Source organism: Vitiosangium sp. GDMCC 1.1324 (genome assembly GCF_003044305.1).
Lineage (GTDB): Bacteria > Myxococcota > Myxococcia > Myxococcales > Myxococcaceae > Archangium.
In genome coordinates this window covers 113,253-170,783 of sequence record NZ_PZOX01000024.1, presented here as the reverse complement: position 1 = coordinate 170,783, position 57,531 = coordinate 113,253, and the positions used below count along the sequence as shown (strand labels likewise).

Genomic DNA, 57,531 nt, shown 5'->3' with positions numbered 1-57,531 from the left:
GGGGCTGATGCCGTGGTCCGTCTGGAACTTCGCGACAGCGGCCTCCGTCTTGGGGCCGAAGGTGCCCGGGCCGGTGGCCACCTGCTCGTTCGTCATGTAGCCCAGCTTCACCAGGGCATCCTGGAGCTTCTTCACCTCGGCGCCCTCGGCGCCGCGCTTGAGGTCCACCTGGGGAACGGAGGTGGAGCCGCCGGGCGTGGGAGTCGGAGTCGGGGTGGGCGTCGGAGTCGGCGTGGGGGTGGGCGAGGGCGAGCCTCCGGTGGCCTTGCCCGAGTCGTTGACCCAGTACTCGACGGGGCGGTTGCCGAAGGAGTCCTTCACATGGCCGTTGTTGAAGTTGCTCGAGCCGGCCTGGGCGATGGCGGGGCCCTGGCTGGTGAGCTCACCGGGGCGCACCATGGCGACGTGGCCGATGCCGCTCGGGTTCTTCCACACGGCGGTGGCGGGGTGGCCCTGGTTGGCCAGACGCTGGGCCTCCTCGGCGCTCACCTTGCGCCAGCCGTGCTCGGCGCCGTGCTGGTGGAGCCAGTCCACGGTGGCGTTGGCGTTGAGCTCGCGGCCCTTGCCCACGCCGGTGGGGTTGCCGGCGCCATCCACCCAGTGGGGAATCTCCGCGCCCATGGCGCGCGTGGCGTCCCACACGAAGATGTTGCAGTAGGTGTTGCCGCCGCGCGGGGTGTAGCGCGGGTTGTTGCCCACGGCGAACTGGTTGAGGACCTCGTTGTAGGTATTGGCGTTGCGATTCGACGGGCTGCCGCGCACGGGGGCGTCGATGGGAACCCACGCCTGGGTGTTGGTGGTGCCGGGAGCGGGCTTGGAGCCGTCATAGCGCAGCGCCTGGGCCACGAAGGTGTCCGTGTTGCGCGCGGCGGCCAGGGTGTTGCGCGGGGAGGCCGTCTCGGGGGCGGAGGTCTGCGCGCGGGCGTCGGCGCGGAGCGGCTCGGGGCGAGAGGTGCTTGTCGTGGAGGAGGTGCGCTGGATGGTGGTCATGGGGAGGGCTCGGAACGGGACGACGGAGGCTGTGTGGGGATTGTCGTACGGAGGAATTCCCAAGTTGCGAGAGGGGCTCACGGACGACTCCGGGTGAGGAGGAGCCACACGGAGCGTTGGCGTGGGAGCGCGAGGCGCCGAGGGCGTGGACCACTTCCGCTCCACACGGGGCTCGGGTACGGTGCGCCGCCCTGCGTTCCGCAGTTGTGCAGTACGCAGCACACGAGGACCTCAAAGATGGCACGGATTTCCCAGGACCAGGCCCAGGAGCGCCACGCGTTCCTGCTGGAGCTCTTCCGCAACCAGCCGGACATCAGCCGCAACGAGGCGATGGACGCCTACAAGGACAAGTTCGGAGCGTCGCTGAACGCGAAGACGTTCAACGAGCTGCGTGAGCAGGCGCAGCGCGACGTGGAGAGCCAGGAGGAGGAGAAGGCCGAGGAGACCTCGCCCGAGCCCGAGCCCGAGACGCAGGTGGTGGACGCGGCGTCGCAGCTGAAGGCGGCGGCGACGAACGAGCTGACGAACGGAGCGGGGGCGCAGCCGGCGGCGAAGAAGCCGAAGGCGAAGGGCACTGGCTCGAAGAACGTGTTCGTGGACGCGTCGCAGGAGCAGCTGCAGTTCCTGGAGAAGGTGCTGCAGCAGTTGCAGGAGGCGGGCGCGGCGAACGTGAAGATCGACCATTCCACGGACCGCTGGATGGTCCTCACGGTGGACGCGAAGTAGTCGCGAGAAGTAGTCGTGAAACCCTGCCCTCTCCCGACGGGAGAGGGTCGGGGTGAGGGTACCCGCCCCCGTGTTCCACCCCGTGAAGGGGGAGAGCGGACCAGGGATGGGGACTTGGAAGCAACGAGAGCCACCGAATGACTCAGCCCATGACACCCCGAGTCTGCTGGGTTCGCCTCACCGCAGCCTTTGTCTGTCTTCTGGGTCTGGCTTCCGTGCAAGCGTGCGATGCGAGTCAGCCTTGATGGGCGGCACAGAGCACACGGCGGGCACGATTGACTTACTGGAACTCGAAACCAGTTCCAGCTCCTCCTACCAGTCGATGTCAATCTCGAGCCAGAGATTTGCCCGGAGCTGGCTCCAGACGTGCGAAGTCGCGACGCCGTCCAGTTCATTGGCTGGGGCGAGCACGTTCTCGCTTGCCAAATAGTAATCGAACAATCCGAGTTCGAGCCGGTCTTCTCGCGTGAGGGTATATCCGCTCGCTGAAAGTCGCAGCTTCACCAGGAGCGGGAATATGAAGGCAGCCAGAAGCAGGTGCTCCTGCACGGACCAGATGGATGGGTATGATCCTTGGCGATTCCCGTGCGCAACGCTGCCACGCATGGTCGCCATGTCGTACATCCAGGCTTGTCTCAGTCCTCGCCGTGCAACGAACTCCTCGCTTCGAGGCTTCTTGGGTTTCACGCTCGCGAGCGGGACGCGAGTCAATGCATCCGCGAAGCTTCGCGCAGTACTTGCAACATCGCCTCCGCGAATGCCGAATAGCTGCTGGAACGCACTGACGGTTGAGATCAACTCGTGCGTCTGACTCATCGTCGCTCGATCGGTGTTCGCTTCATTGAACGCGCGGATCGCGAGATCAAATCCTTCGTCGGTCTCCATGGCGTTGAAGCTCGGGGCTGTCAGCGCGGTAATCGCATAACCGCGCAGTTCCACAATGTGTGGTTCCTGGCGGACACGAAGCAATTCTGCGGACCAATAGGAAGAGGTCCCACCATCGCGGCGGCGCGAGCGGAGAGATGCACCCGATGCTCCTGGGCGAAAGCGCTGAACGATTCCGGTGAACGAATCGCGGTTGCAGTATCCGGAGTGCGTGAAGAACTCGCGCTCGGCCAAGCCACTGAACGCGAGTGCCTCGGTAAGGCCGAACACGCGTTCGATCTCATCCTCCGTGAGGTCAGCGCTCCAGCTTCGGTCGGCGAATCTAATAAGCGTCGCAGACGCGATCGGTTGATCATGCTGGTCGCGATACGACGAGAGGATGCTCCGCATGTCTGTATCCGGCTCGACGACATCCTTGAGTCGACTCGCGCGCCGGTCAACGATCGCAACCGGTGCCACCTCGAATGGACCAATGCGGTAGGATCGATCGATGGTGGTCCATGGCAAAAATGAGAGCGTTCCCAAGTGTCAACCTCGTTGGCTCAATGTCGCCGTGTACGTCGTAGCCAACCCCACGACGTGCATCTTAGCGAGAACATCATACAACTTGTCGACGTTTGCCTGGGAGAAAACCAAAGAATTCGCTCTGACACCTTGCCCCGACAAGCCGCCTGAAACCCAGCTTGGCCCTCTACGGACTGTCTGACATCCTCCCAGCACTCTTCTTCGTGGCGGTTCGCCGCACCGCTCGAAGTGCTGAATCAGCTTGACGTAATACAGGCTTGGCGTCGGGCCTTTGAAGATGATGACATTCAGTCCCTGCTCGGGGCTGTCGCAGCCCCCGCCTCTGCGGACGGAACGACGAGCTGGGTCGCGTCCTCTTCCGGTCACGTGATCTGAGGCTTCCGGGCAGTGGCGGGCACGGCACATCCCGAGAGCACCGCTGCGAGCACTGCGAGCGCATACACCTTGACACGGAGAGGCACGCCTTGGATGGGTTGGCGGTCACGGAGCCAGAGGAGGTGCTGGAGAAGCACTCCTCGGACTCGCTGGCGGTGCTTTCACGGGTGGGGGTGGTGGGTTGCAGCAGGCTCACCTGGAGGTCCCACCTCGAGGTCCCAGCGGCCACCCGCCCCTTGCGCCACCTTGGTAGCTTGGAGCGCAGCGGCTCCTGCGAGCAGAGGAGAGGGATGCTCTGCGTCAGGAGCGCCTGGACCGGGCGCCAGCGACGCTCGTCGCCGTGTCCCGCCTCACGGTGAGCCCGCATCCGGTGTGGGCCGTGGCGCTTGCGGTATGCCGCCATCCGGGGTCTGCGCCAGGGTGCGCACGGCGCGGATGCGCTGGCTTGCGACGCGCTTGCACTCTGATGTGAGAAAAATCTCGGCCTCGATACACTCCGGCCCCATCTCGGTGATGCCCTCAAGGAACACGGGGAACTGCACCGTGCCCCCGTACCAGTGGCCAGGCTCAAGGGTGAGGAGATCCTCTGGACGGGCCAAGGGGGCAATGCCATGGGCAATCCTGTAGTAGAAGCGTTTTTCGCGAGCGCAATCCCAGATAGGCCCGATATTCACGGAGGTGGTATTGACGAGCCGTTTGTCCAGGCGCAAGCTGCCCGCGACAGGGCTCATCAGGACTCGTCCCGAGAGGGTCCACCCGTCGTAATGAATGTCCTGCATTTCCAATCTGACGCGCGGAGGGACCTGTGTGCTGTCGGCCGTGGTTCCTGCGTCGCCTGGGGCCCGAGTGCCTGCGGCTGGGGTCGCTCCCCCCTTGAGCGAATCTGCTGGCGCAGGGGGTATGGGTGCTGGCGCAGCAGGTGAGGGCGCAGCCGGAGGCTCGGCCGGTGGAGGTGACTGCACGGGCGCGACGGCAGGTGGCGGGTCTGCTGGCTGCGGAGCAGGGGCCGGTGCGGGCCGGCCCCCCGTAGGGGTGGGCGGAGCGGCAGGTGGCGCTGTTTGCTCGGCAGGGGTCGGGCTTGGGCGGGGAGAGGAGGCCGCATCCTCATACACCGGCGGCAGAACTTCGGCCACCACCTCGCCTTGGGGGGTTACCGCGTACTCGTAGTTCCCGTCGAGCACCCGAGAGGGAGATCCGCACGGGTTACACCGATCGAAGCGTTGGACGAGCGAGACATAGTACAAGCCCGACGACGAGTCCTTGAAGACGACGACATCCAAGCCCTGTTCGGGGCTGGAGCAGCCCAAGAACAGGTCTGGATAGGGGTTGACTCTCACCATCTCGCGGATGGCGGCCACGGCGGCGAGCGCAGCCCCCGCCTCGGTGAGCGGGACGATGAGCTGGGTCGAGGCTTCGCCCGGCCACTCGATCTGCCTCTTCCTGGCAGCGGCGGGCATGGCACATCCTGCGAGCACTGCAGTGAGCACTGCGAGCGCATACAGCTTGTTCATCGCATTCTCCTGAAGCCACACTCGGTCATAGCACTCTCGGTAACAGGGTTATCACCCCGGAGACGCCAGCGTGGGTCTGAGACTCTTCTTGTTGACCGTCGGCACATGACGGGCACCTACTCTCTCAGCAACTGCAGAGGTTCAGGGTTGCATTTGGGCGGGCGAGGACGATTGCGGCCGTCGGGTAGCCGTGGGGCGCAGGTGCCAAGGGAGACCCAGCCGGCCCTTGCATCGCTCCACTGTTCAACCTCGCCCGTGGTGAAGTAGCGCAAGTAGACGCGAGTGCCGTCCGAGCGCTCCGCTACGATGGCCGAGGCCATATCAATACCCGTGTTCTTGTAGACGGCGGGAACCCGTTTGCTCGTGTTACCCGGTTGCTCATTGCTCGCAATCAGGCGGACTTCCGCCATGGCCACATAGGCGTCGAACGCGTTCTTGGGCCATCGGGTGAGGTCGCCCGAGGAGGGAGGCGAGCCACAGAGGTGGTTGTGGACGTACCCCACGACCCACACTTGCGAGGCAGGATAGTCGTCGTCCTCCACTTCAAGGAACGGAAGGCATGAGTTGTGGTCTCCGACGGTGGGCTCGGTCACCCGCCAGGAGAGGGAGTTGCGGTCTCCGGCGACATAGACCGTGGAGCAGTATTCCGTGGACAGGCCCACGATGGGCCGCAGCTTCACCGGGTCACACACCTTGGCGCCAGGACGCTTGAGGAGTGCGTCCGCCACGTCCCGGAGCAAGCTGATGGGGACGGAGGTCTCCCCCGTGGGCATTTCGACTGCGGGCACCTCCGACCACGGACCTTTGGGGACGCGCTGCGCAGGGGTGTGAGGCAAGGGCGTAGTGGCACAACCCGCCGCCAGTAGGAGGGACGGAAGTGCATACCGCATGGTCGTGTTCTCTCCTTGGACAATCCGCCCCACGGCGGCAGGTGGACCTGCCGCTATCCTCCCTACTACGGAGCCCAGATGTCCGTCTTCACCCCGCTCAGAACTCCCCGGGCCCCTCTAGCTGTGCGGAGGGGCTCGGGCTGCCGGGACGGTAGAACTCGCTGGGAGCCTCGGTGGCCTCGAAGGCACGCGGGCGCAGCAGGCGCAGCGTGAGCACGAGCGCGAGGAACAGCACGGCGCACGTGACGGTGATGAAGCGCACGCCCACGCGGTCCGCGAGGACGCCCTGGAGCCACACGCCCACCGTGTACCCCACGCCGATCATCATGCTGTACAGGCTGCTGATGCGCGCCTGCAATTCGCGGGGGACGCGCAGCTGGCTGGAGGTGTTGAGGCCGGTGAGCGAGGCCATGTAGAGCGCGCCGAGTCCCACGATGGCGAGCGCGGCCAGGTGCAGGGTGGGGGCGAGCCAGTACAGGGCCGCCACCGGGCCAATGAGCAGCAAGCACCACTCCAGCAGGCGCCGGCGGCCGAAGCGCTCCACCAGCGGGCCGAGCATCATCGCGGCGCACACCGCGCCCACGCCCTGCGCGGTGACGAGCAGGGAGGTGGCGGCGGCGCCCTGGTTGAAGACGCGGATGGCGAACACCGGCACCAGCGCGATGAAGGGTGCCACGAGCGCCGACACGAAGAGCGTGCCCACCATGATGAGGGAGATGCCCGCGTCGCCGCGAGCCACCCGGGCGCCGCGGCAGATGCCGGGCCACAAGTCCTCCGGCGTCTGCGAACCGACCCGGCCCTGAGACCGGACACGCGAGAGCGCGGCGAGCACAGCAAGGAAGGACAGGGTGTTGACGAGCAACGCCCAGGCGGGCCCACCCGTGGCGAGCACCACGGCGGCGAGCGCCGGGCCGATGATGCGGCCCAGGTTGTACTGCGCCGAGTTGAGGCTGACGGCGCTGTGCAGGTCCTCGGGAGGGACGACCTGGGAGATGAGCGCGGCGAAGGCCGGGTTGACGAGCGTGTTGGTGCAACCGTTGAGGAAGGAGATGACGGCGACGGCCGGCACGGTGAGGCGCCCGGTGAAGGCGAGCACGGTGAGGATGGCGGCCAGCAGCGACTGCACCACGGTGCCCACGGCGAGGTAGGTGCGCCGGTCGAACCGGTCCGCGAGCGCTCCGCCCACGGGCGAGAGCACCACGGCGGGGAGATAGGTGAGCGCAGCGATGGTGCCGGTCGCCTCGGCGCGGCCCGTCACCGTGGTGACGAAGACGCCCAGCGCGAGCGTCTCCATCCAGGTGCCAATGTTCGAGACAAGTGCTCCGGACCAGACATGGACGAAGTCCCGATGTCCAAACGCTCGGAGCGAGGAAAAGCGCGACAGATGGAGGGCAGGCACGGCGCTTTCCTTTGTAACCCACCCGGCTGACGCGCGCTCGGTGGGCACCCGCCCACACGTCTCCAGGTGAATGCTCGCCCACTGTCACGGCAAGCACCCGGCAAGCCTCCAGTGGCGACGAACTCGTATGACTCCAAATCAGCTACGACCCACACGGAAGGTCGGAGGAGATCGGCCCAGGAGCGTCTGACGTGCCGCGCCGACGCGCCATGACAGGGCGGTGCGTCGAGCCGGGCTCCGAAAAAACGAGAGCGCCCTGAGCGGGAAGCCCAGGGCGCTCGAGCTGACACGGAGACGTGACGCGAGGTGCTAGTCGGCGCCAGCGGCGACGGCCTTGCGCGGCGAGATGGTGCCGTCGGGGCCGATGAGGGCACCGGTCTGGGGGAAGTCCTCGGTGGTGAGGCGGCGCACGAGCGGAATCACCTCACCGGAGGAGTCCGGCTGGGGGATGCCCTTGCCCTCCTGGCGGGTGGGGAGGATGCGGCCGGAGCGGAAGCGGCCCTGGGAGTCGAGCTCCACGTCGACGACCATGCCGAGCCCCTGCGGGCCCTTGAGGTTGAAGGAGCCGTAGGTGGCGAAGTTGCCCATGGAGTAGACGATGAGCCGGTCCTTGTAGAACTCCATGGCGCGCACGACGTGGGGGCCGTGGCCGAGCACCAGGTCCGCGCCGGCGTCGATGACGGCGTGGGTGAAGACGCGGAGGTGGCCGCGGTTCTCACCGTAGAAGAGCTCGGGGCCCTGGGGAATGTTGAGGGCCTTGGCGCCCTCGGCGCCGCCGTGGAAGGAGACGACGACGAGATCGTGCCCCTGCTTGACCGAGCGCACCAGGGCGGCGGCGCTGGCGGTGTCGTTGACGTAGTTGCAGTTGGCCGAGGTGTGGAAGGCAATCAGGCCGATGCGCAGGCCATTGCGCTCGACGGTGGCGACGGTGCCGGCGGGGCCGCTCCAGCGGATGCCGAGCGCGTCGAGGGTGGCCTCGGTTTCGCGGCGGCACAGCTCACCGAAGTCACCGGAGTGGTTGTTGGCGGTGGAGGCCAGGTCGACGCCGGCGTCCTGGAGGTACTTGCCGTAGCGGGTGGGGGAGCGGAAGGCGTAGCAGTTGCCACCCTTGCGGCACTTCTTGGTCTCGCCGTTGTCGCAGAGGGGGCCCTCGAGGTTGACGAAGGTGAGGTCCGCGTCGCGCAGCAGGGGGGCGACGGTGGCGAGGCTGGCGGCGCCGTCATCGGGAGGAAGGAGGCCCTCGGGGAAGGAGGTGCCGAGCATCACGTCACCCACGGCACGCAGACGGACGCGGGCGTTGGCGGGGGGAGCGGGGCGGGGCGAGGGCTTCGCCGAATCGCTGGTGGCGAGCTTCTGCAGGAGGGCGGACTGGCCGCGGGCCTGGGTGAGGGCGTCCTCGAGGTCCGGGTAGTTGGGGTCGAGCTTCTGCACCTGGGTCCACTCGGTGAGCGAGTCGGACCAGCGGTTGACGAGCGAGTACGCCCAGCCGAGCTCCCAGTGGCAGTCGATGCGGGAGGGGGCGGCGCGGGTGCAGGCGGAGAAGGCGGCGATGGCGGCGGAGGCGTCCTTCACCTTGAGGGCCTCGACGCCGCGGGCATAGAGGGCATCAGCGCCAGCGACCTCGGTGGGCTCGGCCGTCGCGGCGGGAGCAGCAGGCGCCGCCGAAGCGGCAGAAGCTGCAGGTGCAGCCGGAGCAGCGGGTGCAGCAGGCGCCGCCGAAGCGGCGGGGGCAGCGGGTGCAGCCGGAGCGGCAGGGGTCGGAGCAGCAGTCGCCGCCGGAGCAGCCGGAGCCGCGGGAGCGGAGGCAGAGGCCTCGCCGGACTCGGAGGACTGGGAGCGGGAGACGGATTCGGACTCGGCGGCGGGGCCGCGAGCGGTCGCACAGCCTCCGAGGGCGGAGAGCGCGAGCACGGAGAGCAGAAGAGAGCGGGAGCGCATGAGGGCGCGCATCTTACGGGTCCGGGGGCGGTGTCCAGAGGAATGCGTGCGGGGGCGTCCAGCGCTCGACGGCGGAGCAACCGGGCGGGCTCTGGGGAGAGGGGGCAAGCGTCCTATACTGGGCGAGGTATGTCCCAGACCGCTCCCGCGCTGTCTCCGTCCGCGGACTCGTCCGCTTCCGCCGTCCGCTTCGAGGGGCTGTGGCTGTTCTCGCCCCGGGTGGACGTGAGCCTGTTGCTGGTGCCAGCGCTGCTGACGCTCTTCTCGGTGTGGCTGGCGGGCACCACGGGCGAGGGGGTGGACGGGTACTCTCGGGCGCTCGGGCGGTGGGCCTCGCAGTACGTGCTCTTCAACGGCACACACGTCATCCTCACCTTCCTGCTGGTGGGAGCGCGGCGCGAGCTGCTGCACACCACGCCCTCTCAGGCGAGGCTGCTGGTGGGGGGCTCGGCGGCGGTGTTCGCGCTGTGCCTCGCGCTGCTCTGGTACGCGGGCGAGCGCGCCCCCGGGCTCAACCTGATGCTGTCCGCGGTCATCCACCTCCTGGCGGCGCACCACACGCTGTCGCAGGTGAAGGGCATCTGGGCGCTGCACGGACTGAAGGCCCGAGTAGCCGGAGTGCCCTCGCTGTCCGAGGCCGAGCGCCGGCTGCAGCGCGTCTTCGTGCCACTGGCGCTGGTGCTGATGATGGTGCGCACGCTGGCGGTGCCGGTGACGAGCAGGGCGGGGGACTTCCCGCTGGTGAACGTGGGCCAGGCGGAGGGCGGGGCACTGCCACACGGCACCACGTGGGTGCTGCTGGCCGTGTGGGCGGTGTTCGCGGGTCTGCTGGTGGCGGCGCTGCGAGGGCCCTCGGGGACGAGCGGTCCGAGGCGCCTGTACGTGCTGGGACACACGGCGGTGGTGGCGGTGTACCTGGCGTGGCCGGCATGGGGCGTGGTGCTGAGCGCGGGCATCCACGGGCTGGAGTACTTCTTCCTCACGGGGCGGATGCTGGAGCCCACGGCGAGGGAGGCGGAGTCCCGGCTGCGCGGGGGCGCGGTGTGGGCGGCGATGCTGGGCGTGATGCTGCCGCTCATCCTCGTGGGCCTGGCGCAGAGCCCCTTCGTTCCACTGGTGGACACGGCCACGGGCGGAGCGGCGTCGACGTTCCTCCTGCGCCAGGAGCCGCTGTGGACTCTGGGAGTAACGGTGACGAACGCCATCGTGCTGGCGCACTACTTCGCGGACGCCTTCCTCTACCGCTTCCGGATTCCGAAGGTGCGCGAGGTGACGCTCGGCAGACTGGGCCTCGCGTAGCACCGGGGGGTTCCTGTACGAGGGCCCATGCGCCTCTTCCCTGCCGCCGTGGTGCTCACCCTCTCCACCGTGTTGTCCGCATGCAGCGGTCCCCAGTCCTTCTGCACCCTCGAGGCACGGGCCTCGGTGCAGGTGAGGGTGGTGGACGCACGGGGCACGCCCCAGCGGGACGCCCGGGTCACCTTCACACGGGACGGCGGTCCCGAGCAGCAGGCGATGTGCGCGGGCGCGGGGACACAGGGCAACTGCGACACGTGGGTGACGGAGTACGAGAGGCCGGGCGAGTACGTCATCACGGCCACGAGCGCCGATGGCCAACGCACCGCACGCCAGTCGGTCTCGGTGGGTGAGGATGAGTGCCACGTCCTCACCGAGACCGTGACGCTCACGCTCCCGGACTGAGCCCTCCGAAGAAAGTCTTTACGACCTCCCGAGCGCATTCTTCGCGGACTGGTCCGACCATCGGACCCGTTGCGGAAGAACGCACCCGGCGGGCGTCCTCGGCTCCCGGCTCCGCTCCAGGCCAGACCCCGACACGCCACCTTCATCGCTCCCATCAGCACGAACAGGGGCAGCGGTACTCCGGCACGCACTCCCCCCACGCCTTCCGCGACTACCTTCGCCCCGTCTCGTAGTCCTGCTCGAACAACCCTGGATGGAGTGGAGCCCCCATGAACCACACGCACCTCCTGCACCGCGCGGGGAGCGCGGCCCTGTTGCTGTCACTCGGAGCCTGCCAGACGCCGGGGGCGTCCTCGGGAATGACTCCGGGCGCGGGCCTGCCCACAACCTCTCAACAGGTGATGGTGGGGGCGGGAGACATCGCGAGCTGTGAGTCGGACCGGGACGAGGCCACGGCGGCGATGTTGGATGGAATCGACGGAACCGTCTTCACGCTGGGAGACAATGCCTATCCGGACGGCTCGGCGGAGGACTTCGAGCGCTGCTATGCCCCGTCCTGGGGGAGGCACAAGCAGCGGACCCATCCGACACCGGGCAATCACGAGTACCACTCAGCCCGGGCGCGCCCCTACTTCGAGTACTTCGGCGCGGCGGCGGGCGAACCGGGCAAGGGCTACTACAGCTACGACCTGGGCGGCTGGCACGTGGTGGCGCTCAACAGCGAGCTGTCGAAGCGCGGGCTCGCGGAGCAGGAGCGGTGGCTGCGCGAGGACCTGAAGGCACACCCGGCACGGTGCACGCTGGCCTACATGCACCGGCCGCTCTTCAGCTCGGGGCTGGGCCGCGACAACGCGGTGGTGAAGGGCATCTGGGAGGCGCTGTACGAGGCGGGAGCGGACGTGGTGCTGGCGGGCCACGACCATTTCTACGAGCGTTTCGCGCCGCAGACGCCCGAGGGGGTCGCGGACGCCGAGCGAGGCCTGCGCGAGTTCGTGGTGGGGACGGGAGGCAAGGAGCTCTACGTCTTCGGTCCGACCCTGGCGAACAGTGAGGTGCGCCTGGCCGGCACGTTCGGACTGATGAAGCTGACGCTGGAGGACGGCGCCTACTCGTGGGAGTTCATCCAGGTGGGAGGCGATGTGAGGGATCAGGGCCGGGGCGCCTGCCACTAAACGCGGGCCTAGGCCCGTCACCCCTGGAGGGACAGCTCCGTGAGCAAGGACAGACACTCCTCCACCCGGTCCGCGAGCACGAAGAGGTGGTCGTGGTAGTACCCGGACACGGGATTCACGCTGATGCCATGGGTGGCCAGCCAGCTCGTGATGGCCGCGAGGAACCCCACGGCCTCCAGGCTGGAGTGCACCGAGAGCGTCACCATCCGGAACGCCGCCGAGCACTGAAACCCCGCGGCCTCGGCCCGCTCGCGGCGCAGGATGAGCGTCAGCCCCTCGTCCTCGCGGAAGAACCCCACGGGCTCCAGTGCCCCCAGGTCCGGCGGGGGCTCGGGGGTGGTGCAGAAGACGAACTCGCCGTCCCGCAGCACCGGTCTCATCGACTTCAGCAGCGCATCCAGATTCGTCTCACCCGACATGGCCTCGCATCCTCCCATGAACACGGGGGTTCAGGACTTCCGCCGCGGACTCCGGGAACGCGGCCGGGCCTCCTCCCCGGAGGGCTCGGAGGACCCGGGCCGCTCGGGCGCCTCGCTGGCGGACGGCACTGGCCGGCCCCGGACCCGCGCCGTGTGCCGCACCTGGAGCGCCACGCACTGGCTCACGAAGTCCCGGATGAGCTCCAGCTCCTCGGCGCTGTAGCGCCGGAGCACCTCGCGGCCCTCCACCACCAGCGGTCCCCAGAGCTCCTCGCTCGCCCGCCGGACCTTCGCCGTCGGCTCCACGCTCACGCTCCGGCGATCCTCGCTGCTGCGGACCCGGCGCGCATAGCCCGCCTTCTCCCACCGGTCGACCGCGGCGGTCATCGCCCCCGGTGACAGCCCGCTGGCCTGAGCCAGCTCGCCCGCGCTCATCGCTCCCCGGTTGATCAGCAGCCCCAGGCACCGCACGTCCGTCAGGTTCAGCCCCATGCGCTCGGCGAACGCCTCGTCGAACGCCTGCACCTCGTTCTGCCACTCGGTGATGCCCCGCCCGATCTCCTCCACCAACGGCTCCCTGCCGGATTGATTTGACTCTCGAATCTTTCGATCGTTAAAATATCCCATATCCAAAAGGATAGGCCGTCCCCCCGAGAAGGTCACCCGGCAAGCGCGAGGGCGGCCCCGGGAGCGGGCCCACGGCCAGCGTTCGAGGAGGAAGCACATGAGCACGCGCAACACCCATGCGGTCATCATCGGAGGGGGAATCGCTGGACCGGCCCTGGCGCTCTTCCTGAAGAAGGCGGGCCTCACCGCCACCGTGTACGAGGCGTACTCCCGCAGTGACAGCATCGGAGGAGGGCTGCAGCTCGCCCCCAACGGGATGAACATCCTGGAGGCGCTGGGCCTCTCGGAGAGGATTCGGACGAAGGGGACGCTCGCCACGGAGATGGGCTTCCAGAACCACCGGGGCACGAAGCTGGCGAGGTTCCCCAACGGCCGCGTGGAGAAGTACGGCCAGTCCGCCGTGACGCTCCCGCGTGCGGTGGTTCACGAGACCCTGCGGGACGAGCTCGAACGGCAGGGGGTGCGAATGGAATACCAGAAGCGCCTCACCGCCCTGTCGTACGAGGGCCAGGAAGTCGTCGCCCACTTCGAGGACGGAACGAGCGCACGGGGAGACTTCCTCGTGGGCGCGGACGGAATCCGCTCCCGCACGCGCGAGCTGCTGCTGCCCGAGGGCCCGAAGCTCTTCTACAGCGGCCTCATCGGCCTGGGAGGCTTCGTTCCCGAGTCGCAGGTCCCCGGCTGGCGTGCGGAAGACAGGTCCTGCCTCCAGATGACGCTGGGGCGGGGAGGCTTCTTCGGCTACTGCGGCGGCGGAGAGGGCAGGGTGATGTGGTGGAGCAACCTGCCTCGAGCCGAGGAGCTGACGCGGGAGGAGCTCGCCACCCTGTCGACGGAGGAGCTGAGGAAGACGCTGCTCACCGTCCACGCGGGCTGGCCCGCGCCCATCGAGGCCCTCCTGACCCAGAGCCAGGACATCGTCCGCACCAACATCCACGACGTGGGACTCCTGCCGAAGTGGCACCGCGGGCGCGTGGTGCTCATCGGTGACGCGGCGCACGCCATGAGCCCGAACACCGGACAGGGCGCCTCCGTCGCGCTCGAGGACTCCATGTACCTGGCCAGCCTGCTGCGCGGAGAAGCCGCGGTGGACCTCGAGCAGGTGTTCGCGCGCTTCGAGCGGGACCGCCGCCCGAGGGTGGAGCGGTTGATCCTCGAGGGCCGGCGCATGGGAGACCAGAAGAAGATGCTGAGCCCCTTCGCGTGCTGGCTGAGGGACCGCTTCCTGTCGGTCATGTTCTCCCTCATGGGCGAGCGCATGAACGACTGGCAATTCAAGTACAGGGTCGCCTGGGACTGAGAGCGCGTAGGTAGCAGGAACACCGGTGCATGACCGACTCCCTCCCACCTCCACACAAACACAGCCACTGGAAGACTCCTTCCTCTTTGTAGCCGGTGGCCACTCAATGCCTTTCAGGGTCCTCTTCGAGCCGGGGAGCGGGGGGATTGTGGAGATGTGTTCTCTGGCAGGCATCACTGCTCGTGAGGGAAGCCATGACACTGAAGAAGACGATGACCCTCTCCTCCGTCCTCGCCGCCACGCTCTGGGTGGCCCTCGTCGGAGGTTGTGGTGGAACCCAGGTGCCCGAGGAGGGTGACAACTCGAACCTCCAGGGCGACAACCTGAATGCCGGTGACTCGCAGGATGGCACCCCGGCCGGGAACACCGCCCCCGACGAAAACGGGAAGGTGACCGTGTGCCACATCCCTCCAGGCAATCCGGCCCGTGCGCACACCCTCATCGTGGGACAGCCCGCGGTGAAGGCGCACCTGAAGCATGGAGATACGCTCGGCCCCTGTGGAGGAACCTCGGAGCAGGACGGCGGAACGACCGAGCCCGACGCGGGCGGCGAACCGGGCCCGCAGCCGGATGCCGGCTCCGGAACCGGAACCCCGGATGCCGGTGGGCCCACGTGTGCCCCTCGGGGAAGCGCGTGCGGCGCGGACACGCTGTGCTGCGACGGACTGCAGTGCACCGACGGCGTCTGCACCATCATCGTCGGCTGAGCGGTGCGCATTCCTGGCACGCGGGCTCGGACGGGCCCGCGTGCCCCTCCCTTACGTCCCGAGCCTCCGAGCGGCTAGTGTGACCACGCGATGCCCGCTTCTCGTGGGACACCGTCCCTCGCTCGCGCTCCCGCCCTCCCGAACCCACCGGCTGAGGAACACCCTGAGCGCGCTGACGCTGGCGCTGCTCGCGGCGTGCGGAGGCTGCCGCAAGACGGACGCCGAGCGCGCCGCGGAGGAGCGGGCGGAAATTGAAAAGAAGATCCGCGACTCCAACACGCTGGTGCCCTACCGCGCGTTCAAGCTGACGCTGCGGGCGCAGGGCACGGCGGAGGAGCCCGAGGCGGTGACGGCGCTCTGGAAGATACTCGAGGAGACGCAGAACCTGCCCGAGAAGGCAGTCACCGCAGAGGAGGCGCGCCGGGAGGCGGAGACGTACCTGAAGCTGGCGGTGGCCTTCTACAAGGCGAAACAGACGCTGCGGGAGCACGACGAGGACGATTACCCGCTGCTGTGGACGAAGGAGCAAGCCAGGTCGAACGCGCCCCTGGAGCCGCCCCTGCCTGGCTACGACAACGGCATGGAGCACCTGTTCGTGGGAATGGTGCTGGTGGCCCTGGACACGGCGGACCAGGGCAACAAGCTGCCGGTGACGGACATGACGCTGTATGAGTTCTCGCGAGCCACACCGAGGGCCGAGTGGCCCGCCGTGTTGCGGACGGTGTCGCGGGCGAGCCGGGGCCTGTCCTTCATGCAGGCGCGCTACCACTACGCGGCCGAGGAGGAGCTCACGGCGTACCTGGCGGAGGTGGAGAGGCTGCCCGGCGACGAGGGCAGCCTGCTGTACAAGTGGGGAACGACCGTCGAGCAGGAGCGCGAGGGCCTGTTGGCGATAGGCCACTGCCTGCGCGCGTGGAACCGGATGCAGCTCGAGCGCGACGAGCAGGCGGCGGATGACGTGGAGGCGGGGCTGAAGTCGCTGGAAAAACTGGGCGTCGAGAACGAGCTGACGTGGTGGGGCTCGGCATTGGTGAGCTACCGGCGCGAGCGGTACCCGGAGGCGGCGGCGAGCCTCGACAAGCTGGCGCGCAGCCCGTACCTGGACGAGCCCATCCGGAAGGAGCTCCAGGCGAGCGCGGACGAGCTGCGCAAGCACGGCAAGAGCCTGCCAGTGTTCCGGCAGCAGCGCGCGGCGGTCATCCTGGTGCGCGCGCTGGTGGCGAGGGCCGGAGGCCTGGAGAAGATTCTCATCACGGTGCTGGGCGAGGAGCGGGCGAAACAGGTGTACGAGCCCATCCGGTGGATGGAGCGGGTGCAGCGGGGGCTGGCGGCGGTGAAGACCGAGGACGTGATGCGCGAGGCCGGGAGCGTGCTGGACAAGGCGCGCGAGGCGGGCCACCAGGGGCTGAGCACGTTGAAGGAGAAGCTCGGCGGGGCGGGGAAGGACGGCGCGGGGAGTTCGGCCAACTCGGGGCCTCCGTAGGGAAACGTCGTCCGCTGGACGTCCGGGCCGGTGCTCCTACCCGAGGAGGGTTGGAGTGTTGCGCACGATGCATACCTTCGGCGAGTGATCGAAGCCTCCTCGCGCGTTCCACCCCGCGGGCACGTCCTCGCCGTGCTCCTGCTGAGCACCACGCTGTCCTCGCCGCTGGCCCGAGCCGCTGAAGGCACCACGCCGCTCGAGGACAACCGCCGCATCACCGAGGGCTACATCCAGCTCGCCAATGCCTTTCAGACGCTGCTCGACCCGGACTTCCAGCCCGGAGGCACGAGCAGCCTGCGCCCCAACTGGTTCGTCTTCGCCCCCCACGCCTCGAGCGCGGCCGGCAAGGGCATGCTCAACGCCGCCATGGCCCGGCACCTGCTCGACGCGGCCCGGGGACGGCCCTCGCTGTCCGTCCTGGAGGCGCTCGACCGGGTGGACCTCGTGGGCTCGGTGCGGCTGTCCGTGGAGCAGCTTTCCCTGGAGCTGGCGGCCCAGGGTCTGCCCACGGATGCGGCGGCGTCGCTCGGAGCGCTCACCACGGCGATGAACGCGGAGGCCCTCGTGGACCCTCGCACGCTCGCCACCACCACGACGCGCCTGGCCTCGCTCTATTGGGGCGCGCCGGGCCTGGAGCCACTCGACAAGGCGGAGGCCGTGGTGCGCACGCTGGAGCGCACGCTGAACGAGGGCAACGTGGCCATCTTCGCGGACATCGGCGGAGCGGCGAACGCGTACCTGGAGTGGCGTCAGTCGGCGGGAGAGGTGACGCCCGGGCGCGTGCTCGCGGAGTTCACGCTGACGGGCGCGCGGCCCGAGGAGACGCGGCTCGCCTATGAGTACGCGCTCGCCCACGCGCACGACACCCCGAGGCCCCATGCCTTCGACCAGCTCTTCCCCGGAATGGACGGGAGGAGCCTGGTGGTGGCGGCCTTCGCGCTCTACGAGCGGGCCCGGCTCACGCCCGAGTCCTCGGAGCGCGAGGCACTCATCGCCGTGGCCAACAACTCTCTGGCGTGGCGCGAGCAACACGACGCGGTGCAACCGGCCTTCTCGCCAGTGGTGCCGCGCACGGACGAGGTGTCCCGCCCGGAGGTGATGCGGATGATGACACCGATGCTCGTGGTGTACTTCGGCACGCTGGAATGGACGCTGGCGGATTACGCGTACGCCCATGAGGACCGGGACGGAAATCCTCTCACCGCACCGCCTACGGACTACGGCTGGGCAACGTTCTGGGACCGCTGGCCGCCGATCCTCGATTCCTTCGAGGGCGGCTACCGCGAGCCCACGACCCTCTGGGTGATGCCGGAACCGATCGAGGATCCGCTGGCGTTCAGACCTCGATGAATGCGGGGCCACTCAGGCCCTCCTCCTCCATGGCCCGCTTGACGCGCTCGGAGACGATGAGGGCCACGGGCCAGCCCCATGGGCGGAAGATGCTGGCGTCCCCAATCTTCTCCGGGTCCACCTTCAGCCCAGAGATGTGCCGATATTGACCCACCAGCCCGGGATCTTCGTACCCGGGCTCGTAGAATGAGACCTCGTCGCATCGAGCCTCATCGACGCAGCGGATGGTGCGAAGGGTGTTGAGGACGAAATAAGACTCGGGATGTTCCTCCACTCGTGCCGGGACGAACTGTACTTCGTTTTGAAGACCCAGCCGCTCACAGACTGAAACGAAACGGCCGCTGACGACGACGAAGCCAAGGCCGGTCCAGCTGAAATCCAACGCACGTCCCCGCCGATACATGGGGAGGAAGAGAGGCTTCTCCCATCTAAGAATCTTCCCCTGCAAGAATTGATAAGGGAAGATTTCTTCCCCCTGATCGTCCAACGGGCTCTCCACATACCAACGCCCTGGGATATGCACGTCGTCCCTCATCTCGAAATATCGGGTCCGAGGTTTCATGGCTTTTTCGTGAGCAGCTTGTGGAGCTTCGAACCAGGCCTGCATATGTCGGCTGCGATTTCGTCAAGCGCCTCAATGAGCTTGAGCTTGCACTCAGCCCGGCTCTGACAGGTTGAAACAGCACGTCTCAGCTTATCGTAGACGTACTGGTGGTATTCCTCGGGATGGGGACCCTGGTGACCAATGAGATGAACGATGTTCGCGGGGTCGTCGAGGTTCATTCCCGCCCGCTTGAAGAGTTGTTCGAACAGAGGAGTCCAGGGGCCACCTCGGACCTCGGCCGTATCGTTCTTGTTGGTGGCGATGTGATGGCCCCTCGCATCCCCCTTGTTCGACTCGTCCCGGCAGGCCCCCGTCGTCCGTGAGGCCGCCACCGCCGCGGAGGCCGCCGTATTCGCCGACACCCCCATGAGCACCACCGTGCCATTCGCCACGCTCACCTGCGCACGAGTCCCCGCCCCCACCGTGAATCCTCCCCGCGCACCTCCTCCCGCGAAAGCGGAGCGCGGCGGCGAGAAGCGCGCCCACATTCCTCCCTGGGGCACCTCTGGCAGACTCCTGGCCAGCTTCGCTCCCGCCACCGTCACCAGCACCCTCAGCCCCACTCCTCCCATCGCCCTCCCGAATCGCTCGGCCGCAGCCTCCAACTCCTCTTGCGTCCTCGCCGCCTCCGCCTCCCGGTACAGGTTCAGGCAGGCCATCCCCACCGTGTAGAGCTCCGCCGCCGTGTACGTCATCATCAGCCCGACTGTGACTGCCGCGGCCAATGCCTTGCTGAAAATTGGCTCCGGCGCCGCCCACGCCACCATATAGAGCATCATGGACAGCGCCACCGAGTACGCGACGGTGGGGGAGTTGAGCAGCTCCATGGCTGCCTCTCGCACTCCCTCGTGCATGTAGCGCGGCGACAGCTTGAGTGCCTGGAACCACCGGCTCTCCTCCAGGGAGTTCGGCAGCGGCACGGAGGAAGCGCCGTAGAGTTCCTCGTAGGCCCTGCGCAGCCTTCTCTCCAGCTCCGCAGGCTGCACGCTCGTAGGTGGTGGCCCGCAGCCCAGGCCTCCCGAGAATACACACGCCGACAATGTCCTCGAGGCAGGCGTCCCTGACTGCAACCCGGCCGCCCGGAATGCCTCCTCCATGGCATCCACGAACGCCCGCGCGTCTTCCACTCTGAGCCGGGCCAGGGCCGGGTCCGGCGGCAATCGCTTGAAGGTGAGCTCGAGTCCACTCCCGTCTGCCGGGCCGTGGTGCTCACTCACCGTCACGGTCTCCACCTCGGATGAGGCAGCCCAGACCGGAAGCGGCAACACCACACACAGGGCGAGGAGGATTCTCAGTGTCATGGGCCCTCGCCCGTTCCGCCCTCTCGAAAAGCCACCTACTTGCGCTTCTTCACGGGCTTCTTGGCCCCCCGGCAGAGCGGGTTCGGCTTCTTGTCCACGGTGGCGAGCTGGAACGAGCGACGCCCATCGCAGGACACGCGGAACTCGGGGTTCTCATCCTTGGGAATCCGGAACGTCTTCGCCTTGGCGCCGCGCAACAGCTCGTGCTGCCACCACACCTTGAGCCGGTCTCGGCCGTACATCCCCGCGCCACACTCGAGGTAGGGCAGCCGGCCCAGCACCGAGGTGAACGAGGGCGCATGCACCCCATCCACGAGCCGGGTTCCAAAGAAGACGCGACCCTCGTACCGCACGAAGCCACACCCGAGCTCCTCATACCCCTGCCCATCCCCGCGCGGAACGGCGACGAAGGCGGGGAACTCGGGGCGGGCGGTGTGGTTGAGATAGAAGAACCGCGCATCACGCGGACGGCACCCGGCATCCACCTCGAAGGTCTCCGCGTCGGCCAGGTCCAGGCGGACGAGCACGTCGGCGCGCTGGCCGTTGGGCTCGTTCACGTGGTCCGCATCGCTCAGGGGCTGGCCCCAATACACACTGGTGGCGTAGCGGAAGAAGCCGCACCCCATGGGGCGGAACGAGTCCGGCGCGAAGGGCACCGGCGGACGGTACTTCAGGGGACGCTGGAGCAGCAGCGTGCACCCGCGCCGCACCCGGTTCCCATCGGCGTAGAAGCCGTGCCCGAGCGGCCGGAGCTGTCCCTCGCCCGTGCCGACCTGCTTGTCACCGCACTGCGAAATCTCCTCCTCGGGAGCCAGAGCCGCCCCGGCCTGCTCCGAGCTGGCGCTCGCGGGGGAGGGAGGAGCCTGGACCTGGCTGGCTGCATCGGGAGCGGGAGTGGCCGTGTCCTGGGCACGCGCGGCGGAGCCCGTGACGAGCGTCCCCAGCAGGAACGCCAGGGGGACTCCGAGCCGCCTCTGTAGATACTTCGTGCTTCCCATGGCGGCGCATCATGGCGTGTCCGGGGCGCGGGTGCGAAGAAACCCACCGTCCGGGAGCCATCGTCTGGGAGGAAGGAGGGGAGGCGGGCGCTCAGGAGGCGGGGCTGGCCTCGGTGACGACGCGGCCCGGAGCCAGGGTGGAGAGCGTCAGGGCGGCGACCCCGGCGATGGCGGCGACGAGGGCGAAGCGCAGGGCGAACCCCCCGTGGACCAGGTCCACGGCGGCGATGGTGAAGGAGCCCCCGAGCATGCGGGTGGCGTACATGGCGCTGGTGATCATCCCGCGGTGTTGCCAGGGGGCGCGCGTCTGGGGACCGATCAGCGAAGTAGAGGCGGCCGGCCCGAGCCCCAGCCCCAGCAGGCCGAGGCTCGCGAAGGTGGCGGCGGTGCCCCAGCCGTATGTGACCCCGAGGGTGAACAGCGAGGCGCCGAGCAGGGCGATGGCGAAGCCCCCTCCGGCGCTGGCGCGCAGGCCGCCGCGCATGAAGACGCGCACGCCGAAGGTGGAGCCGCAGGCCCACCCGGTGAGCAGCGGCACCAGGGCGAGCCCGGCCATGAGGGGGCTGTAGCCGCCGCGCTCGGTCATCCACAGGGGGACGAAGGCGGTGGTGGAGTAGAGGAGGCCGCCGCCGACCAGGCCGCCGAGCACGCCACTGAGGACGGTGCGGTCTCTCAGGAGCTCCAGGGGGATGATCGGGGAGGGAGAGGTGCGCTGCTGCCACGCGACGGCGCCAAGCCCCACGCAGGCGGCGACGGCGAAGGGGAGCCGCAGCCCTTCGCTCCCACCGCGCTCGAGGGCGAAGAGGAGCAGGCCGAACGAGGCACCCGTGAGGGCGGGTCCCCAGATGTCGACGCGGGAGGTCGCACGTGCGGGGTCGCGGTAGGACAGATGAAGCATCGCGAGCGCGATCAACCCGACGGGGACGTTGACGAGGAAGGCCCAGCGCCAGGAGGCATGCATCACGAGCCAGCCGCCGATGAGGGGGCCGATGACGTTGGCGGCGCCCCAGGCACCAGTGAAGACGCCCTGGACGGCGGCGCGCTCGCGCAGCGTGTAGAGGTCGGCGCTGATGGTCATGGTGGTGGGCTGGAGCGCGCCGGCGCCGAGTCCCTGGATGACGCGGAAGGCGATGAGGGCGGGCACGGACTGCGCGAAGCCGCAGAGCACGGAGCCGAGGAGGAAGAGGCCCATGCCGAGCGAGAAGACGGGCTTGCGGCCGAGGTTGTCGGCGAGCTTGCCGAAGAGGAGCACGCCGACGGTGGAGGCGAAGAGGTAGGCGGAGAAGACCCACGAGTAGAGGTGCTGGCCGCCGAGCTCGCGGGTGAGCGTGGGCATGGCGCTGGTGACGACGGTGGCCTCGAAGGCGGAGACCACCAGGCCGAGCATCACCGCGGCGGTGGCCATGCGCCGGGCGAGACCGGGACGGGCGGCGGACTGAACCTCGGAAACACTCGCATCCATGGCGCTATCAGTAGCTGACCGGGCGGCATGCGGAAACCGCATCTTCCGCATAGAGTGGATGCGGAAACCGCATGAACACGGAACAGCTCAAGGCATTCTTGCAGGTGGCGCGGGAGGGCCGTCTGACGGTAGCGGCCAGGCAACTCGGCGTCTCCCAGCCGGGCCTGTCGAGACAACTGAAGTCCCTGGAGACGGAGCTGGGGGTGCGCCTGCTCGTCCGGGCACCGGGCGGGGTGGTGCTGACGGACGCGGGAGAGCGCTTCCTGCCGCACGCGAGACGGGCCCTGGACGCGATGACGGTGGGGACGGCGGAGCTGGGCGAGCTGACGACGACGCCGAGGGGCCCGGTGTCACTGGGAACGCTGCGGACGGTGGGGACATACCTGCTGCCGGAGTTGGTGGAGGCGTTCAAACGCCGCTATCCCGAGGTGCTACCGCGGCTGAGCGATGGGTCGCACGACATGCTGGAAGCCCGGATGGCGAGCGGCGAGCTGGACCTGTGCATCGTGAGCCTGCCGTTGAAGCGGCTGGACCTGGTGGCGCAGAAACTGTGGGAGGAGGGGATGGTGCTGGCGGTACCGCGAGGGCACCGGCTCACGAAACTCAAGAGACCGGTGGCATTGACGGAGGCGGTGGAGGAGCCCTGGGTGGTGATTCCAGGTATGGCGGGGACCCATGCGCTGGAAGCGGCGTGCGAGGAAAGGGGAGTGAAGCCGCGGATCGCGGTGGAGATGGACAGCGCCGAGGGGCTGAGGCGGATGGTGGAGCGAGGGCTGGGCGTGGCACTGCTGCCGGCGCTGATGACGAGAGACCATGCCTCGCGAAACTTCGACGTGGTGGAGTTGACGAAGGGAGGCCCGAGGCGCCAGGTGGTCCTGGTGCACCGGGGCGAGGAGTACCTCACGGCGGCGGCCCGGGCGCTCAAGACCTTCATCGTGGATGCGTTGCGCCGCTCCGGGCCTTCGTGACAGACAAGAAAGGTTGTCGGCCCCCTACACTGTTCTCTTCCTTCTACGCTCGGCCATGGAGAAGGGGAAGAAGGCACGGTGATGGATGTTCCGGTAGTACACCGCCAGGTAGAGCTCGCCCCCGATCTGGACGACTGTCTGCGCTGGTGGCTCCGATTGCCCGCCAAACCATGCGTCTGCCTCCTCGTGGGTGTTGAACGTGGCCACTGTCGGAGGAAGACCGTCCTTCGTCATCTCCTCGAGATGAAACTCGAGAGTCGGATGCGGGGCGAGCGCGCGGATGTTGCGCTCACGAGAATACATGACGATGTGATATTCGTCTGCGATCAGCACATAAGCCAGATCAGGTGGGTTGGGGTTTGCCTTCAGCCAGGTATCTGCCTCGTCGCGTGTCTTGAACGCGGCGACGACTCGGGCCGGGCCGTCGGACTGGACATCTTTTCGATAGTCCGCGAACTCATCTGAATGGCCATTCGTCCAGATGAACCAGAGCGCATCGATGGCGAGATGGAGCAACTCCTTCTCTTCGGGGGATTGAGAAGTTTCGCGAGTCTTCCCGAGAAGCTCCTGCGCTTCGAGAATACGGTCGTAAATCGTCACGGCGCCACCACCGCTCTGTGAGGCTCGCAAATGACCTCCGATGAGGCCAGGGCCGTCACTGGCACCAGGGAAACCACTGCCCCAAGAATCGCCCCGGGAGGAAAGGCTACGAAAAAGGCAACTCCTGCAACGAAGACAAGGCTTCCCACCAGAACCTCGGTGCGATTGCGCTTCAACCAATCCACCGCCTGGTCCGTGGTCGAAAACTCCTGGGGACGGCGCTCCTGCAAAAAGGTCATTGTTCCTAGAAGCAGGTAACACTTCGCACGTCTCATGCAGGCGGCGCTTACCACCAGGCCCCATGAGAATCTACGCGGCTCGAAGGATAATCCGCAGCGCTCCCATGCCGAAGAAGACACCGCCTCCCGCCATGACGCTGCCCCTCGACGAGGCACGCGCCTGGCTCGTCAGCCATCTCGGGCTCGCTGCTCCTCCCTACCCACCGGGCGCCGAGGGTGTGCGCGCGCTGCTGCACCACCTGCGTCACATCCAATTGGATCCACTCGATGTCATCGGCACCAACGCGGACCTGGTGGCGCTCGCTCGCGTGGAAGGCCTCTCCAAGGGCGACGTGTACCGCCACCTCTACCCGGGCCACGCCTTCGAGCACTGGGCCAAGGAGCGCTGCATCCTCCCCGCCAGCGCCTTCCCCCACTACCGCGACCGCTCACTCGAAACCCCATGGTGGCGCCTCGCCACGCGGCTCGAGCGCCTCCCCGAGAACGTGCCTCGCGCCGTCCTCGAGGAGCTCGAGGCCCGAGGCCCCCTCACCGCCTCGGAGCTGACCGACCATGGTGCCGTGAAGCCGCTCGACTGGAGTGGATGGAAGGGCACGGCGAAGGCCACCTCCATGGCGCTCGAGGTGCTCTGGACGCGCTGTGAAATCGTCGTGTGCGGCCGCGGCCCGGGTGGCAAGCGCTACGACGTTCCCCACCGGGCCCTCCCCAACGTGGCGCGCTCCTCCACGGGCTACACCGGCGGCGAGGACTTCGAGCGCTGGGCCCTCACCGAGCGTGTGGAGGCCGCGGGCCTGCTCTCCCGTGCCGCCGGGGCGCACTGGTCCTCCCTGTCCCCGGTGCGCACCTCGCCGCTGCCAGATGCCCTGGTGCGCGAGGGCCTGCTCGAGGAGGTGGCGCTGCCCGGCTCGCCCAAGCGCTACCTGGCTCCCGCGGGGTTCCGCTCTCGGCCCGTGACGGCTCCGGACGAGCGGATGCGGATATTGGGCCCGTTGGATCCACTGCTGTGGGACCGCGCGCTGGTGAACCTGCTCTTCGGCTTCGAGTACGTGTGGGAGGTGTACAAGCCCGAGGAGCAGCGCCGCTGGGGCTGGTACGTGTGCCCGCTGCTGCACCGGGGCCAGCTCGTGGGGCGGATGCAAGCGCGCGTGCAGGACGGCGTACTCCGAGTCGAGAAGCTCTGGAGGGAGAAGGGGGTGAAGCTGGACGACGCGGCGCTCGACGAGGCCCTGACGCGCCATGCCAAGGCCTGTGGTGCCGTGAAGGTGCGCAGGCCCCGGGCCCGGGTGGGCTGAGGCTCGCACCACCTGCTAGGGTTGCGCCCCGAAATGTGGTGGACGACAACTCCGAGGGAACAAACCCTGTTCGAGGTCGGGGAGTACCGGGTACGGCGGGTCTCGGAGGAGGACGCGCCGATCATCCGCAAGCTGGGCGAGCGCTGTCTGGAGCACATCGAGCTCCATTACGGCTCTCCACCGGACCCCTCGCAGATGATTCGCGAGCTGCTGTCGGATCTGCCTCCGAACAAGGCGCTCGGTGACAAGTTCGGCATGGGTGTCTTCGATGGGGCGGGCCGGCTGGTGGGAGCCATCGACGTCATCCGCGACTACCCGGAGCCACGCGAGTGGTACCTGGGGTTGCTGGTGTTGGACCCCCACCACCGCAACCATGGGCTGGGAGCGAAGCTGATGGCGGCGCTGACGCAATGGCTGCGGCAGCGGGAGGCCGTGTACCTGCGTCTGGCGGTGTCCGAGCACAACGAGGGGGGTCAGCGCTTCTGGGCGCGCATGGGCTTCGAGCCCGTGAAGCAGGTCATCGCCGAGTTCGGCAACAAGCAGAGCGTCTTCCACGTCATGCGTCGCGCATTGGAGGTGCGATGAAGTGTCCGGAGTGCAAGGAGCAGATGGCCGAGCAGTCCTTCGAGGGCCGCAACGGAGCCCAGGTCACCGTCGACGTGTGCCACGGCTGCCGGGGCCTGTGGTTCGACACCCATGAGAGCCGTCAGCTCTCTCCGGGTGGCACGCTGCACCTCTTCCGGGAGATGCACGGCCAGTGGAGCGAGCGCCGCCCGTACGGTGGCCATGGTCCCATGTCCTGCCCCCGCTGCGACTCGAAGCTCCAGCTCTCGCACGACCTGGCGCACAACAACCGCTTCCAGTACTCGCGCTGCCCGAAGGAGCACGGGCACTTCATCAGCTTCTTCCACTTCCTGCGTGAGAAGGGCATCGCCCGGAGCCTGACGCCCAGGGAGCTCACCGAGCTGCGCAAGCACGTGGACACCCTCCTGTGCTCGGACTGCGGCGAGCCCGTCCGGGTGGCGAACCTGAGCGCCTGCGTGCGCTGCCAGGCGCCCCTCTCCATCCTGGATCCGGACTGCGTGCAGACCACGGTGCGGGACGCGCAGATGGCGGCGGGCTCGCGCAGGGACGTGGCGCCCGAGGTCGCCGCCCAGCTCCTGATGACCCACCAGAAGCTCGGCGACTTCCACCCGAAGCCCGAGCCCCGCTCCAACGCCATTCCGCCCGTCGAGCTCCCCCCCGACTCGACCGAGGAGCTTCGCAACGCGTCGAAGAAGCTGTTCACCCTGGATCTGATCGCCGAGGGCATCGCGGTCGTCGTCATCGCCCTGGGCAAGCTCCTCTTCTGATTTCCCCCACCCCGTCACCCCCTCTCCATGACGCCCCGATACTCCTCGCGGTTCACGCCCCTCCTGCTGCTCGCGCTGACGACCCTGGCCGGCTGTCCCAAACCTCCGACGACGCCTCCGGCCGGGCAGACCTACTCCGATGTCCAGTTCGACGTGACGGTGCCCCCCGAGACGCCCGTCGACGCCACCCTGCTGCTCAAGGGCTCGGATCCGGCGTTCAACGGCATCTCCGGACAGGGGCTGGAGCTCGTCTATCAGGGCGACACCACCTTCTCGGTGAAGGCGAAGCTGCCCAAGGACAAGGAGCTCACCTACAGCATCCAGATGACGCCCCCGGGCTCGCAGGAAGCACAGAAGGCGCTCGATGCAACGGGGACGAAGGTGCCCACGCGGACCGTCACCGTGCATGAGAATGAGGAGACCGTGAGCGCCAGTGTGGAGCGCTGGGGAGTGCCGACCCCCACGCCTCCGCCGCAGCTCGCCATCATCGTCGCGGTCCCGGACATCACTCCACCGGACGCCACCATCTGGCTCTCCGGAAACCAGCCGGAGCTGGGCGAATGGAATGGAGCGGGAGTGAAGCTCTACAAGGCGGTGAACAGCAGCTATGCCACCGTGCTGTCCTTCGCCGCGAGAACGTCGTTCGAGTTCAAGGCGACGCGCGGCTCATGGGACACCGTGGAGAAGACCGCCCAGGGCGAGGAGGTCGACAATCACACCCACACGACGACTGGCGGCTTCGAGCGCCTCTCCTTCAAGGTGGGCTCGTGGGCGGACTACAACAGCGTGCCGCCCAAGCAGGTGCTCACGGGCAACATCCAGTACCTGCGCGACGTGACGCCGGCGAACCCGCTGCTCAAGAAGCGTGACGTCATCATCTGGCTTCCGCCGGACTACGAGCAGAACCCCGATCGCCGCTACCCGGTGCTGTACATGCACGACGGGCAGAACCTGATGGACGCCACCACGTCCTTCGCTGGCGAGTGGGGCGTGGACGAGACGGCGCAACAGCTCGTCCTGGCCGGCCAGGTGGAGCCGCTCATCATCGTAGGCGTCTACAACACCTCGGATCGCGGCCCCGAGTACACGCAGGTGCCGGACCCCAATTACCCCGAGGTCGACGGTGAGCACGGCGGCCGGGCGGACGAGTACGGCAAGTTCCTCGCCGAGGAGCTGAAGCCGCGCATCGACAGCACCTACCGCACGAAGCCAGAGGCGCTGTACACGGGACTCGCGGGCTCGTCGCTGGGCGGCCTGGTGTCGATGTACCTGGGCACGAAGCGCTCGGAGACCTTCACCCGGCTGGGCGTCGTCTCCCCGTCGGTGTTCTGGGGCGAGAAGGACATCCTCTCGAAGGTGAACGCGTTGCCCGGAAAGCTGCCGCTGCGCATCTGGGTGGACATCGGCACCGCGGAGTCGAGCGGCAGCCAGGAGACGGTGGCCGATACCCAGGCGCTCCGCGATGCGCTGGTGAACAAGGGCTGGGTGCTCGACACCGACCTCAAATACACCGAAATCGAGGGCGCCAAACACAACGAGAAGGCCTGGGCCGCGCGCTTCGGGGACATCCTCAAGTTCCTGTACCCCGCCCCGTAATCCCTCTCAATCCCCGCCCTCCGGCTCGATGAGAGGGGAGGGCTGACGCTCGGCCCGGGGTGGCTCCATGAGCGAGGCCACCTCGGGCGAGTAACCCCCCGGCCCCTCCCCGTGAGCGATGAGCGGCGGGCGCACCGCGAGCCCCCGCTGCCTGTCGCGCACCGCGTGCACGAGGAAGCGCGTGGCCGGAGCCTCCACCCGGGCATGCACGAAGCGCAGGGCCACCGGGTACAGCTTCGCCGCCACGAGCAACCCGAGCACCTCCGCCACCCGCGCCGCCGGGTAGACGAGGCTCACGCGTCCCCCTGGAGACAGCGCATGCCGGGCGGCGGCCACCACCGAGGGCGCATCACACGCCAGCTCCTGCTTGGACAGGGCGCGCTCCGCGTCCGGGCTGCGCACGCCCGCGTGCACCGGTCGGAAGGGAGGGTTGGACACCACGTGCGCGTAGGCCCCGGGAGGAAACAGCGAACGCGCCTCGCGCAAGTCCCCGAGCACGGGCCGCACGCGTCCCTCGCACGCATTGAGGGCCACGGCACGCACCAGCCGTGCGTGCACCTCGGGCTGTAGCTCCAGCGCATCCACCGGCCCGAGGCCGAACTGACAGGCGAGCAGGAAGGACACCACGCCACTGCCCGCGCCGAGCTCCAACAGCGGACCTCCCGCGTCCCGGCCCTCGGTGGCGGCGAAGGCCGCGAGCAGCACCGCGTCCAACGTGAAACGGTAGCCGCTCCGGCGCTGCACCACGCGCACACTCGCGGTGCCGATGGAGTCGATCGTCTCGTCCGGCGGAGGGCTCGTCTCGCTCAAGGGGGGTTCCGGGAACTGTCGGGCAGAGGGCCCTCACTCTATCCGGCGGTGCACAGCCGTGGGGCGCGCGCGTGCCACCCCCCTGGTTTCACGGGCGGTGATGCACAGCTTGCCCGCCCCATGAGGGTTCGACACATCTCCCTTCCCGTCGTGCTCCTGGCCCTGGCGTCCGCCGGCTGCGGCACCGAGCCAGTGCCTTGCTCCAACACCTGCCCGAACATCTCCGGGGTGTATTCCATCCAGAATGCCTCGCCGACGGGGCGGTGTTCCTTCAGTCCCTACCTGCTCGCGCCCACGGTGGAGATCCTCCAGAGCGACAACGGGCGGAGGGTGGTGCTCGAGGTCATCGATCCGTCCACGCAGCTCGAGGTGCCCCTGGTGGGAGAGGTCTATACCCCCGATCCAGGGGACGGCCCCGGGGTGCTCGGCTCGTTCCGGATAGACACCCGCACGGTCCGCGCCGCCAGCCGGTCGGACGAGCAGACGGTGACGCTGGACGTGAGCGCCATGGGCCTGGTGTCCGTGCACGAGGGCCGCCGGATGCTGTCCGCGACGCTGTCCACGACGGACGCGACGTCCGGCAAGGGCTGCACCATCACGCTGTCAGTCACGGGCAGCGGAGACTGAGCGGGGCGAGCAGGGCATCGAGCCCCCGTGCCCCGGGTCTTTCTCTCCTGGAGCCCAGGCTGCGGCCCGTGCCCCTCTCACCCTCGGCGATGCGCGGATTCATCCATCACACTCGCGTGTGGGCGATTCCTTCCATATGAGGGGCGCGAAACCGCTGTCCAGGCCAGGCGCTCCGGAAAGAGAGGCTGCCACCGTGAGCAAGATACTTCTGGTCGACGACGAGCCGGAGCTCCTCGAACTCTACACCGACGTACTGGAAATCATGGGCTGTGAGGTCACCTACGCGCACGATGGCCTCGAGGCGCTGGAGCTGGCCCACCGGCAGAGGCCGGATCTGATCGTCACGGATTGGATGATGCCTCGCATGGACGGGGTCGAGCTCTGCTGGCACGTCGTCCATGATGCCCAGCTCCAAGGCATTCCCATCATCCTGCACAGCACCCGGCGGGCTCCCAGGGTTCCAGGTGTCCTGGCAACCCTCTCGAAGGTCTGCCCGTTGGAGGAGTTCGAGGATGCCGTGGCGCAGGCGCTCGAAGGAATCGCCGAGTCCGCGCCGCACCCTCGGCAAGCAGCCGCCCACGCCTGAGCAGGGCACGTCACTCCTCCGCCACCCCGTCGACCGCCAGCCCGACCCGCCATGGGCGGCTCGCCAGGCTCAATAGGCCCACTCACCCAGGCCGTAATGCCGCGCGGTGGCCAGGTTGATCAGGACCAGGACCGATACGGCGATGACCTGGAACCAGCGGGGACGCCGCGCGCAGGCATCACCCAGGAAGAAGAACAGCGGAAACACCGGGGCGGCATACCGGAAGGTATTGACGAACTCACCCTGCATCAGTTGCACCAGCAGGGAGAGGGCCACGTAGATGCCCAGAGCGGGCTGCCGGCGCGAGATCATCACGGCCCCCGCGAGGAAGACCCACCACGTGACGTACCAGAGCACGTTGTGGGGATCGACGCTCTGCCAGGGGTTGCCGAAGACGAATGTCTTCAACGCCCCTCCCACCGAGTCCACGTGCGACCACCCTTGTTGCTGGGACTGCATGAAGGCGAAGGGGGAGCCAGCGACGACGGTCTGGAACGCCAGGAAGCCCAGCACTCCGAGCAGGCAGAGCAACCCGGTGACGAAGAACGCGCGGACCCGGCGGGCCGGCGTCGTCTCGACCCAGGCCGCCAGCAGCGAGGTCGTCAATCCCACGAAGACACCCTGGTTGCGCGTCAGGGCGCAGAGCGCGCCGAAGAACCCACCCCCGACCGGCCTCCGCGTCCCACTGAAGTAGAACGAGAGGAACGACAGCAGCAGGAACAGCGACTCGGTGTGGTGCGAGTGGAAGACGTAGCTCGCGGGCGCGAAGAGGAAGAAGAGCCACCCCAGCCGGGTGCGCGGAGTCATCCAATCCGGAAGAGCATCCCGTTGGGAGACACGGAAGCAGATGAAGACGAACAGGGCGAACATCACGGTGGAGAACGCCGCGCCCAACCATTGAAACTCGGTGATGCCCAGGGGAATCGCGATGGCCCGCAGGGTGAGCGGATACGCCGGGTAGAAGACGAAGAGTCCGCTGTGGTACCCGTCGCGGGCGATGGCCGTGTAGTAGTTCGCGTCCCAATACGTGAGGAGATGCCCGAACGGCTGATGGCGCCGAAATGCGATCCATCTCCAGATGGCCACGTGCAGGAGCACCATGGCGGCTGCGCTCGCGGCGACGAAGCGGGCGGTACCGGGGCGCGTCAGGTCCGGGAGGAAGGGACGCTCGGGTTTCAACGTGGCCAGCGGAGACTCCGGAAGGAAGGCGGACGGCGTTGCTTCGCAGTCGGGAGGGGCGCATGTCAATGACGTCGCCCGACCCCCATGCACGCACGGGGCCAGGAGCCGCCCGACACGCCTGGACGGAACCCCACCACCCGAGGGGAGGTAGGCCTGGGCGACCGCAGACCGAAGGGCTTCTCATTCCTTGGAAAGAAAGAAGAACGCAAGTCCACTCTGGGCGTTGATGTAAATTTCAATCACAGCTCGATTTTCAGGCTCCATTTGTCAAATTCGTGACAAAACAGTTTTAGTTGAAATTGTCGCGAACAGCGGAAAACGCGACTGTCACTTGTAGTGAAACTTGTTTTCCTTTAGTGAGAATCCGAAGACATCGCATTGGACGTGATGTCTGTCTGCGTAAGGAGACTCGAATGGGATTCAAGATGTCCTTGTCGCAGTGGAAGCCTTTCATCCGTGCCGCGCAATTGTCGGGCCTGGCGTTGCTGAGCGCCGGTTGGAGCACGGCGTTGCAGCCGCTCTCCAACCCGGTGGAGCGCCAGGAGTTGCTGGCGCTGTCCCCGGAGATGAGCGCGCTGTATGACTCCAAGATGGCCGAGGGCGGCGACCGTATCAGCATCGAGCTCGACCTGTCGAACGATGCACAGCACGGCTTCTTGATGCGCCGGCTCAAGGCGGCGGGCAAGAACGAGAAGAACTCGCCCGAGCTCTTCCGGAAGATGACGCAGATCCGTGAGCGGGCCCTCGCGCGCAAGAGCCAGAATACCGCGGCCAATGTCCAGACCGCGGCGGGAGGTATCTGGTGCGACCACTACCTGGTCGTGAAGCCCCCCATCCCCGGCAACAATGGGCAGACCATGACGTACGAGCCGTACGTCCATGTGAGCTGCGAGGGAGGGGCCAATTACGTCTATGCCGACATCGTCGCCTACGACACCAACCAGGCGGAGACGGTGAGCAAGCAGGTCGCCTCCGACGCGGGCGAGGAGTATGGCAATGGGACTGACTTCGTCGACGTGGGGACCGTCGCCACGGTGAACGTGGCCGAGGGCCACCTGCTGCGCCTGGAGTCCGTGGCGCTCGCGATCGACGACGTGACCGGCAGGGACGTCTCCCTGTACACCGTGGCCCGCACGTCCATCGCCCTGCGCGAGGATGGTGGTTTCACGCTCATCCACCCGCGAGAGATCGTCGCGAACAGCCAGGCAGACATTCTCATGTGCCAGCTCCGGGGCGGCGTGGACTGCGACTACGCGGTGGCCGGCTACGACAGCAGGGGCGTGCTGACGGCCTATCCTCCGGCTCCTACCGGAGTCGCCGCCTCGAGGGCCGACGTCCCGGGCGTGCTGAACCCCGCTGACTACTGGGCGTTCTCCGCGCCGTATAACGCCACGCGGCTCTACTTGCCGATCCGCACGGAGATCAAGGCGGGCGCGCGCAACTACCTGCAGTGCACGGTGGACAACTACACCTTCGGCAAGGTCAAGCTCCACGCCGAGGGCACGACGTGCGCCAACTCGGTGGACTTCAAGAGCCAGCTGCCCGTGGGCAGCTACGCCGCGACGTTCAACTACCTGGCGGACACCTCGTACAACATCAACGGGGACAACACCACTGGCTGCCCAGCGAACATCATCCTCAACAAGGCGGCCAGCTTCACCATCACCATCCTCGGCAAGGCCAAGTGCACCAACGCGGATGGCACCTATTCCCTGGAGCCGTTCTACAAGTCCCAGGCGATCGACGGCCGCGCGCTGACCACCCAGCGCATCTTCTACCGCAACAGCTGCATGGCCGAGGGCACTCGCATCCAGATGGCGGACGGCCAGGTGGTGCCGGTGGAGCAGGTGAAGATGGGAGACAAGGTCATCGCTGGAGCCGGCGGCAAGGTGCTGACGGTGACGGACGTGGCGCGCGGCAATGAGCTCAACCCCTTCGTGCACCTGCGTGACAGCGCCGGCCACGAGGTGACGCTCACGGAGATGCACCCGGTCATCACCGCGAAGGGCGAGGTGGTGGCCGCCAAGAACCTGAAGGTGAAGGATCAGCTGCGCACGGAGAAGGGCGTGGCCTCGCTCACCTCGGTGAAGCGCGTGCCGGTGAATGGCAAGCGCGTGTTCAACCTGAAGCTGGGCACCACCGAGGAGCTGGCGGGCCTGGACTCCCTGGGCCGGACGATGTTCGCGGGCGGCTTCCTCGTGGGTGACATGGCGATGCAGCAGGAGCTGGAGACTCCCGCGAAGAAGCCGGTGGACGTGCTGGCCAGCCTGCCCAAGGCCTGGCACCAGGACTTCAAGAACGCCCAGGCTCGTTAGTCCGAGGCGCATTGGGTTTTCAGAGGGGGTGGTGGGGTTCCGACCTTGCCACCCCCTCTCTCCTTTCTTTTGGAACGAAGGCACATGACGATCAAACCAACGATGACAAGATGGAATGGGCGCTTCGTCTGGGCGGGTGTCATCGCGCCCTGGATGGTGCTGGGCCTCGGGTGCCAGTCAGCAACGTGCGAGACGGCAGCGGATTGTCACACCGAAGGCGCGCTGGCTCCCGGCCAGGAGTCCGACTGCCAGAATAGTCTGTGCGTCATCCGGGACGCCCAAGTGCCCGGACGTGACGCGGGCACCCAGGTGGACGCTGGTACCGCCACGGACGCCGGCACCGCCACGGACGCCGGCACCCAGGTGGACGCCGGCACCGCCACGGACGCCGGCACCCAGGTGGACGCCGGCACCGCCACGGACGCCGGGACGAATCCAGGCACGTCGTGCACTGAACTGCCGCATGACCCCAAGCTCGGCACGCTGAAGCTTCACGCGAGCTTCGTCTCCGCCGAGTCCGTTCAGTTCCCCCAGGGCATGACCGCCATCACCGCGGTCCCCAGTGGCGGGAGCTTCAAGTTGTACGGTGTGCGCGGCTCCAACAAGAGCCTCTATGGGCTCGGTACCTGGCCCGAAATCACTCCTGGCGCCACGGCACTCCAGCAGATCGCCGCTCCAGAAGATCGCGCGTCCGTCATCTTCCCGAGCAACTTCCTCGTCAACGATGGCAGCCGGCTGCTCGCGGGCTACATCAAGGGGAGCTCGAATGGGGACGGCAAGGTCTTGGTTCATGATCTGGCTGCTCCAGCCAACTCCGTCTACCTGCCCGCGCCCGGCATCGAGTCCGCCATCGCGACGACGAGCTCGGGAGCGAGTGCGTTCTTCGTCAGCGCCATGGGATTGGAGAAGCTCGGGTCCACGAACAGCGACCCGGCCATCCATGCGCTCAAGACGCAGACCCAGCCCTTCCAGGCCATGACGCTCGCCACCTTTGCTCCGGACTGGTCGGCGATCGGTGGGATCTCCGCGATGACGGCCAATGGCATCGCCGTGTTCGGCTACTTCAGTGGTGCCGACATCCAGGAGCACCTGCACGCGGTGCCGCCCTCCGTCTATGCGCAAGCCCTCGCCAATGGGACTTCCTTCTCCCTGGCCGATTGGCCCGAAATCCACGCGGGCAACGTGGAGGGCCTCCTCATCGCGGGCTTCGGCAATGGCCTGGCGGTACACCGCGGCACCCTCTCGGAGACCAGCAACGAGGTGGATACCGAGAGAGTCCTCCGGATTCCCCTGGCCGTCGGCACCGGAGAGGTGCCCACCGTCAACGCTGGACAGGCCGTTTCCCTGCTCATCAGCGAGGACTCCTGTACCAACGTGACCCTGCTGGTTCCCATGGGGCGGGATCTCCTCGTGGGTGTATCGGACAAGAACGGCAAGCGGCTCGTCCGTCTGAGGGAGCAGCAGCAGTAGGCTTCTTCTCCCGCCACGACTTGAAGGCACAGGCAGGGACCACGCTCGAGCGTGGTCCCCCAAGCCGGCTGGTTGTGACTGCTGAGACGTCTGGCCTACGCGCTCACGTCACCGCCGCTGGCCCACGAGCCGCTCGGCGACGTCGATCACCTTCGCCTCCACGTTCGTGTTGTCCAGCTTGTCGATCTCCGCGAGCCCGGTAGGGCTGGTGACGTTCACCTCGGTGAGCCAGTCACCAATCACGTCGATGCCCACCAGGTACAGGCCCCGCTCCTGGAGCGCGGGTTTGAGGCGCGCGCAGATCTCCAGTTCACGCGGGGTGAGGGCCGTCTTCACGGGAGTACCGCCGGCGGCCATGTTGCCGCGGTGGTCATCGTGAGCGGGGACGCGGAGCACGGCGCCACAGGGCTCGCCATCCACGAGGATGATGCGCTTGTCACCCTGGCGGCTCTCGGGGAGATAGGCCTGGGCGACGATGGCCTTGCGCCCACCGAGGGTGAGGACCTCCAGGAGCGAGCGGGTGTTCCGGTCCCCGGGCTGGAGGAAGACGATGCCCTGGCCGCCAAAGCCCTCGACGGGCTTGAGGATGGTGCCCTGCGGGTGACGGGCGACGAACTGGGCGAGCGCGACGAGGTCTCGGGCGATGAGCGTCTCGGGCATGAGCTCGGGGAAGCGCAGACCGAAGAGCTTCTCGTTGGCGTCGCGGATGCCGGTGGGGTTGTTGATGAAGACGGGGGCGCGGCCGTTGCACAGCTCGACGAGCTGGGTGGCCAGGATGAAGTCGGCGTCGACGGGCGGATCCTTCCGGAGGAAGAGGACGTCGAGGCTGGAGATGGGGCGGATCTGCTCGTCGAGGATGTCGAAGTGGCGGCCGGGCTCGCGGCGCACGGTGACGGTGCGCATGCGGGACTCGGCGCTGGAGCCACCGAAGCGGAGCCAGGGCTGCTCGAAGTAGCGCACCTGATGGCCGCGGCGCTGGGCCTCGAGCATGAGGGCGAAGGTGGAGTCGTGGTCGACCCGGATCGCCTCGAGCGGATCCATCAGGAAGCCGAAGGTGAGCGCGGCCATGGGTGCGAGAGTCTCCTGGGAAGGGGGGAAGATGATACCCGGTGAGTGAGTAGACGCGCCGAGGCCTTCGCGCGACAGAAAAAGCACGTGGGCAGGCGAGGGGCCTACGGATGACGCGGTTGACACACGGCGGGTCCGGCGTCAGGAGGAGAGACGCAGACCTCCCGAGGACCACAGGCCTCCGGCACGCTGGGGTCGCAGGCACGCTGACAGGAGCCCTGAAAGCAGGAAGTGCCTCGGGGGCACGAGGGCTTGCCCTCCCCACAGGAGAGGTAGCTACAGGCCATCTTCAGCTCCAGGTGCGATTCCCTGTAGCGAGGGGGCCAGACGGAGCAGAGGCTGTCGGCAGGGCAGGGCACCTGCTGGCAGTTCTCCCCGCGCACCACCGCGCAGACCGAGATGCCCTCACCCAGGGTGACGCACTGCTGGCCCTCGAGGCAGCCCCGGGCCTCACACGAGGGAAGGCACGAAGGTCCGTCGAGTCCGTCGCGGCAGAAGAAGCCCTGTGGACAACTCGTGGGTTCGTCCAGCGTACAGGGACGGCCACACCAGCCCTCGTTGCAGTGAAGGCCCCGGGCACAGGTGTTCTCCAGCGGCTTTCTGGCCAGCGTGCAGGGCTCGCCCTCTTTTCTCAGTCCCGGATCGACGCACGCACGCACGAGCGGTCCATCGTCCAGGGTCCGCAAGGCCTGACAGATACGTCCCTCTCCGCACTGCATGTCTGTCTTGCACCAACTGTCGCTGCAGATTCCCTCTCTCTCGAGAGCGGACAGGCTCAAACATCCGAGCGGAGGCTCACAATCCGAGCCTTGCCAGCAGCGCTGCCCGTAGGTCTGGAGCCTCCATGTTTCCTCTAGAGGGAGGTGCGGAACCGTCTTCGCCTTCCTCACGTGCTCATCGGGGCCGAGTTCCCAATACGCCGTGCTCATGACGAGAAGGAGCGGCACGGGTAGCAGGAACCCAAGGACGATGACGGGGAAGGTGCTCTTCTTCACTTGCACATCACCTTGCAGGGTTGAGAGCTACAATCCCAGGACTCCACTTTGTCAGCAGGGCAGACCCTCTCCTCTTCATCATCCTCATCCTCCTCGGATCTCACTCGCTCGAACTCCGCGTCGCGCTCGTCGAATCTTTCCTCCATGTCCTTCTGCATCGCCCGGTCGAGCTTGCCTCCCTTTCTGTAGGTATGCGGACAGCCCGTTCCGAGCATCAGCAACCCCACCATGGTCATGAGCATCGCGCATCGAGTCATGAGGCCCCCTGACCGAATGGTGCCCCACGGGTTAGAGGTCCTCGAAATGGAGCGGTGCGCCATCCCCGCGAGGTGACGACTGCCGGACACCACGGTGGGGGAGGGGCCCTTGATGCCGTGCCTCCACTTCAAGGACGCTCGGGTCCGTGCCCCTCGTCAAGCCAGACGCCCGGAGCGATGCCTTCTCCCTCCACGAACTGGAGCGGCATCAGCGCCGGCGTGAGCAGGGCATTCCCACCCTCACCGTGCTCGCCGGTCCTCCCGGCTCCGCGGCGTCCCTCTGGCGCAAGTGGCTCGAACCACTCCACCGGCCCACGTGCATGGTGCCCGCTTCGAGCGAGTCCGACGCCGTCCGGGCGTGGATGGAAGCACTCGCCCGGAGCAGGGACCTCGCGGCGGATGCCGCCGACTTCCTCGGTACGGCCGCGGGACTCGCTCCTGGCGAGTTGCCCACACGCCTCGAGGGAAAGACAGCCCACGAGCGCGACGTCCTCCTCCAAGAGTTGCTCCCCTCCGCTCCCGATGGAGACGTCTCCACCGCGTGCCGGTGTCTGCTCCAACCACAAGTTATCCACAAGTCTGGCAGTCCCTTCGAGGCGCTGCTCGAGGCCTTTGATCACGATCCGCTCCGGGTGCTCGCGGCGGTGAATGCGCTCGTCCCACCAGAGACGGCTCCGGCGCTGCTGCTGACCGGCTCCGGCGCCGAGGCCCTGACTCGCGCGGCCCGGGTCGCCGCGAAGCTGTGTGCCGCTAATCCCTCTCTCGTCATCGCGCTGTGTACGGATCGCCCCTCACTCGATGCGTACCTGCACGGTGGTCAGTCCCAGGCACTCGCCATGGTGCGCGAAGGGCTCATCGAGCTCGCCACCCCCTCTCCCGAGGCACTGGGCCGGAAGCTGGAGACACTCGGAGTGAGTCCGTCGAAGGAGCTGTCCGCCCCGTTGGCCCGGCTCGCGACGGATGGTGTCTCCGACGAGGTCCTCACGCTCTTTGGCGAGGTGGTCCGCGAGCACCAGCGGGCCTCGCGCGAGGGCGAGCCCGTGGACCGCGCTCGCAGCAAGGAGGAGCGCTTCCTCTATGCCTTCCTCGACTCGCACCCCGCCACCCATGGGCTCTTCGAGCTCAACGCGTCCCCGGGGTTCCGTCTCGCGGGCCGCGACGTCGAGGTGGATCTGCTGGCGCGCCAGCTCTCCATCGCCGTGGAGATCGACGGCTACTTCCACTTCCACAACGACGAAGCGTACCGCCGCGACCGGCGCAAGGACCTCGCGCTGCAACGCCATGGTTACTGGGTGCTGCGCTTCCTCACCGGGGACATCGTGCCGAGGCTCGAGGAGATCCTCGACACCCTCTCGGACGTCATCCAGCAGCGGCGCGAGGCTCTCACGCAAGAGTCCTCGCGGGAGGAAGCCGGACCTACAGGCTCCGGCCGTCGACCTTCGTCACCTTGAGCGCGTCGAGGTCCACGCCGTCCAGGCAGCGGACGTTGATGGCGTACACCGCGCGGCCATCGGGCGCCGTGCCCCGGCTGAAGGGACGGACGCCACAGCCCGGGCAGAACTCGTGATGGATGTGCTTCTTTCCGAACTGGTAGTCCGTGAGGACAACGTCCGAGCCAGCCCGGAACGTGACCTGGTCCGCCCCCACGAAGGCCATGAGCGCACCTGCCCGCGAACAGAAGGAGCAGTTACACGAAACGATCTGACCTCCGAGGTCGACCTTCACATCGAAGCGAACCTTGCCACAATGGCACTGACCTTCATACGTCTTGAGCTCGTTCATGCGGTCACCCTGCCCGAGGTACCTGACCGCGTATTGTAGAAACACGACAGCCCATGTCCGCCCCGAGCACCAGTCAGAGAGGCATCCTGAACCCACACGAGGGGAAGAAACACTTTCACCTCGCGCGACACGCGCCAGCCGAGGACCTCGCGTTCTTCATCGAGCGTCACTGGATCATCCGATGGGACCTCCGAGGTCAGAATCCGTTCCAGCAGGAGGTGCTGCCGCACCCGTGTGTGAACCTCGTGGTGGAGGCGGGCCGGTCAGCCGTCCACGGTGTGGATACCCGGAGGTTCGTCGCCCATCTCGAGGGGAAGGGCCAGGTCGTGGGCACCAAGTTCCGGCCCGGGGCGTTCTTCCCATTCGTGCGCGTGCCCATGTCCGGGCTGACGGACCGCTCCCTGCCGCTGCAGGAGCTCTTCGGTCCCGCCGGGGCGGCCCTCGAGCCAGCGGTCCTCGCGAGCGACGACGAGCGCGAGCAGATTGCCCTCGTCGAGACGTTCCTGCGCCAGCGTCTGCCCGAGCGTGACGACACCGTCGCCACCGTCGTTCACATCATCCAGCGCGCACTGGAGTGCCCCGAGGTCAACCGGGTCGAGGACCTCAGCATCCGGGTAGGCCATTCCGTCCGGACCCTGCAGCGCCTCTTCCGTCAGTACGTGGGCGTCAGCCCGAAGTGGGTCATCCGCCGCTTCCGTCTGCACGAGGCCGCCGACCGCGCCTCCTCGGGTGGGCAGGTCGACTGGGCGGCGCTCGCCCAGGAGCTCGGGTACTTCGATCAGGCCCACTTCATCCGCGACTTCAAGTCACAGGTCGGCCGCTCTCCGGCCGAGTATGCGGCCCTGTGCACCTCTCGTACGGGCGGCGGCCAGGCCATGACGCGACCGCTCACGGGCCCGCTGTAATGTTTCTCCTGAACTCTTCACGAACGGGGTCCGGGTTGACCTGCTAGCGCGGCCCGCGGAAATCCCCGACACTTTGTCCAAAATCATTCCGCAACGACGCGAGGCCCTCTCCCAGATGGGCCCGCGGGGGGAGGCCAGACATGGAGGGGCACGAGGTTTCTCGTCTCGGAGAGCTGACGCTCGCGTGGTTGCTGACGCGCGACGAAGGCAAGGGTGCGCGCAGCGATCTGTCCCGCGCGCTCAAGCCCTTCGCCGAGCACCGCTGGAGCGCCAGTGATTGGAGCCAGCGGCTCGATGAGACGCTCGCGGCGCTCGAGTCGGGTGGGCTCGCGCTGCGCACGGCACGCAACGGGCTCGAGCTCACCGCCCAGGGACGCACGCATGCCCACACGTGGCTCGGCGTGAAGCGCCTGCCCGAGGGCACCACCTGGAAGAAGCTCAAGGCCACGCACCTGCTGGCGCGCGTGTTGGAGCTGACTCCCTCCGCCAGCAGCCTGACCCGGCTCGGCACCGCGGATGGCATGCGCGCGGTGCTCGTGCAGAAGGAGCTCGGCCTCGAGTCCCCCGGCTCGCGCAGCCTCACCCAGGTGCGTGACGCGCTGTGCTGGAAGCAGCTCGGCGTCGACACGGACAAGCCCTTCACCCTGGCCGCCGTGCAGGCGGTGCTGCTCGCCCGCGCCCTGCAGACCTCGCGCGAGGCCGAGCCCACCCAGGCCATGCGGCAGCTCGCGGCGAGGAGCGTGGGCGCGAAGCGCTCGGACGCGGAGAGCCTCCGTCTGGCGGCCTTGCGCTCCTGGCTCGTTCCCTCCTCGGAGCCCGTGGCCCCGCCGCCCTCCGTGCCCACCCCGTCCAGCACTCGCAACGAGCTGGCCTCCGCTCCCCAGCCCGCGCTCTTCGAGCCGGCGGCTCCGGTTCCCCAGGAGGATCTCCCCACCTTCGCCGAGCGCGTGCGGCAGGCGGCGAAGGACTCGGCGAGCGGGCGCTTCGGCGAGGACAAGATCTTCATCTCCCATGTCTGGCGCACCCTGCGCGGCCAGTTCCAGGGCCTGGATGAGCAGACGTTCAAGAACAGGCTCGTCGAGGCCAACCGGGCGCAGCTCCTCTCCCTGAGCCGGGCCGATCTGGTGGAGGCGATGGATCCCGGAGATGTTGCCGAGTCGGAGACCCGCTACCTCGGCGCCACCTTCCACTTCATCGCCCTGTAGTCGCATTCCTCCGCGCGGTTGCAAGGGTTTCCCTGATGACCCAGCCCGATCTTCGTCTCGCCGCCTTCCTGTCGGACCGCACCGAGGTCTTCCACTCCATCCAGCACCGCCATGAAATCTGGCGGCCGGATCCGTTCGACGTGGAGCACGTCCACCAGGAGGCGCGCACCGCCTTCGAGCGTCTGCTCACCCGGGCCACCACGCCGCCGGGCCTGGACTCGGGGCGCATCCTGCTGCTGCTCGGCGAGTCAGGCTGCGGCAAGACGCACCTGGTGCGAGCCTTCCGCGCCCGCGTGCACGAGAAGTCCCTGGGCTTCGTGGGCTACATGCAGATGACGACGTCCACGTCCAACTATGGGCGCTACGTCCTCTCCAACCTCATCGACTCGCTCGACCAGCCCTACTACGAGCCCTCGCATCCGGGCTCCGGGCTGATGAAGCTCTCCAGCGCGCTCTTCTCGCGCTGCGGCAAGTGGGCGGCCGGCCTGACGCTGCCCGATACGGACGCGGAGGACGTCCATCAGATCGTCAGCGACGCGGCCGATGAGCTCATCACCCAGGAGGCCTTCGCGGACCTCGAGCTGGATCTGCTGCGTGCGCTGCTCTACCTCCAGCGCAACGAGGCGCGCATCAAGAGCCGCGTCCTCAGGTACCTGCGCTGCGAGGACCTGTCCGATCCGGATCGCAAGGTGCTCGGGGGGATGGTGCCTCGCATCCATGACGACCATCCCAAGCAGATGGTGGAGCAGCTCGGGCGGCTGATGCGCTCGCTGGAGCACTCGCTGGTGCTGTGCGTGGACCAGCTCGAGGACATCTACGATCCCAACGACGCCGGCAATCCCTTCCGCCGGGCCATGCAGACGGTGTGCGATCTGGCCGACCGGGTGCCCTCGTCCCTCGTCGTCATCAGCTGTCTGAAGGACTTCTGGGAGGCGATGCACTCGCAGCTCACGCGGCCCATGTTGGACCGCATCCTGTTGGACCCGGCCCCCATCAGTCTGCACAGCCTGCGCACGGCCGAGGAGGCCCGGCTCATCGCCGAGAAGCGTCTGGAGTACCTCTACGAGCAGGAGGACGCGCCCTTCGATGCGGCGGATCCCACGTACCCCTTCCCGCACGAGGGCTTCGAGGCACTGGCCGGCATGCGTGCCCGCGACGTGCTCAACGAGTGCCGCCGCTACCGGGAGCTCGCCATCCGCGAGGGCCAGCTCCCCGAGCACTTCCCACTCGTGGAGGGTGGCACGGGGACGAAGGGAAAAACGGAGGGGAACAAGCCCGTCCAGCAGGTTCCGGAGCTGGATCAGCTCTGGAACGATTTCCGCACCGCGTACAAGGGCTCGCCGCCCGATGACGACTCCGAGCTGGCCGTGCTCCTGGCCTGGGCGATGGGCGCCAGCACGGACGAGGTGGACAGCGGGCACCGCTTCGAGGCCCGGACGTTGGGCGAGGCCATCCAGGTGGACATCGTCCCCGAAGCCGGGAAGCTCCACGTCGCGCTGTGCAACAGCAAGCCCCATGGTGGAGCACTCGCGCGGCAGATTGAGCAGGCCCGCAAGGGGCTCAAGGACCACACGCCCGTGGTCGTGCGCACCACCGCCTTTCCCAACAATCCCAAGACCCAGGCCGCCGAGGAGCTCGGCAAGCTCATCGCCAAGGGCGGGCGCCGCGCGGTGCTGGAGGACAGTGACTGCCGCACCCTGCTCGCGCTGCGCGACTTCCGCAAGCAGCACGAGTCCCGCGCCGACTTCGCCGCGTGGCTGCGCTCGGCCCGGCCCCTCACGCAGACCAAGCCGCTGCGCGACATCCTCAACCTGGACCACCTGCGTCCCGTGGCCCGCCAGGCGCCGGTGACCGCACCGGTGAAGCCCGTCGTCTCCCAGACGGCCACAGTGCTCCGGACGGATCCGAAGCCCGCTGAATCGCCGCCGCAGCCGAAGCGTGTGCCTGATGCACCCAGGGAGCCGCCTCGCAAGCTCGAGCCCGTGCGTATCGGTGAGCTGGATAGCCTCTCGAGAGAGCCCGTCCACGCCAACCCCAACGAGTTCATGCAGCACGCCGCGTTCCTCGGTGGCTCGGGCAGCGGCAAGACGACGCTCGCGCTCAACCTGCTGGAGCAGCTCCTGTTGCAGGGCATCCCCGCCATCCTCGTGGACCGCAAGGGAGACCTCGCCGGCTACGCCAATGACGCTGTCTGGACTCGCCCGCTCGATGACCCGCGTCGCTCCGAGCGCCGCGCCCTGTTGCGCGACCGGCTCGACGTGGCCCTCTTCACCCCCGGACACCCCCACGGCCGCCCGCTCGCCATCCCCATCGTCCCGGAGGGGCTCGGCTCTCTGCCCGACTTCGATCGCAAGCAGGCCACCCAGCTCGCGGGTGACGCGCTCGGCGGCATGCTCGACTACAAGCACAGCGGGCGCGACAATACCTGTCGGACCATCCTCACCCAGGCGATTGATCAACTCGTCCTGCTTTCGCCCGGCGGCGTCTCCCTGGAGAAGCTCGTCTACTTCATCGACGAGAAGGATCCCCGGCTGGTGAACGCCGTGGGCCGGCTCGACACAAAGCTCTTCGAGAAGATCGTGCAGGACCTGGAGACACTCCGGCTCCGCGCCTCCATGCTGCTGGGCAGCGGCGGTGAGAAGCTCGACATGGATCTGCTGCTCGGCCGCGGAGCCCATGCGCGGCCCGGCAAGACGCGCCTGAGCGTCATCAGCACGAAGTTCCTCGGCGACAACGACAAGGTGCTCTTCTGGGTGTCCCAGCTCCTCATCGAGGTGTCGCGCTGGCTGGGCCGCAATCCCGCGAGCTCGTTGCAGGCGGTGCTGATGTTCGACGAGGCCGACATGTACCTGCCGGCCACGCGGCAGCCCGCCACCAAGCAGCCGATGGAGAACCTGCTGCGGCGTGCCCGCTCGGCGGGCCTGGGATTGATGCTCGCCACCCAGAGCCCGGGAGACTTCGACTACAAGTGCCGAGACACCATCCGCTCCTGGTTCATCGGCCGCGTGAAGGAGAAGAACTCGCTGGAGAAGATGAAGCCCATGCTCAGCGAGGCCCGGGTGGACTTCTCCGCGAAGATTCCCACCCAGAGCACCGGCGAGTTCCACGCCGTGCGCGAGGGCAACGTCCAGCGCGTGAAGGCGGACCCGTCCGTGCTCGCCACCGAGCAGCTCTCGGATGACGAGCTGCTTCGGCTCGCCGCGCGCACGCTCCCCGAGGTAGATACCCGGCGCACGGGCTCGTGAGCCCCTCCCCAAGATGAGACCGCGCGGCTGGAGTGTCCTCCCACCACTGGCCAACCCGTTGGCTTGACGGGCGCACCCGCACCTCCGTGTAATTCCAGAGCGACGGCTTTCTGGCCGCATCGCTTCCGTGAGGTGCGCCGTGTCCACTCGTCTTCCTGGTGCTCGCCCTACGGGAGCGCGTCTGGGCTCTTGTGTCGGCGCCTGGGCTCTCATCGTCCTCTTCCAGTTCGCGTGTGCCACGAGCACCCCACGGAGCAACTTCATGGGCTACCGCTCGGAGCCCGGCCTCGAATCCGCCACGGTGTACGTCGTGGACTTCATGGAACCCGGCGCCGTCGCCACCCGGCCGGTGCCCATTCCCAGGGCCGAGTTCCAGCAGGCCGTCCTGCGCCTCTCCCGCGACGTGCGGCTCAAGCAGAAGACGCCACGGCAGGCCGCCCATGAGTTGCTGAGCCTCTTGGGGACGCCACCCGACGACCCCAAGGTGGCAGCGACGGGCTACTGGAAGCTGGAGCAGCACCGCGGCGAGGGCGTCACCTGGATACTCGAGCGCCAGGAGGGCCTCGTTGTCCTCACTCCCCAGGCCGAACAAGCCCTTAAGGAGAAGTACCTGAAGTGGTGTGAGCCCCGGGGCGGCGGCGACTGCCTGGGCCTGCTGGACGACGACCCGTACCTGCGCACGGACGACCGGCGCACATTGGCCCTGGCCCTCGCCTTCGGCAATGTGCTCGACGAGACGCGTGCAGCGCTGGGGCGAGAGCTGCTGAATGTGCAAGCGCTCGTCTCCATGGTCGTCTGGACGGTCGCTCTCTACTGCATGATGTGGGTGGTGCCCGAGCCGACGACCAAGGCCTTGGCCGCTGGCATGACCCTCATCCTGATGGGCTACCTGGGCCTCAAGACGGTGTACGAGCTGATGGACGGCTGGGCTCGGATGGCCGACACGGCGTACCACGCCACCACCTTCGAGGAGTTGCGTGCGGCGGGTGAGGAGTTCAGCAAGGTGCTGGGCGAGGATGCGGCACGGGCCATGATTCTGGCGGTGTCCACACTCGCCGGACACACGCTGGGGCAGGTAGTAGCGCGGGTGAAGTCGCTTCCCAGGTTCAATCTCGCGGGAGCGCAGTTCGAAGCGCAGGGCGGTGCCGCTGTCATGGGGAGCCTGGAAGCCACGGAGGCGGCGCTCGCGACGGAGGGGGCCCTGGCCAGGGCGGTAGCAGCAGCGGAGACGGTGGCCACCTCACCGCAGGGCCCCATGGCCGTGGTGATGCTCAAGAAGGGGCGGGTGGGTGGTGGGGAAACGGCCCCGGGGGGCCGATCCGCGGAAACCGTCATTCGCCACCGGGGCGGCAACCGGCAGGTGGAACTCAGCGATGGCCAGCGCTGGCACGTGCCTCGCGGCAAGTCGGCCGCAGACATTCCCGCCGAGGACAAGATTGGGGACATGCTCCAGGAGGCCGTCACCAAGGCCGCCAATGAATGGGGACCCCATAGGCTCAGCCGCCAAGAGCGAATCGCCATCGAAAAGGCCCAGAAGAACGGCGAATACTGGCTGGCGCGGCTGTTGGAGCGGGAGGCCCGGGGGCGCTTCGTGCAGCGCACAGTGAAAAACCAATTCGACCATCTCTACGACTTCAGCTTGAGCAAGGGCATCGACGTGATTGACCCGGCGACGGGCCGCAAGTATGAGATTCTTTCCGGCACGGAGTCGAACTTGGCGCGGCATGGCAAGCGGATGGCCAGCGAGTTCTTCCGGATGCTCACCTTCTGAAAGGGCGGTAGATGCTCGCCAAAAAAGTCTTTTACGAGGATAAGGAACTCGAAAACGAGCGGCTGGAACTGACCGACAAAGGCTCGCTCTACTTCCTTGGCCGCAACCTTACGCTACGCAACTGCACCCTCGTACTGAAGGTTCCCGCCAGTCGCCTGTTCATCCGCGAAGTCCGGTTCATCGATTGCGCCTTCGAGGTGAAGCAGGAATTGAAGAACCACCAAGACTGGATAAAAGCATCCCTCACGGGATGCCGGTTCAAGGGGCGGCTGACGGGGTGCGACTTCGGGCACTGGCCTGAATACGGGAGCGAGCCGGAATACCAACTCGGCTCCATCGAAAACTGCGACTTCTCGGAGGCCCGCCTGGAGGCCTGCCGTATCATGGGCTCTGACCCTGCCACCATTCGCTTTCCGAAGTGGCCCTGCTTCACCATCCTGGACCCCATCGGGCGGGCCCGCGAGCTCAACAGCGTCCAGTGGCCGGGCCGAGTTGGCCCTATTGTTATCGAGACGCTGAGCACGGAGCCGCCTGGCACAGTGGCGTTGACCGAGCACGCCCTCAGCATTGCGAAGCGGTTTGACACCACCCCGGAAGAACTCCGGGCCGTCATCGAGAAGTTCGACTGCATCATCTACTGACGGGGCCATGCCGAGATCGCGTGGCGCCTCCCGGAGATTTCCCTGACACAGGGGGGAACTGTCCGTGCTCGCCACCGAGCAGTTCTCGGATGACGAGCTGCTTCGGCTCGCCGCGCGCACGCTCCCCGAGGTAGACACCCTGTGCACAGGCTCCTGAGCGAAAGGGAAACGCATGTCTGCCTATGTGGTGGTCGAAGTCACGGTGAAGGACGCGGAGACCTACGAGCGGTACAAGTTGCTCGCACCGCCGGCGATTGGCCTCTACGGCGGCCGCTACCTGGCGCGCGGAGGCTTGACGGAGGTGCTCGAGGGCACGTGGACCCCGACGCGACTCGTGATTCTCGAGTTCCCCACCGTCGAGCGGGCCCGGGCGTGGTGGAACTCACCCGAGTACGCCCCCGCCAAGGCGCTGCGTCAGGCGAGCACGAGCACGGACATGGTGCTCCTGGAGGGCCTGCCCCCGGGGGCGGATCCCGCCGCCAGGAAGTGAACGAAGACCCCCCTCACATGTCGTCGAACAGGGTCATGGTCACCTCGACGCCTTCCCACAGAGAGGTGGCGTCGAAGTGGTCATCGAACCAGCTCCGCGCGCTCATGCGCACGCAATAGGTGATGAAATGCCGCTCCGGCGCCGCATCGATTTCCGCCGGCAACAGGCGCAACTCATGCTCCAGGACGGCTTTGCGTTCCGGGCACACCGAGTCATAGGAAGCTGCTCAGCGCAGGACATTCTCGATGTGTGCCGCGAGCGTGCTGCCATTGAGGCCACTCCGGGACTGGGCCACGAGGCGCCCCTGGCCATCGAGCAGGGCGAGATAGGGAATGGCTTCCGGGTATGTCCCCCCGAAGGCGCTCACCGCACGCTTGAGGGTACCGGGGGGGTAGGGCGCGGCGCGCAGGGCCGGAAACGCGGGGCGCGACTTCTCCAGGTAGCGGACGAGGTCGGACTCCTCGTCGTCGAGTGAGAGGCCCACCACCTGCAGGCCGCGGTCCTCGTAGTCGAGCGCCACCTGGTTCACACGGGGAAAGGTCTGCCGGCAGGCCGGGCACCACGAGGCGTAGAGGAAGACGAGGGTGGCTCCGTACCCCGCACGCGTCCGATCCCGCAGCGAATCCACTCCCACGGTCTCGATGCGGCCGTTGAATGCCGGGAGCTCGCGAGGGGCCGCCTTGGGCGGGGCGGCCGGGACGGCCTCCTTCACCGGAAGGGGAGTGGCGAGGTTGGCCGCCACCTGTGACCGCAGCGCATCCTGCTCGCGCTGGACACGCTGCCGCTCCCGCGCGATGCGCGAGAGGAGTTCGGCGGCCGCCGCCGCATCCAGACTCTCCGCTGGCACCCGGCGCAACCGTTCCTCGATGCCGGTCATCTCCGGGTCGAGATAGGCCTGGTCCAGCCGGGTGGCGGTCAGGCGTCCGAAGGCGAGATAAGCCTGGGTGTACTCCTCGGAGGGCTGCTTTCTCCTGCCACAGGCAAGGCTCGTCACCAGCAGCAAGCACGCGAGGAGCGAACGGGAGAGGAGCGAAGGGGACATGTCCTCTCCGAATCTAGCGTGCGCTGGGAAAAGGGGAATCCGAATCAGGCCAGTTTCAGGCAGGAGCTCTTCTTGCTTCGCCTCTTCAATGACACCTGTCGGAGTCCCTCCAGGTGCTCGGGGCCTACTGCGGATCCCACCCGGCGTTCACGGTCATCTTGTTGAGCGCACGCACGGAGACGTAGGGGACGAAGCCGGCCGCACGCGAGCGGGTATAGGCATCCGCGATGTGCGCGGCCTGCACCGCGTAGTCCACGGAGAGCACGAGCTTGCCCGCGGCACGCACGCGCGCGGCGTTGTTCCGGTTCTGCGCGCACCAGTCCTCGGAGCATGCCTTGTCATCCGACCAGTACATGTCCTCCATGCCCAACCCATCGATGGCCCCGAGGTAGCCCGCGTAGTCGATGAGCTCGGGGGCGTTCTGCGGCATGACCTTGAAGGCGGGGTTCTTGGACTTCGCGTACTGGCTGATCCGCGCGATGAGCGCCACCATCTTGCGCGCCAGGTCCTCACGGTTGGTGCCCGCGGCGTTGGCGGCGATCTCCTCGTAGGTCACCACCATGTCCAGGTAGCAGCCATTGAAGCCGGCGGCGATCGCCTGGTCGATACGGCCCTGGACGATGGGCCACCAGCGCTCGTCCCAGTACTTCACGTACTGCTCGTCCGGCCAGCCATCCACCGCGCCGAGCTTCATGTCCGCCGGCACCTGGCTCCACTCGGGGCGGTACTCCTCGATGGCGCCGATCTCGAAGTAGGCGAGCACCTGCTTGCCGGTGGCCTTCACCGCCGCGAGCTCATCGCTCCGGAAGTAGTCGTCCGACCCGTCACGCGACAGCTCGATGACAGCCAGGTTGAACTTGGAGGCGGCAATCTGGTCCAGCTTGCTGTCGGCGTAATTGGTCAGCTGGTAGGTGAAGCTGGTGACGCCCTCCCAGGGCACGGGCGTGCTGGTGCCCGCATCGGTGGTGCCCGCGTCCGGCGTGGAGCCACCCGCGTCAGGGGTGGAGGTGCCCGAGTCCGGCATGGTGCTGCCCGCGTCCGTCCCCTCGAGCTGGATACGCACCACCAGCAGGTCGAGCTGCGAGGCATCCGCCGACGACGTCGTGCTGTAGCGCAGCTTGAAGGGTCCACCGCTCACGAAGCGTCCCACGGGCGCGGGGAGCGCGAGCGAGGTGGACGTCCACGTCCATGATTTGGCGAAGGTGTTGTCACCCACCACCACCCAGGCACCGGCCTGGTAGTCCCAGGCCTCGAAGATCCAGCGCATCTCCGAGCGCAAGGGGCCGCGGTAGTTGATGCCCACCTCAGCGGCCTGTACCGCCGAAGCGCTCACGTCCGAAGGCAGCGCATAGGTGCAGCTCGCCGAGCTGTTGGCGGCGAACTCCACGTACTCGGCCCAGCGATCCTCGGTGCCGGACAGGGTCTGGGTGGCGAGTGCCTGCGCACTCTGCCCCGAGCCGATGGAGCCGCGCAGCACCTGGAGGGTGGAGCACGTCAGGGTCCGGGCGTTGGTGAGTGCCGCCGCTTCAGGAGCTCCGGACTCCTTCTCCGCCTCGGGGGGCTCGTGGCACGCGGCGAGTACCGCGAGCAGGGTCAGAGACAGTCGGGCCAGGGTGTATCTCACGGGTGATCTCCTCATGGGATCGAACCTTTGGGTGATGACAACGCCGATGGGGGGGTCGCATCGGCGCGCGCCCTTATGCCTTGTCCCTGGCCTGAGAGGAATTCAGATTTTACATTTTTTCCAGTTTCTTCTCTTTTTCAGAATGAATGGGAATTCCACCGCGCACAATCTCAATGTCTGGCATTGCGCCGCGGTGGCGTATTGGAACACATCCCCCAGTCAGTGAAATGAAATTCACTATGGGCGAGAGGTGATCGCTACGGTCAGTGCTCGGGGATGTCCGTGAGCGCGAGCTTGAACTGCGCCGTCTTCCCCGCCTCAATGGGCACCGACAACTCGCGCCGCTTGCCGTCCGCGCCCTTGATGCGCAGCCGGTGTCTGCCCACCGGCACCGGTGTCTTGATCAGCGGTGTCTTCCCCAGCGAACGACCGTTCAAAAACACCTCGGCCTCCGGAAGGACGATCAGGGTCAGCGCTCCCTGCTTGACCTTGCGCACGGGCTCGCCATCTCCATCCTTGTTCGCTGACGCACCCTTGCCGCCCTCCTGTGCGTCCGCCGGTGGTTGTGTCTTCGCCGCGGAGGTGCCCGCCGCCAGCCCCGTGTCTGTCTTCGCTCCCGTGTCTGTCTTCGGCCCCGTCTTCTGGCCGGGCCGCTCGATGGGCAGCATCGGCGACAGGTCTCCCACCGGTATCGGCGTCCCGGAAGCTTCCTGCTCCTTGATTGCCGCGATCAGCTTCACCGCCGCGAAGCCCAGACCCCCACCCAGCACCAACAGCACGGAGATCACCCCCCAGAACTTCCCCCTCCCTCCCTGCGCCTGCTTCGTCGTGGACCGAGGCTCCTTCACCGGCTCCAGGGCGGGCCGCTCCCGCGTCACCCGCCGCCCCGTGGTCACCACTCCGGCCGCCGGAGACTCCTGGGTGTCCGCCTCGCGTTCCCGCCTCGCTCCCTGCTCCTGGGGGGCCGGCCTCTTCGGCTCCTCCCGGGTCTGCACCCGCGCACCCTCGTCCCGGGTCGTGGACCGTACCTCCGCCTTCTCCGGCCGCGCGCCCTGCTTCACCGGACCCGCCGGCTCCGTCGGCGCCTGTCCCATCCCCGCCTCTCCGCTGGCCCCGGGCGGCGCCTTCACCTCGTCCGCGCTCTCCAGCAGCCGGCGCGTCACCTCCATGCGCTCCCGGAAGTGCTCTTGCATGAACGCCGCGCGCTGCTCGGCATCGAAGAGCAGCTTTCCGGCCGCCGCTTCCATCGCTCGCGCCATCTCCCGGCCGTTCGGGTAGCGCTCCTCCCTCTTGCGCGCCAGCGCCTTGAGCACCACCGCCGACACCTCGGGTGGCACCTCGGGCACCACCTCCGTCGGCACCGGGATGGGCGCATCCAGGATCATCTTCATCTCCTGGTGCTCGCTGTTCCCCGAGAACAGCCGCTGGCCCGTGAGCATCTCGTGGAGCATCACCCCGGCGGCGAACAGATCACTCCGGCCATCCAGTGACTCGCCCCGCACCTGCTCCGGCGACATGTACCCGGTGGTGCCCTTCACCATGCCCGCCTGGGTCCTCACCACTCCATCGCGCGCCTTGGCGATGCCGAAGTCCAGCAGCTTCACCACCCCGTCGTACGTCACCATCACGTTCTTCTGCGCCACGTCTCGATGGATGACGGGGGAGGGCTTGCCGCCCGGCGTGGTGAAGCCGTGTGCGTAGTGCAGCGCCAGGCACACGTCGCGCACCACCGACAGGCTGAATCCCAGCGGCAAGGGCCTGCCCTGCTTCGTGCACAGCCTGGCGATCTGGTTGAGGTTCTGCCCCGCAATGAACTCCATCGCCAGGAACAGGCCCTCGGCGTCCTGGCCCAGCTCGAACACCTGCCCGATGTTCGGGTGGTTGAGCGCCGCGGTGATGCGCGCTTCATCCAGGAACATCTGCTCGAACTGCTCGTCGCCCCGCGCGTCCGGCAGGATTCGTTTGAGTGCTACATACTTGCGGAACCCGCCCGGCCCCGAGGTGAAGCCGAGGAACAGCTCGGCCATCCCTCCCACCGACAGCTGCGAGAGCACCTGGTACCTTCCGACGCGCTGGCCCCAGTGCAGATCAAGTGTGGCTGGATTCGCTGATTGGGGCCCCCCCTTCGCCTGTCCGGACATGGGCGGGACCATAGCCCACACACCCTGTGGACGGCCTGTGGATGGAGCGGGGTGCCCCTGTGGAAAACCCTGGGGATGATCCAACCCCTGTGGGTCGCCGGGGAAAAGCGCCAACTTCCCCACATGTAGCAGGTTCTGGATTCCTCAAGGGTTCCAAGCGGTTACGGACTTTTCCACAAGCCCACACCCCCTGCTGTTACCCCTGATTGATCTAATACTCTTCTACTCCAGTACAGAAACAGAGGGGCCTGGGGACAAGGTGGAACTGTGGAGAAGCCCCGCGCCGCTCAGTGCCGCTCGCGCACCAGCGAGACGAGCGTGAGGCGCGCCCCCGGTGCATCCAGCTCGATGCCCACGTCGCAGCCGGCCAGCAGGAACTCGAGGGTGACGGGGCCGTGGCGGGGCAGCAGGAAGCGCTCCTGCCAGGCCTGGACGGCCAGCCGGAAGAGCTCCCCCAGCAGGGTGTGGCGGGTGTCCGTGGGCAGCAGATCCATCTGCGTCTGCAGCCCGAAGGGGATGAAGACGGTGAAGGCCTGAGCCAATTGCTCGGAAATGGCGGATTCGATGGAAGCCATGACCCCGGGGCTTGCGAGAACCGTACCTGGGTGGGGGCCAGTGTTTCCGGGGGGTTGAAGAGACTCCCCCTGGAGAAGACCGTAGAAACGCCAGGGTGCTCAGGGTGGGCTGGTGAACGGGAGGGCTCCCTGCGTGGGGGAGCACCCCTCCTCCCCGGGGAGGGCGAGGCCTATAGCCCAGGAGGGAGCCCACACATGAAGCGCGAAACCCGAGCGGATGGATGGGGCTGGAGCCTGGTGGCACTGCTGCTCACAGGGCCGCTAGGGGCCTGCCGTGAGGAGCGGCCGCCGCTGGTGGACTCCTCCAGCCAGGTGCGCTTCTCGCAGGAGGCGCTGGCCTTTCCGGCCACGTACGTGGGTGCCTCGCGCGAGGGGGCGATCCGGGTGGTGAGCGCGGGCCGCTCCCCGGTGCGGATGACGTGGAACCGGCTGCAGGGGCCCTTCGCGGTGGAGGGGCTGCCGGAGCGGGTGGGGCCCGAGGAGGAGCCCTCGGTGAGGGTGCGCTTCACGCCCGGTGGGCTGGGGACGTTCTCGGCCACGCTGGTGGGCACGGACGAGGGGGGCCGCACGGTGACACTGCGGCTGTCGGGGGAGGGCAGGCCGGTGCCCCCATGCCCCACGCCGGTGACCTGCCACCGCTTCACCTTCGACGCAGCGCGTGAGCTGTGCGTGGAGGAGGTGCTCGAGGACGGCACCGGGTGCGATCCGGGCAACGCCTGCGTGCTGGACGCGGTGTGCCGGCAGGGCCAGTGCAAGGGCCACGAGCGTGTGTGCGACGACGGCAATGCCTGCACCACGGACGCGTGCAGCCCGCTGGATGGATGCCAGTCGGTGCCCGCGCCGCCGTGCCCGGGGGATGGGGCGTGCCAGGAGGGCTGGTGTGAGCCGTCTCGGGGCTGCCAGTTGCGGCCGGCGCCCAACGGCACCTTCTGTGGCGAGGAGCGGGGGTGCGATCTGGCGGACGTGTGCGTGGAGGGGGCATGCGTGAAGCGCAACCCGCCGGACGGCTTCGTGTGCGCGCCGGCCTCGCCGTGCCAGGGGGAGGGCCGGTGTCACGGCTCGGAGTGCACGCGGCCGCCAGCGTCGGTGCTGGTGCCGGACTGGACGTATGACGCGGCGGCCCAGGATCGCAAGCTGCACGATTTGCTGGTGGGCCCCGGAGGCGACGTGACGCTGGTGGGCTTCTTCGAGAGGCCGGTGCTGGACGCGGCGGGGGACTCGCCAGTGGAGGCGCAGGTGACGGGGCGCCGGTGCATGTTGTGGAACGAGCGGCTGCTGTGCATGGACCTGCCACAGCAGGGCAAGGTGTCGCTGATGGAGCGGGCGACGGCGGCGCCGCGCTGGAGCTTCGACCTGGCGAGGGCGAGGCCGGAGCTCGCGCAGAAGGCCTCGACGATCTTCCTGGCGCGGCTGGCGGTGATGGCGCCGGACAGGCTGGCGGCGCTCTTCGAGGCGTACCCGGCGGGACAGGACTCGAGGACGCCGTGCCGGCTGTACTACCTGGTGGTGCTGGACGCGGCGGGGGGGATGGTGTCGGCGCAGTTGATGGAGGATCCCCTGCTGTCCGAGTGCAACCACCCGCACCCGTTCGGGCTGGCGTCGGACACGGCGGGGGACCTGTACGTGACGTTCTCCCCGACGCTGAACTCAGTGGCGCCGCTGAGGGCGGGAGCTCCAACGCTGGTGATGGCGTTCTCGTCGGACGGGGTGCCGCGCTGGAGGAGGACGCTGCCCTTCCCGGGAGGCGAGCTGGGGCTGGTGCGGGGGTTGCTGATGCCGGAGGGAGGTTCGGAGCCGCTGCGCACCTCGGACGGCGAGCCGGTGGGGACGTTGCCGCTGAAGCTGGGGCGGGCGGTGGCGACGCACCAGGTGCTGGTGCCGAGCCCCGAGGGCGCGACGGTGAACCCGGATACGGTGCCGCCGGAGTCTCCGCGGCTGCGGGGGTACGCGGTGCCGGGGCTGGAGCCGGCGTGGATGTACCAGTTGCCGAAGGGGGCGAGCTTCGTGTCGAAAGAGCTGCGGCTGGGCACGTGGCCGGAGGGCGGAGCGCGGCGGACGATGGTGCTGGGCTTCGCGGCGGAGGACTCGAAGCCGGTGCTGGTGGGAGTGAGGGCGGAAGACGGGAGCGAGGCCTTCCGGTGCGAGCTGGGCTACACGCCGAGGACGGTGCCGCAGCTCTTCGAGCTGGGACCGGGGACGCTGACGCTGATGGACGGAGCGACGACGTGCGGCGAGTGCGATCCGCCCTTCGCGGACAGCGAGGCGCGCTTCCAGCGCTTCACCCTGCCGAAGCTGGAGCCGGCGGAGGCTCCGTGGCCGGGCACGTTCGGCGGACCGGGGCACGACCACCACGAGGACCCGGTGGGCTCGGCGCCGTGAATCCATCCACCCAGAGCAGGAGCACGAGGTTCCCTGTCCTCTGACTGAAAGGGAGACGAGAGGGTTAAGCTACAGGTCCTACAACTGCTGGAAATACGTCTGTTCACCCTGAGCCTCTCCTTGAAGGATGAGGTAGCAAGGGTTCAGCACGTCCTTCCTTAGCGTGGGAAGTCCGCCGCTCGTGGAGCCTCCGGGGGAGCACCCGTGTGTGTCTCGCGTCCCCGCCCCTAGCTTGAGGGGTGGTGACGAAAGGCAGGTGCACCGTGACTCAACCCGCGTTCCCGCTGCGCGGTGTCCTCGCTCCGCTCGCGGTGGTGCTCGTGCTCGGCATCGTCCCGCTCGCGGCGGCCGAGGTCTCCGTCTCCCCCGGCGAGTCCCTCCTGCTCCAGGTAGGCGAGCGCAGCCTCGAGGTCCAGGTCGGGTCCGAGTTCATCTCCGGCTCCGACATCTACCTCTTCCGCACCGATGATGGCTTGAGCGGCCTGCTCCATGGTCAACCGGTGAAGCTGACCTGGAACAGGCAGGGGAATATCTCTGGCCAGGTGGTGGGCCGCTCCGTGACACTCTCGGCCACGCGCCTGACCCAGCCCGGGCTGACGGTGCGCGGCTGGTTCGGCGCGGATACGGCCGAGCTGGCGCTCACGCCCACGGCCATCTCCGGCTCGGTGGAGGATTGTGGTTACTCGCTGTCCATGGCGGCCGGCCAGTACTCGGGCTGGCGCACGTGTGCGCCCAACCGCGGCCCGCCCGTGCGGGTGACGCTGCGGATTCCCGAGAGCTTCGTGTCGCTCGGGACCACCCAGGAAGGTGCCCTCCTGACCCTCCTGCTCTCGGACGAGGGCCTCCCACCGGCCTCCCCGCCAGCGGAGACACCGGGCGTGGGCGGGGCGGGCACTCCATCTCCATAGAGGGAAGCGCAGAGACAGGAGGCTCCCATGGCATGCAAGGCGTTGGCATGGCTCGCCGTGTTCGGGCTGATGGCCCCGGCGGGCGCACAGGAGGTATTGGGCGGCAGGCCCGGCAACGTCGACGAGCGGCAGCTGCCCGAGGACATTCCCGACAACATGCACGAGTTCCGCCAGACGCCCCTCACGGATGACATGCCCGAGCAGCTCTCGGACGAGGAGGCGGGGGTGGGGGGCTCCGGGACGGCCGGCACCGGTCAGGAGCGGCGGGGGGAGCTCTTTGGCCAGGTGGTGAACGTGGAGGGCAACCAGCTCTGGCTGCGCCACGGCGGAGCCGTCTTCCCGCTCGAGCTCACCGAGGACACGCGCTTCTCCCCGGATCGCCGCCAGGTGCTGCAACCCGGACGGGAGGTGCGGGCACGCTTTACCCTCGAGGAGGACGGTTATGTGGTGAACGCCCTCGAGCCGGTGCCTCCAGCGGCGTCCAAGCAGCCGCCGGGGAAGAGATAGACGGCGGGTCCGCCTGGAGTCCCGGAGCGGTGACGGGGCGAACGGAGTGCGTGCACCAGGAGTCTGGCTGGGGTAATTCCGCGCCAGAAGGAGCCAACTCGCGTCAACCATGCTGATGCAGAACGAGCCCACCGCCATCACCTTCTGTCGCGAGGTGCTCCCCGCGGTGTCGCGCACCTTCGCGCTGAACATCCCGGTGCTACCTCGTCCGTTGGACACGGCGGTGATGGTGGCCTACCTGCTGTGCCGGATCGCCGACACGCTGGAGGACGAGGCGCATGGGCCGACGAGCGCGGTGCTGCTGGCGGAGCTGGCGCGGCTGAGCACGCTGCCTGAGGGCTGGGAGGCGGACGCGAGGCGCTTCTCGGAGGAGGCGGGGCGGGTGCTGCGTACGCAGGCCCCCGAGGCGGAGGTGCGGCTGGTGGAGGGGACGTCCCAGGTGCTGGAGGCGCTGGCGGTACACGCGGCGCCGGTGCGCGAGCACGTGGCGGCCTGCGTGGCGACCATGGCCGAGGGCATGGGCAGGATGGGGGACAAGGGCCGCGTCTCGGGAGGTGGCCTGGGACTGGCGAGCCTCGAGGAGACGCTCGAGTACT

51 protein-coding genes (2 of these 51 running past the window's edge) are annotated in these 57,531 nt (G+C 67.7%); 28 read left to right on the top strand and 23 right to left on the bottom strand.

The window, feature by feature from the left end; translation table 11 throughout:
• Positions 1-990, bottom strand: the 5' portion of a protein-coding gene (locus tag DAT35_RS61445) for a peptidoglycan-binding protein (protein ID WP_108075803.1). The gene continues 816 nt to the left of window position 1, outside the view; only the first 990 of its 1,806 coding nucleotides appear in the window; the start codon lies at positions 988-990; its stop codon lies beyond the left edge, outside the window.
• Positions 991-1,227: 237 nt separating this feature from the next.
• Between DAT35_RS61445 and DAT35_RS46555 the strand changes: the two genes are divergently transcribed.
• Positions 1,228-1,716, top strand: a complete 489-nt coding sequence (locus DAT35_RS46555) for a hypothetical protein (protein WP_108075802.1) — start codon at positions 1,228-1,230, stop codon at positions 1,714-1,716.
• A gap of 312 nt (positions 1,717-2,028) precedes the next feature.
• Here DAT35_RS46555 and DAT35_RS46550 read toward each other — a convergent pair whose 3' ends face one another.
• From DAT35_RS46550 to DAT35_RS46520, 5 genes are all read right to left on the bottom strand, one after another.
• Positions 2,029-3,126, bottom strand: coding sequence for a hypothetical protein (locus tag DAT35_RS46550; RefSeq protein WP_146210159.1), 1,098 nt, complete (start codon positions 3,124-3,126; stop codon positions 2,029-2,031).
• A gap of 725 nt (positions 3,127-3,851) precedes the next feature.
• Positions 3,852-4,232 carry a hypothetical protein gene (locus tag DAT35_RS46540; RefSeq protein WP_158502160.1) on the bottom strand — a complete coding sequence of 127 codons (381 nt, stop codon included), beginning with the start codon at positions 4,230-4,232 and terminating at the stop codon, positions 3,852-3,854.
• 896 nt (positions 4,233-5,128) lie between these two features.
• Positions 5,129-5,785 (bottom strand): hypothetical protein, encoded by a 657-nt coding sequence (locus DAT35_RS46530; RefSeq protein ID WP_199243211.1) that lies wholly within the window; start codon positions 5,783-5,785, stop codon positions 5,129-5,131.
• Positions 5,786-5,999: 214 nt separating this feature from the next.
• Positions 6,000-7,301, bottom strand: coding sequence for an MFS transporter (locus tag DAT35_RS46525; RefSeq protein ID WP_108075797.1), 1,302 nt, complete (start codon positions 7,299-7,301; stop codon positions 6,000-6,002).
• A gap of 309 nt (positions 7,302-7,610) precedes the next feature.
• Positions 7,611-9,239, bottom strand: a complete 1,629-nt coding sequence (locus DAT35_RS46520; protein WP_108075864.1) for a CapA family protein — start codon at positions 9,237-9,239, stop codon at positions 7,611-7,613.
• Positions 9,240-9,368: 129 nt separating this feature from the next.
• Here DAT35_RS46520 and DAT35_RS46515 point away from each other — a divergent pair, with 129 nt between their 5' ends.
• The 3 genes from DAT35_RS46515 (at position 9,369) to DAT35_RS46505 (ending at position 12,112) form a co-directional block, all read left to right on the top strand.
• Entirely contained in the window at positions 9,369-10,538 is a 1,170-nt protein-coding gene (locus DAT35_RS46515; protein WP_108075796.1) for a hypothetical protein, read from the top strand.
• 27 nt (positions 10,539-10,565) lie between these two features.
• On the top strand, positions 10,566-10,940 hold the full coding sequence (locus DAT35_RS46510) for a hypothetical protein (protein WP_108075795.1): 375 nt from the start codon (positions 10,566-10,568) through the stop codon (positions 10,938-10,940).
• Between the two features lie 269 nt (positions 10,941-11,209).
• Positions 11,210-12,112, top strand: a complete 903-nt coding sequence (locus DAT35_RS46505) for a metallophosphoesterase (RefSeq protein ID WP_108075794.1) — start codon at positions 11,210-11,212, stop codon at positions 12,110-12,112.
• Between the two features lie 17 nt (positions 12,113-12,129).
• On the opposite strand, the gene DAT35_RS46500 is transcribed toward DAT35_RS46505, so the two are convergent.
• Together DAT35_RS46500 and DAT35_RS46495 are read right to left on the bottom strand one after the other, a co-directional pair.
• Positions 12,130-12,531, bottom strand: a complete 402-nt coding sequence (locus DAT35_RS46500) for an ACT domain-containing protein (protein WP_108075863.1) — start codon at positions 12,529-12,531, stop codon at positions 12,130-12,132.
• Positions 12,532-12,561: 30 nt separating this feature from the next.
• Positions 12,562-13,098, bottom strand: a complete 537-nt coding sequence (locus DAT35_RS46495) for a MarR family winged helix-turn-helix transcriptional regulator (protein WP_158502159.1) — start codon at positions 13,096-13,098, stop codon at positions 12,562-12,564.
• A gap of 157 nt (positions 13,099-13,255) precedes the next feature.
• On the opposite strand from DAT35_RS46495, the gene DAT35_RS46490 reads away from it, so the two are divergent.
• The 4 genes from DAT35_RS46490 (at position 13,256) to DAT35_RS46475 (ending at position 17,998) form a co-directional block, all read left to right on the top strand.
• Positions 13,256-14,458 carry an NAD(P)/FAD-dependent oxidoreductase gene (locus DAT35_RS46490; RefSeq protein ID WP_108075792.1) on the top strand — a complete coding sequence of 401 codons (1,203 nt, stop codon included), beginning with the start codon at positions 13,256-13,258 and terminating at the stop codon, positions 14,456-14,458.
• A gap of 194 nt (positions 14,459-14,652) precedes the next feature.
• Positions 14,653-15,165 (top strand): hypothetical protein, encoded by a 513-nt coding sequence (locus DAT35_RS46485; protein ID WP_108075791.1) that lies wholly within the window; start codon positions 14,653-14,655, stop codon positions 15,163-15,165.
• Between the two features lie 103 nt (positions 15,166-15,268).
• Entirely contained in the window at positions 15,269-16,648 is a 1,380-nt protein-coding gene (locus DAT35_RS46480; protein ID WP_233262111.1) for a hypothetical protein, read from the top strand.
• A gap of 84 nt (positions 16,649-16,732) precedes the next feature.
• Positions 16,733-17,998: a hypothetical protein gene (locus DAT35_RS46475; RefSeq protein ID WP_108075790.1), complete on the top strand. Its 1,266-nt coding sequence runs from the start codon at positions 16,733-16,735 to the stop codon at positions 17,996-17,998.
• Here the strand turns inward: DAT35_RS46475 and DAT35_RS46470 are convergent.
• The 4 genes from DAT35_RS46470 to DAT35_RS46455 form a co-directional block, all read right to left on the bottom strand.
• Positions 17,985-18,560 (bottom strand): imm11 family protein, encoded by a 576-nt coding sequence (locus DAT35_RS46470; protein WP_233262110.1) that lies wholly within the window; start codon positions 18,558-18,560, stop codon positions 17,985-17,987. The two genes, DAT35_RS46475 and DAT35_RS46470, sit on opposite strands and share 14 nt — an antisense overlap.
• On the bottom strand, positions 18,557-19,903 hold the full coding sequence (locus tag DAT35_RS61985) for an AHH domain-containing protein (protein WP_108075789.1): 1,347 nt from the start codon (positions 19,901-19,903) through the stop codon (positions 18,557-18,559). The genes DAT35_RS46470 and DAT35_RS61985 overlap by 4 nt, the downstream gene beginning before the upstream one ends.
• 35 nt (positions 19,904-19,938) lie before the next feature.
• A complete protein-coding gene (locus tag DAT35_RS46460; RefSeq protein WP_108075788.1) occupies positions 19,939-20,901 on the bottom strand; it encodes a hypothetical protein in 963 nt (320 codons plus the stop codon).
• A gap of 91 nt (positions 20,902-20,992) precedes the next feature.
• Complete coding sequence (locus DAT35_RS46455) at positions 20,993-22,363, bottom strand: MFS transporter (protein ID WP_108075787.1); 1,371 nt, start codon at positions 22,361-22,363, stop codon at positions 20,993-20,995.
• 71 nt (positions 22,364-22,434) lie between these two features.
• Here DAT35_RS46455 and DAT35_RS46450 point away from each other — a divergent pair, with 71 nt between their 5' ends.
• Complete coding sequence (locus tag DAT35_RS46450) at positions 22,435-23,331, top strand: LysR family transcriptional regulator (RefSeq protein ID WP_108075786.1); 897 nt, start codon at positions 22,435-22,437, stop codon at positions 23,329-23,331.
• A 24-nt stretch (positions 23,332-23,355) separates the two neighbouring features.
• Here DAT35_RS46450 and DAT35_RS46445 read toward each other — a convergent pair whose 3' ends face one another.
• Positions 23,356-23,931, bottom strand: coding sequence for a head protein (locus DAT35_RS46445; RefSeq protein WP_108075785.1), 576 nt, complete (start codon positions 23,929-23,931; stop codon positions 23,356-23,358).
• A gap of 343 nt (positions 23,932-24,274) precedes the next feature.
• Between DAT35_RS46445 and DAT35_RS46435 the strand changes: the two genes are divergently transcribed.
• From DAT35_RS46435 to DAT35_RS46420, 4 genes are read left to right on the top strand one after another with little or no spacing between them, the layout of a single operon-like run.
• Positions 24,275-25,462 carry a winged helix-turn-helix domain-containing protein gene (locus tag DAT35_RS46435; protein ID WP_199243210.1) on the top strand — a complete coding sequence of 396 codons (1,188 nt, stop codon included), beginning with the start codon at positions 24,275-24,277 and terminating at the stop codon, positions 25,460-25,462.
• 33 nt (positions 25,463-25,495) lie between these two features.
• Complete coding sequence (locus DAT35_RS46430) at positions 25,496-26,047, top strand: GNAT family N-acetyltransferase (protein WP_108075783.1); 552 nt, start codon at positions 25,496-25,498, stop codon at positions 26,045-26,047.
• Positions 26,044-26,814: a zf-TFIIB domain-containing protein gene (locus DAT35_RS46425; RefSeq protein WP_108075782.1), complete on the top strand. Its 771-nt coding sequence runs from the start codon at positions 26,044-26,046 to the stop codon at positions 26,812-26,814. Before DAT35_RS46430 ends, DAT35_RS46425 begins: the two co-directional genes overlap by 4 nt.
• A 27-nt stretch (positions 26,815-26,841) precedes the next feature.
• Positions 26,842-28,410, top strand: coding sequence for an alpha/beta hydrolase-fold protein (locus DAT35_RS46420; RefSeq protein ID WP_108075781.1), 1,569 nt, complete (start codon positions 26,842-26,844; stop codon positions 28,408-28,410).
• A gap of 6 nt (positions 28,411-28,416) precedes the next feature.
• Here DAT35_RS46420 and DAT35_RS46415 read toward each other — a convergent pair whose 3' ends face one another.
• On the bottom strand, positions 28,417-29,220 hold the full coding sequence (locus DAT35_RS46415; RefSeq protein ID WP_108075780.1) for a tRNA1(Val) (adenine(37)-N6)-methyltransferase: 804 nt from the start codon (positions 29,218-29,220) through the stop codon (positions 28,417-28,419).
• Between the two features lie 120 nt (positions 29,221-29,340).
• Between DAT35_RS46415 and DAT35_RS46410 the strand changes: the two genes are divergently transcribed.
• Positions 29,341-29,847, top strand: coding sequence for a hypothetical protein (locus DAT35_RS46410; protein WP_146210157.1), 507 nt, complete (start codon positions 29,341-29,343; stop codon positions 29,845-29,847).
• 193 nt (positions 29,848-30,040) lie between these two features.
• Positions 30,041-30,433: a response regulator gene (locus DAT35_RS46405; protein ID WP_108075778.1), complete on the top strand. Its 393-nt coding sequence runs from the start codon at positions 30,041-30,043 to the stop codon at positions 30,431-30,433.
• Between the two features lie 69 nt (positions 30,434-30,502).
• Here the strand turns inward: DAT35_RS46405 and DAT35_RS46400 are convergent, their stop codons facing one another.
• The gene (locus DAT35_RS46400) at positions 30,503-31,612 is read right to left on the bottom strand and encodes a mannosyltransferase family protein (RefSeq protein WP_108075777.1); all 1,110 of its coding nucleotides are present in this window, start codon (positions 31,610-31,612) and stop codon (positions 30,503-30,505) included.
• Positions 31,613-32,028: 416 nt separating this feature from the next.
• Here DAT35_RS46400 and DAT35_RS46395 point away from each other — a divergent pair, with 416 nt between their 5' ends.
• Both DAT35_RS46395 and DAT35_RS61435 read left to right on the top strand, forming a co-directional pair.
• Positions 32,029-33,930, top strand: coding sequence for a Hint domain-containing protein (locus DAT35_RS46395; protein WP_108075776.1), 1,902 nt, complete (start codon positions 32,029-32,031; stop codon positions 33,928-33,930).
• Positions 33,931-34,014: 84 nt separating this feature from the next.
• Positions 34,015-35,400, top strand: coding sequence for a hypothetical protein (locus DAT35_RS61435; RefSeq protein ID WP_233262108.1), 1,386 nt, complete (start codon positions 34,015-34,017; stop codon positions 35,398-35,400).
• A 108-nt stretch (positions 35,401-35,508) separates the two neighbouring features.
• Here DAT35_RS61435 and gshB read toward each other — a convergent pair whose 3' ends face one another.
• Entirely contained in the window at positions 35,509-36,468 is a 960-nt protein-coding gene (gshB, locus tag DAT35_RS46385; protein ID WP_108075775.1) for a glutathione synthase, read from the bottom strand.
• Positions 36,469-37,459: 991 nt separating this feature from the next.
• Positions 37,460-37,705, bottom strand: a complete 246-nt coding sequence (locus tag DAT35_RS58520; protein ID WP_146210156.1) for a hypothetical protein — start codon at positions 37,703-37,705, stop codon at positions 37,460-37,462.
• Between the two features lie 161 nt (positions 37,706-37,866).
• Between DAT35_RS58520 and DAT35_RS46375 the strand changes: the two genes are divergently transcribed.
• Positions 37,867-39,171, top strand: coding sequence for an endonuclease domain-containing protein (locus tag DAT35_RS46375; RefSeq protein ID WP_233262107.1), 1,305 nt, complete (start codon positions 37,867-37,869; stop codon positions 39,169-39,171).
• On the opposite strand, the gene DAT35_RS46370 is transcribed toward DAT35_RS46375, so the two are convergent.
• A complete protein-coding gene (locus tag DAT35_RS46370; protein ID WP_108075773.1) occupies positions 39,137-39,502 on the bottom strand; it encodes a GFA family protein in 366 nt (121 codons plus the stop codon). The two genes, DAT35_RS46375 and DAT35_RS46370, sit on opposite strands and share 35 nt — an antisense overlap.
• Before the next feature lie 53 nt (positions 39,503-39,555).
• Between DAT35_RS46370 and DAT35_RS46365 the strand changes: the two genes are divergently transcribed.
• From DAT35_RS46365 to DAT35_RS46340, 6 genes are all read left to right on the top strand, one after another.
• Positions 39,556-40,407, top strand: coding sequence for an AraC family transcriptional regulator (locus DAT35_RS46365; RefSeq protein ID WP_108075772.1), 852 nt, complete (start codon positions 39,556-39,558; stop codon positions 40,405-40,407).
• Positions 40,408-40,547: 140 nt separating this feature from the next.
• Positions 40,548-41,612, top strand: a complete 1,065-nt coding sequence (locus tag DAT35_RS46360; protein WP_108075771.1) for a hypothetical protein — start codon at positions 40,548-40,550, stop codon at positions 41,610-41,612.
• A gap of 35 nt (positions 41,613-41,647) precedes the next feature.
• Complete coding sequence (locus DAT35_RS46355; protein WP_108075770.1) at positions 41,648-44,857, top strand: helicase HerA domain-containing protein; 3,210 nt, start codon at positions 41,648-41,650, stop codon at positions 44,855-44,857.
• Positions 44,858-45,119: 262 nt separating this feature from the next.
• Complete coding sequence (locus DAT35_RS46350; protein ID WP_233262106.1) at positions 45,120-46,628, top strand: hypothetical protein; 1,509 nt, start codon at positions 45,120-45,122, stop codon at positions 46,626-46,628.
• Positions 46,629-46,639: 11 nt separating this feature from the next.
• Positions 46,640-47,269: a hypothetical protein gene (locus DAT35_RS46345; RefSeq protein WP_108075768.1), complete on the top strand. Its 630-nt coding sequence runs from the start codon at positions 46,640-46,642 to the stop codon at positions 47,267-47,269.
• A 172-nt stretch (positions 47,270-47,441) separates the two neighbouring features.
• Positions 47,442-47,759, top strand: a complete 318-nt coding sequence (locus DAT35_RS46340; RefSeq protein WP_108075767.1) for a DUF1330 domain-containing protein — start codon at positions 47,442-47,444, stop codon at positions 47,757-47,759.
• A gap of 13 nt (positions 47,760-47,772) precedes the next feature.
• Here DAT35_RS46340 and DAT35_RS58515 read toward each other — a convergent pair whose 3' ends face one another.
• From DAT35_RS58515 to DAT35_RS46320, 5 genes are all read right to left on the bottom strand, one after another.
• Positions 47,773-47,931 carry a hypothetical protein gene (locus tag DAT35_RS58515; protein ID WP_158502158.1) on the bottom strand — a complete coding sequence of 53 codons (159 nt, stop codon included), beginning with the start codon at positions 47,929-47,931 and terminating at the stop codon, positions 47,773-47,775.
• Between the two features lie 54 nt (positions 47,932-47,985).
• Entirely contained in the window at positions 47,986-48,801 is an 816-nt protein-coding gene (locus DAT35_RS46335) for a TlpA disulfide reductase family protein (RefSeq protein ID WP_108075766.1), read from the bottom strand.
• A 124-nt stretch (positions 48,802-48,925) separates the two neighbouring features.
• Positions 48,926-50,425, bottom strand: a complete 1,500-nt coding sequence (locus DAT35_RS46330; RefSeq protein WP_233262105.1) for an MJ1477/TM1410 family putative glycoside hydrolase — start codon at positions 50,423-50,425, stop codon at positions 48,926-48,928.
• Positions 50,426-50,688: 263 nt separating this feature from the next.
• A complete protein-coding gene (locus DAT35_RS46325; RefSeq protein WP_369946347.1) occupies positions 50,689-52,479 on the bottom strand; it encodes a protein kinase in 1,791 nt (596 codons plus the stop codon).
• 374 nt (positions 52,480-52,853) lie between these two features.
• On the bottom strand, positions 52,854-53,141 hold the full coding sequence (locus DAT35_RS46320) for a hypothetical protein (RefSeq protein WP_108075764.1): 288 nt from the start codon (positions 53,139-53,141) through the stop codon (positions 52,854-52,856).
• Positions 53,142-53,336: 195 nt separating this feature from the next.
• Here DAT35_RS46320 and DAT35_RS46315 point away from each other — a divergent pair, with 195 nt between their 5' ends.
• From DAT35_RS46315 to DAT35_RS46300, 4 genes are all read left to right on the top strand, one after another.
• On the top strand, positions 53,337-55,520 hold the full coding sequence (locus DAT35_RS46315; protein ID WP_108075763.1) for a tenascin-X: 2,184 nt from the start codon (positions 53,337-53,339) through the stop codon (positions 55,518-55,520).
• A gap of 263 nt (positions 55,521-55,783) precedes the next feature.
• Positions 55,784-56,428, top strand: coding sequence for a hypothetical protein (locus DAT35_RS46310; protein ID WP_108075762.1), 645 nt, complete (start codon positions 55,784-55,786; stop codon positions 56,426-56,428).
• A gap of 27 nt (positions 56,429-56,455) precedes the next feature.
• Positions 56,456-56,935 carry a hypothetical protein gene (locus DAT35_RS46305; protein WP_108075761.1) on the top strand — a complete coding sequence of 160 codons (480 nt, stop codon included), beginning with the start codon at positions 56,456-56,458 and terminating at the stop codon, positions 56,933-56,935.
• 109 nt (positions 56,936-57,044) lie between these two features.
• Positions 57,045-57,531, top strand: partial view of a phytoene/squalene synthase family protein gene (locus tag DAT35_RS46300; protein ID WP_233262104.1) — the 5' portion only. Its footprint extends 554 nt past the window's final position; the window shows 487 of its 1,041 coding nt (coding positions 1-487); it begins with the start codon at positions 57,045-57,047; its stop codon lies beyond the right edge, outside the window.

Bases quoted from the DNA above. Each gene is read 5' to 3' on its own strand.
- DAT35_RS46555 (WP_108075802.1), top strand. From the start codon at position 1,228: ATGGCACGGATTTCCCAGGACCAGGCCCAGGAGCGCCACGCGTTCCTG.
- DAT35_RS46540 (WP_158502160.1), bottom strand. From the start codon at position 4,232: ATGAGCCCTGTCGCGGGCAGCTTGCGCCTGGACAAACGGCTCGTCAAT.
- DAT35_RS46530 (WP_199243211.1), bottom strand. From the start codon at position 5,785: ATGCCCACGGGGGAGACCTCCGTCCCCATCAGCTTGCTCCGGGACGTG.
- DAT35_RS46520 (WP_108075864.1), bottom strand. From the start codon at position 9,239: ATGCGCTCCCGCTCTCTTCTGCTCTCCGTGCTCGCGCTCTCCGCCCTC.
- DAT35_RS46515 (WP_108075796.1), top strand. From the start codon at position 9,369: ATGTCCCAGACCGCTCCCGCGCTGTCTCCGTCCGCGGACTCGTCCGCT.
- DAT35_RS46510 (WP_108075795.1), top strand. From the start codon at position 10,566: ATGCGCCTCTTCCCTGCCGCCGTGGTGCTCACCCTCTCCACCGTGTTG.
- DAT35_RS46505 (WP_108075794.1), top strand. From the start codon at position 11,210: ATGAACCACACGCACCTCCTGCACCGCGCGGGGAGCGCGGCCCTGTTG.
- DAT35_RS46500 (WP_108075863.1), bottom strand. From the start codon at position 12,531: ATGTCGGGTGAGACGAATCTGGATGCGCTGCTGAAGTCGATGAGACCG.
- DAT35_RS46490 (WP_108075792.1), top strand. From the start codon at position 13,256: ATGAGCACGCGCAACACCCATGCGGTCATCATCGGAGGGGGAATCGCT.
- DAT35_RS46485 (WP_108075791.1), top strand. From the start codon at position 14,653: ATGACACTGAAGAAGACGATGACCCTCTCCTCCGTCCTCGCCGCCACG.
- DAT35_RS46470 (WP_233262110.1), bottom strand. From the start codon at position 18,560: ATGAAACCTCGGACCCGATATTTCGAGATGAGGGACGACGTGCATATC.
- DAT35_RS61985 (WP_108075789.1), bottom strand. From the start codon at position 19,903: ATGACACTGAGAATCCTCCTCGCCCTGTGTGTGGTGTTGCCGCTTCCG.
- DAT35_RS46460 (WP_108075788.1), bottom strand. From the start codon at position 20,901: ATGGGAAGCACGAAGTATCTACAGAGGCGGCTCGGAGTCCCCCTGGCG.
- DAT35_RS46455 (WP_108075787.1), bottom strand. From the start codon at position 22,363: ATGGATGCGAGTGTTTCCGAGGTTCAGTCCGCCGCCCGTCCCGGTCTC.
- DAT35_RS46450 (WP_108075786.1), top strand. From the start codon at position 22,435: ATGAACACGGAACAGCTCAAGGCATTCTTGCAGGTGGCGCGGGAGGGC.
- DAT35_RS46435 (WP_199243210.1), top strand. From the start codon at position 24,275: ATGCCGAAGAAGACACCGCCTCCCGCCATGACGCTGCCCCTCGACGAG.
- DAT35_RS46430 (WP_108075783.1), top strand. From the start codon at position 25,496: ATGTGGTGGACGACAACTCCGAGGGAACAAACCCTGTTCGAGGTCGGG.
- DAT35_RS46425 (WP_108075782.1), top strand. From the start codon at position 26,044: ATGAAGTGTCCGGAGTGCAAGGAGCAGATGGCCGAGCAGTCCTTCGAG.
- DAT35_RS46420 (WP_108075781.1), top strand. From the start codon at position 26,842: ATGACGCCCCGATACTCCTCGCGGTTCACGCCCCTCCTGCTGCTCGCG.
- DAT35_RS46410 (WP_146210157.1), top strand. From the start codon at position 29,341: ATGAGGGTTCGACACATCTCCCTTCCCGTCGTGCTCCTGGCCCTGGCG.
- DAT35_RS46395 (WP_108075776.1), top strand. From the start codon at position 32,029: ATGGGATTCAAGATGTCCTTGTCGCAGTGGAAGCCTTTCATCCGTGCC.
- DAT35_RS61435 (WP_233262108.1), top strand. From the start codon at position 34,015: ATGACGATCAAACCAACGATGACAAGATGGAATGGGCGCTTCGTCTGG.
- gshB (WP_108075775.1), bottom strand. From the start codon at position 36,468: ATGGCCGCGCTCACCTTCGGCTTCCTGATGGATCCGCTCGAGGCGATC.
- DAT35_RS58520 (WP_146210156.1), bottom strand. From the start codon at position 37,705: ATGCTCATGACCATGGTGGGGTTGCTGATGCTCGGAACGGGCTGTCCG.
- DAT35_RS46370 (WP_108075773.1), bottom strand. From the start codon at position 39,502: ATGAACGAGCTCAAGACGTATGAAGGTCAGTGCCATTGTGGCAAGGTT.
- DAT35_RS46365 (WP_108075772.1), top strand. From the start codon at position 39,556: ATGTCCGCCCCGAGCACCAGTCAGAGAGGCATCCTGAACCCACACGAG.
- DAT35_RS46360 (WP_108075771.1), top strand. From the start codon at position 40,548: ATGGAGGGGCACGAGGTTTCTCGTCTCGGAGAGCTGACGCTCGCGTGG.
- DAT35_RS46355 (WP_108075770.1), top strand. From the start codon at position 41,648: ATGACCCAGCCCGATCTTCGTCTCGCCGCCTTCCTGTCGGACCGCACC.
- DAT35_RS46350 (WP_233262106.1), top strand. From the start codon at position 45,120: ATGGGCTACCGCTCGGAGCCCGGCCTCGAATCCGCCACGGTGTACGTC.
- DAT35_RS46345 (WP_108075768.1), top strand. From the start codon at position 46,640: ATGCTCGCCAAAAAAGTCTTTTACGAGGATAAGGAACTCGAAAACGAG.
- DAT35_RS46340 (WP_108075767.1), top strand. From the start codon at position 47,442: ATGTCTGCCTATGTGGTGGTCGAAGTCACGGTGAAGGACGCGGAGACC.
- DAT35_RS46335 (WP_108075766.1), bottom strand. From the start codon at position 48,801: ATGTCCCCTTCGCTCCTCTCCCGTTCGCTCCTCGCGTGCTTGCTGCTG.
- DAT35_RS46320 (WP_108075764.1), bottom strand. From the start codon at position 53,141: ATGGCTTCCATCGAATCCGCCATTTCCGAGCAATTGGCTCAGGCCTTC.
- DAT35_RS46315 (WP_108075763.1), top strand. From the start codon at position 53,337: ATGAAGCGCGAAACCCGAGCGGATGGATGGGGCTGGAGCCTGGTGGCA.
- DAT35_RS46305 (WP_108075761.1), top strand. From the start codon at position 56,456: ATGGCATGCAAGGCGTTGGCATGGCTCGCCGTGTTCGGGCTGATGGCC.